52 protein-coding genes, 4 tRNA genes and 1 other RNA gene are annotated in these 50873 nt (G+C 72.0%); 33 read left to right on the forward strand and 24 right to left on the reverse strand.

The features are described from left to right. Together ABZ318_RS17220 and ffs are read right to left on the reverse strand one after the other, a co-directional pair. A partial coding sequence (locus ABZ318_RS17220; protein ID WP_356903290.1) for a DNA polymerase III subunit gamma and tau occupies positions 1-1484 on the reverse strand: 1484 nt, incomplete at its 3' end. Between the two features lie 68 nt (positions 1485-1552). Next, positions 1553-1651, reverse strand: an RNA gene (ffs, locus tag ABZ318_RS17225) — signal recognition particle sRNA small type. A gap of 129 nt (positions 1652-1780) precedes the next feature. On the opposite strand from ffs, the gene ABZ318_RS17230 reads away from it, so the two are divergent. From ABZ318_RS17230 to ABZ318_RS17245, 4 genes are all read left to right on the forward strand, one after another. After that, positions 1781-1868: transfer RNA gene (locus ABZ318_RS17230), tRNA-Ser, on the forward strand. Between the two features lie 429 nt (positions 1869-2297). Next, on the forward strand, positions 2298-2711 hold the full coding sequence (locus tag ABZ318_RS17235) for a hypothetical protein (protein ID WP_356903291.1): 414 nt from the start codon (positions 2298-2300) through the stop codon (positions 2709-2711). Positions 2712-2775: 64 nt separating this feature from the next. Further along, the gene (locus ABZ318_RS17240) at positions 2776-3450 is read left to right on the forward strand and encodes an ATP-binding cassette domain-containing protein (protein ID WP_356903292.1); all 675 of its coding nucleotides are present in this window, start codon (positions 2776-2778) and stop codon (positions 3448-3450) included. Between the two features lie 68 nt (positions 3451-3518). Further along, complete coding sequence (locus tag ABZ318_RS17245) at positions 3519-5702, forward strand: FtsX-like permease family protein (RefSeq protein ID WP_356903293.1); 2184 nt, start codon at positions 3519-3521, stop codon at positions 5700-5702. A gap of 105 nt (positions 5703-5807) precedes the next feature. Here ABZ318_RS17245 and ABZ318_RS17250 read toward each other — a convergent pair whose 3' ends face one another. After that, positions 5808-7046, reverse strand: coding sequence for an MFS transporter (locus tag ABZ318_RS17250; RefSeq protein ID WP_356903294.1), 1239 nt, complete (start codon positions 7044-7046; stop codon positions 5808-5810). Positions 7047-7132: 86 nt separating this feature from the next. On the opposite strand from ABZ318_RS17250, the gene ABZ318_RS17255 reads away from it, so the two are divergent. The 5 genes from ABZ318_RS17255 (at position 7133) to ABZ318_RS17275 (ending at position 11277) form a co-directional block, all read left to right on the forward strand. After that, positions 7133-8110 (forward strand): DUF5937 family protein, encoded by a 978-nt coding sequence (locus ABZ318_RS17255; RefSeq protein WP_356903335.1) that lies wholly within the window; start codon positions 7133-7135, stop codon positions 8108-8110. Positions 8111-8165: 55 nt separating this feature from the next. After that, entirely contained in the window at positions 8166-9224 is a 1059-nt protein-coding gene (locus ABZ318_RS17260) for an aldo/keto reductase (protein ID WP_356903295.1), read from the forward strand. A gap of 66 nt (positions 9225-9290) precedes the next feature. Then, the gene (locus ABZ318_RS17265; RefSeq protein WP_356903296.1) at positions 9291-9539 is read left to right on the forward strand and encodes a hypothetical protein; all 249 of its coding nucleotides are present in this window, start codon (positions 9291-9293) and stop codon (positions 9537-9539) included. Between the two features lie 15 nt (positions 9540-9554). Next, on the forward strand, positions 9555-10730 hold the full coding sequence (locus tag ABZ318_RS17270) for a winged helix DNA-binding domain-containing protein (protein ID WP_356903297.1): 1176 nt from the start codon (positions 9555-9557) through the stop codon (positions 10728-10730). 130 nt (positions 10731-10860) lie between these two features. Further along, complete coding sequence (locus ABZ318_RS17275; RefSeq protein ID WP_356903298.1) at positions 10861-11277, forward strand: YciI family protein; 417 nt, start codon at positions 10861-10863, stop codon at positions 11275-11277. A gap of 2 nt (positions 11278-11279) precedes the next feature. Here ABZ318_RS17275 and ABZ318_RS17280 read toward each other — a convergent pair whose 3' ends face one another. Next, positions 11280-12692 carry an MFS transporter gene (locus ABZ318_RS17280; RefSeq protein ID WP_356903299.1) on the reverse strand — a complete coding sequence of 471 codons (1413 nt, stop codon included), beginning with the start codon at positions 12690-12692 and terminating at the stop codon, positions 11280-11282. Between the two features lie 64 nt (positions 12693-12756). Between ABZ318_RS17280 and ABZ318_RS17285 the strand changes: the two genes are divergently transcribed. Both ABZ318_RS17285 and ABZ318_RS17290 read left to right on the forward strand, forming a co-directional pair. Further along, positions 12757-13389, forward strand: coding sequence for a TetR/AcrR family transcriptional regulator (locus ABZ318_RS17285; protein ID WP_356903300.1), 633 nt, complete (start codon positions 12757-12759; stop codon positions 13387-13389). A gap of 79 nt (positions 13390-13468) precedes the next feature. Then, on the forward strand, positions 13469-13756 hold the full coding sequence (locus ABZ318_RS17290; RefSeq protein WP_356903301.1) for a metal-sensitive transcriptional regulator: 288 nt from the start codon (positions 13469-13471) through the stop codon (positions 13754-13756). A gap of 96 nt (positions 13757-13852) precedes the next feature. On the opposite strand, the gene wrbA is transcribed toward ABZ318_RS17290, so the two are convergent. After that, a complete protein-coding gene (gene wrbA, locus ABZ318_RS17295; protein WP_356903302.1) occupies positions 13853-14461 on the reverse strand; it encodes an NAD(P)H:quinone oxidoreductase in 609 nt (202 codons plus the stop codon). 162 nt (positions 14462-14623) lie between these two features. On the opposite strand from wrbA, the gene ABZ318_RS17300 reads away from it, so the two are divergent. From ABZ318_RS17300 to ABZ318_RS17315, 4 genes are all read left to right on the forward strand, one after another. After that, a complete protein-coding gene (locus ABZ318_RS17300) occupies positions 14624-15274 on the forward strand; it encodes a helix-turn-helix domain-containing protein (protein ID WP_356903303.1) in 651 nt (216 codons plus the stop codon). Between the two features lie 195 nt (positions 15275-15469). Beyond that, entirely contained in the window at positions 15470-16039 is a 570-nt protein-coding gene (locus tag ABZ318_RS17305) for an alpha/beta hydrolase (RefSeq protein ID WP_356903304.1), read from the forward strand. Positions 16040-16105: 66 nt separating this feature from the next. Further along, positions 16106-17041, forward strand: coding sequence for a prolyl aminopeptidase (gene pip, locus ABZ318_RS17310; RefSeq protein ID WP_356903305.1), 936 nt, complete (start codon positions 16106-16108; stop codon positions 17039-17041). A 228-nt stretch (positions 17042-17269) separates the two neighbouring features. Continuing rightward, positions 17270-18823, forward strand: coding sequence for a M28 family metallopeptidase (locus ABZ318_RS17315; RefSeq protein ID WP_356903306.1), 1554 nt, complete (start codon positions 17270-17272; stop codon positions 18821-18823). Here the strand turns inward: ABZ318_RS17315 and ABZ318_RS17320 are convergent, their stop codons facing one another. Further along, positions 18824-20389 (reverse strand): helicase HerA-like domain-containing protein, encoded by a 1566-nt coding sequence (locus ABZ318_RS17320; protein WP_356903307.1) that lies wholly within the window; start codon positions 20387-20389, stop codon positions 18824-18826. Positions 20390-20486: 97 nt separating this feature from the next. On the opposite strand from ABZ318_RS17320, the gene ABZ318_RS17325 reads away from it, so the two are divergent. Together ABZ318_RS17325 and ABZ318_RS17330 are read left to right on the forward strand one after the other, a co-directional pair. Further along, on the forward strand, positions 20487-20783 hold the full coding sequence (locus ABZ318_RS17325; protein ID WP_030209440.1) for a type II toxin-antitoxin system VapB family antitoxin: 297 nt from the start codon (positions 20487-20489) through the stop codon (positions 20781-20783). A gap of 112 nt (positions 20784-20895) precedes the next feature. Continuing rightward, positions 20896-21525, forward strand: a complete 630-nt coding sequence (locus tag ABZ318_RS17330; RefSeq protein ID WP_356903308.1) for a LytR C-terminal domain-containing protein — start codon at positions 20896-20898, stop codon at positions 21523-21525. Positions 21526-21552: 27 nt separating this feature from the next. On the opposite strand, the gene upp is transcribed toward ABZ318_RS17330, so the two are convergent. Further along, complete coding sequence (upp, locus tag ABZ318_RS17335; protein ID WP_017240523.1) at positions 21553-22188, reverse strand: uracil phosphoribosyltransferase; 636 nt, start codon at positions 22186-22188, stop codon at positions 21553-21555. 93 nt (positions 22189-22281) lie between these two features. Here upp and ABZ318_RS17340 point away from each other — a divergent pair, with 93 nt between their 5' ends. From ABZ318_RS17340 to ABZ318_RS17380, 9 genes are all read left to right on the forward strand, one after another. Continuing rightward, positions 22282-22491, forward strand: a complete 210-nt coding sequence (locus tag ABZ318_RS17340) for a hypothetical protein (protein WP_356903309.1) — start codon at positions 22282-22284, stop codon at positions 22489-22491. A gap of 204 nt (positions 22492-22695) precedes the next feature. Further along, on the forward strand, positions 22696-23232 hold the full coding sequence (locus ABZ318_RS17345; RefSeq protein ID WP_356903310.1) for a hypothetical protein: 537 nt from the start codon (positions 22696-22698) through the stop codon (positions 23230-23232). Between the two features lie 101 nt (positions 23233-23333). After that, positions 23334-23762 carry a tRNA adenosine(34) deaminase TadA gene (tadA, locus tag ABZ318_RS17350; protein WP_356903336.1) on the forward strand — a complete coding sequence of 143 codons (429 nt, stop codon included), beginning with the start codon at positions 23334-23336 and terminating at the stop codon, positions 23760-23762. A 67-nt stretch (positions 23763-23829) separates the two neighbouring features. Beyond that, positions 23830-23914, forward strand: a tRNA-Ser gene (locus ABZ318_RS17355). 412 nt (positions 23915-24326) lie between these two features. Then, the gene (locus ABZ318_RS17360; protein WP_177181689.1) at positions 24327-24491 is read left to right on the forward strand and encodes a hypothetical protein; all 165 of its coding nucleotides are present in this window, start codon (positions 24327-24329) and stop codon (positions 24489-24491) included. Between the two features lie 9 nt (positions 24492-24500). After that, positions 24501-24794: a Dabb family protein gene (locus ABZ318_RS17365; protein ID WP_356903311.1), complete on the forward strand. Its 294-nt coding sequence runs from the start codon at positions 24501-24503 to the stop codon at positions 24792-24794. 213 nt (positions 24795-25007) lie between these two features. Next, positions 25008-25859, forward strand: a complete 852-nt coding sequence (locus ABZ318_RS17370; protein ID WP_356903312.1) for an RNA polymerase sigma factor SigF — start codon at positions 25008-25010, stop codon at positions 25857-25859. A 235-nt stretch (positions 25860-26094) separates the two neighbouring features. Continuing rightward, entirely contained in the window at positions 26095-27027 is a 933-nt protein-coding gene (locus tag ABZ318_RS17375; protein WP_356903313.1) for an RNA polymerase sigma factor SigF, read from the forward strand. A gap of 50 nt (positions 27028-27077) precedes the next feature. Continuing rightward, positions 27078-27860: a hypothetical protein gene (locus ABZ318_RS17380; RefSeq protein WP_356903314.1), complete on the forward strand. Its 783-nt coding sequence runs from the start codon at positions 27078-27080 to the stop codon at positions 27858-27860. On the opposite strand, the gene ABZ318_RS17385 is transcribed toward ABZ318_RS17380, so the two are convergent. Genes ABZ318_RS17385 through ABZ318_RS17395 form a run of 3 tightly spaced genes read right to left on the reverse strand, consistent with a single transcriptional unit; the run spans position 27841 to position 30246 of the window. Continuing rightward, positions 27841-28674, reverse strand: coding sequence for an alpha/beta fold hydrolase (locus ABZ318_RS17385; RefSeq protein ID WP_356903315.1), 834 nt, complete (start codon positions 28672-28674; stop codon positions 27841-27843). The genes ABZ318_RS17380 and ABZ318_RS17385 overlap by 20 nt on opposite strands. After that, a complete protein-coding gene (locus tag ABZ318_RS17390; RefSeq protein WP_356903316.1) occupies positions 28671-29243 on the reverse strand; it encodes a WHG domain-containing protein in 573 nt (190 codons plus the stop codon). The genes ABZ318_RS17385 and ABZ318_RS17390 overlap by 4 nt, the downstream gene beginning before the upstream one ends. 46 nt (positions 29244-29289) lie before the next feature. Next, positions 29290-30246: an oxidoreductase gene (locus tag ABZ318_RS17395; protein WP_356903317.1), complete on the reverse strand. Its 957-nt coding sequence runs from the start codon at positions 30244-30246 to the stop codon at positions 29290-29292. A gap of 48 nt (positions 30247-30294) precedes the next feature. Between ABZ318_RS17395 and ABZ318_RS17400 the strand changes: the two genes are divergently transcribed. Then, positions 30295-30945: a TetR family transcriptional regulator gene (locus tag ABZ318_RS17400; protein WP_356903318.1), complete on the forward strand. Its 651-nt coding sequence runs from the start codon at positions 30295-30297 to the stop codon at positions 30943-30945. 81 nt (positions 30946-31026) lie between these two features. On the opposite strand, the gene ABZ318_RS17405 is transcribed toward ABZ318_RS17400, so the two are convergent. Then, positions 31027-31260 (reverse strand): hypothetical protein, encoded by a 234-nt coding sequence (locus ABZ318_RS17405; RefSeq protein ID WP_030685489.1) that lies wholly within the window; start codon positions 31258-31260, stop codon positions 31027-31029. A 158-nt stretch (positions 31261-31418) separates the two neighbouring features. Here ABZ318_RS17405 and ABZ318_RS17410 point away from each other — a divergent pair, with 158 nt between their 5' ends. Both ABZ318_RS17410 and ABZ318_RS17415 read left to right on the forward strand, forming a co-directional pair. Further along, on the forward strand, positions 31419-31862 hold the full coding sequence (locus ABZ318_RS17410) for a MarR family transcriptional regulator (RefSeq protein WP_356903319.1): 444 nt from the start codon (positions 31419-31421) through the stop codon (positions 31860-31862). A 14-nt stretch (positions 31863-31876) separates the two neighbouring features. Continuing rightward, entirely contained in the window at positions 31877-33499 is a 1623-nt protein-coding gene (locus ABZ318_RS17415) for an MDR family MFS transporter (protein ID WP_356903320.1), read from the forward strand. 94 nt (positions 33500-33593) lie between these two features. Here the strand turns inward: ABZ318_RS17415 and ABZ318_RS17420 are convergent, their stop codons facing one another. The 11 genes from ABZ318_RS17420 to ABZ318_RS17470 all read right to left on the reverse strand — a co-directional run bounded on the left by ABZ318_RS17420 (position 33594) and on the right by ABZ318_RS17470 (position 45615). Further along, positions 33594-34367, reverse strand: a complete 774-nt coding sequence (locus ABZ318_RS17420; protein WP_356903321.1) for a TetR/AcrR family transcriptional regulator C-terminal domain-containing protein — start codon at positions 34365-34367, stop codon at positions 33594-33596. A gap of 35 nt (positions 34368-34402) precedes the next feature. After that, positions 34403-35908: an MFS transporter gene (locus ABZ318_RS17425; RefSeq protein ID WP_356903322.1), complete on the reverse strand. Its 1506-nt coding sequence runs from the start codon at positions 35906-35908 to the stop codon at positions 34403-34405. Between the two features lie 76 nt (positions 35909-35984). After that, positions 35985-38117, reverse strand: a complete 2133-nt coding sequence (locus ABZ318_RS17430) for a glycosyltransferase family 39 protein (RefSeq protein ID WP_356903323.1) — start codon at positions 38115-38117, stop codon at positions 35985-35987. Continuing rightward, entirely contained in the window at positions 38114-39373 is a 1260-nt protein-coding gene (locus tag ABZ318_RS17435) for a bifunctional glycosyltransferase family 2/GtrA family protein (RefSeq protein WP_356903324.1), read from the reverse strand. The genes ABZ318_RS17430 and ABZ318_RS17435 overlap by 4 nt, the downstream gene beginning before the upstream one ends. 25 nt (positions 39374-39398) lie before the next feature. After that, complete coding sequence (locus ABZ318_RS17440) at positions 39399-40979, reverse strand: HAMP domain-containing sensor histidine kinase (RefSeq protein WP_356903325.1); 1581 nt, start codon at positions 40977-40979, stop codon at positions 39399-39401. 5 nt (positions 40980-40984) lie between these two features. Beyond that, complete coding sequence (locus ABZ318_RS17445) at positions 40985-41740, reverse strand: response regulator transcription factor (protein ID WP_356903326.1); 756 nt, start codon at positions 41738-41740, stop codon at positions 40985-40987. 117 nt (positions 41741-41857) lie between these two features. Continuing rightward, entirely contained in the window at positions 41858-42748 is an 891-nt protein-coding gene (locus ABZ318_RS17450; RefSeq protein WP_356903337.1) for an amidohydrolase family protein, read from the reverse strand. Positions 42749-42797: 49 nt separating this feature from the next. Continuing rightward, a complete protein-coding gene (locus tag ABZ318_RS17455) occupies positions 42798-43133 on the reverse strand; it encodes an antibiotic biosynthesis monooxygenase (RefSeq protein WP_356903327.1) in 336 nt (111 codons plus the stop codon). 84 nt (positions 43134-43217) lie between these two features. Further along, the gene (locus ABZ318_RS17460; protein WP_356903328.1) at positions 43218-44033 is read right to left on the reverse strand and encodes a DUF2797 domain-containing protein; all 816 of its coding nucleotides are present in this window, start codon (positions 44031-44033) and stop codon (positions 43218-43220) included. Positions 44034-44255: 222 nt separating this feature from the next. Beyond that, positions 44256-45083, reverse strand: a complete 828-nt coding sequence (locus tag ABZ318_RS17465; RefSeq protein WP_356903329.1) for a BRO family protein — start codon at positions 45081-45083, stop codon at positions 44256-44258. A 166-nt stretch (positions 45084-45249) separates the two neighbouring features. Beyond that, positions 45250-45615: a PH domain-containing protein gene (locus ABZ318_RS17470; RefSeq protein WP_123453750.1), complete on the reverse strand. Its 366-nt coding sequence runs from the start codon at positions 45613-45615 to the stop codon at positions 45250-45252. A 121-nt stretch (positions 45616-45736) separates the two neighbouring features. On the opposite strand from ABZ318_RS17470, the gene sigJ reads away from it, so the two are divergent. Beyond that, on the forward strand, positions 45737-46684 hold the full coding sequence (sigJ, locus tag ABZ318_RS17475; protein WP_356903331.1) for an RNA polymerase sigma factor SigJ: 948 nt from the start codon (positions 45737-45739) through the stop codon (positions 46682-46684). Between the two features lie 91 nt (positions 46685-46775). Further along, a complete protein-coding gene (locus ABZ318_RS17480; RefSeq protein WP_356903332.1) occupies positions 46776-47963 on the forward strand; it encodes an FAD-dependent oxidoreductase in 1188 nt (395 codons plus the stop codon). Positions 47964-48082: 119 nt separating this feature from the next. On the opposite strand, the gene ABZ318_RS17485 is transcribed toward ABZ318_RS17480, so the two are convergent. After that, positions 48083-48155 (reverse strand) — tRNA-Arg (locus ABZ318_RS17485). Between the two features lie 295 nt (positions 48156-48450). Further along, positions 48451-48541, reverse strand: a tRNA-Ser gene (locus ABZ318_RS17490). A gap of 247 nt (positions 48542-48788) precedes the next feature. Here ABZ318_RS17490 and ABZ318_RS17495 point away from each other — a divergent pair. Together ABZ318_RS17495 and ABZ318_RS17500 are read left to right on the forward strand one after the other, a co-directional pair. After that, positions 48789-49214, forward strand: a complete 426-nt coding sequence (locus ABZ318_RS17495) for an SSI family serine proteinase inhibitor (RefSeq protein ID WP_356903333.1) — start codon at positions 48789-48791, stop codon at positions 49212-49214. Between the two features lie 115 nt (positions 49215-49329). Then, positions 49330-50873, forward strand: a 1544-nt coding sequence (locus ABZ318_RS17500; RefSeq protein WP_356903334.1) for a PAS domain-containing protein, incomplete at its 3' end; no start/stop codon positions are given.

Here is a 50873-nt window from a genome sequence, read left to right on the forward strand (position 1 = left end):
CGCCGCCGGTGCCCAGCGGCTCCTCCTCGGTGACGTACTCCAGGCTGAGGCCGAGGGAGGAGCCGTCGCCGAAGTACGGCTCGAAGACCTCGGCCGCCGGGCCAGGCGCCGGGTGCGCCGCCGCCGGGGGTGGCGGCGCCCGGCCAGGCACCGGGCCGGGCCGCGGCGGGCTGCTCCTGCACGGGCGCGGGGGCCGGCTGCTGGACGGGGGCGGGCGCGGGGGCCGGCGGGGGCGGGGCCATCGGGGTGTGGGCCTCGGGGCCGGGCACGTACGCCATGGCGGGCGCCGGAGGCCCGGGCGTGAAGACGGGCGCGGGCGCGGCGGCCGCGCCGCGCTCCAGCCGGTCGAGCCGCGCCTGGAGGGAACGCTCGTCGTCGAAGGCGGCGGGCAGCAGCACGCGCGCGCAGATCAGCTCCAGCTGCAGCCGGGGCGAGGTGGCCCCGCGCATCTCGGTCAACCCGGCGTTGACAAGGTCGGCGGCCCGGCTCAACTCGGCGGCCCCGAACACCGAGGCCTGCGCCTGCATGCGCTCGATGACGTCGGCGGGGGCGTCGATGAGCCCCTTCTCGGCGGCGTCGGGCACGGCGGCGAGGATCACGAGATCCCGCAGCCGCTCCAGCAGATCGGCGACGAACCGGCGGGGGTCGTTCCCGCCTTCGACGACCCGGTCGACGACCTCGAAGGCGGCGGCGCCGTCCCCGGCCGCGAAGGCCTCGACGACGGAGTCGAGCAGCGACCCGTCGGTGTACCCGAGAAGAGAGGTCGCCATGGCATACGTCACACCGTCATCGGCGGCACCGGCGAGCAGCTGGTCCATCACCGACATCGAGTCACGCACGGACCCGGCGCCGGCGCGGACGACCAGCGGCAGCACCCCGTCCTCGACGGGAATGCCCTCGCGCCCGCACACCTCGCCGAGGTAGTCCCGGAGCGTCCCCGGCGGCACGAGCCGGAAGGGGTAGTGATGGGTCCGGGACCGGATGGTCCCGATGACCTTCTCGGGCTCGGTGGTGGCGAAGATGAACTTGAGATGCTCCGGCGGCTCCTCGACCACCTTCAGGAGGGCGTTGAAGCCCGCCGAGGTGACCATGTGGGCCTCGTCGATGATGTAGATCTTGTACCGGCTGGAGGCGGGCCCGAAGAAGGCCTTCTCCCGCAGGTCACGGGCGTCGTCCACACCACCGTGGGAAGCGGCGTCGATCTCGATGACGTCGATGGACCCCGGCCCGTTCCGCGCGAGGTCCCGACAGGACTGGCACTCGCCGCACGGGGTGGGCGTGGGCCCCTGCTCGCAGTTCAGACACCGCGCGAGAATGCGCGCACTGGTCGTCTTGCCACATCCGCGGGGCCCGCTGAACAGGTACGCGTGATTGACCCGGTTGTTCCGCAGGGCCTGCTGCAACGGGTCGGTGACATGCTCCTGCCCGATGACCTCGGCGAAGGACTCGGGGCGATAGCGGCGGTACAGCGCGAGAGACGACACGTATACGAGGTTATAGGCGCCCACCGACAACCCGGGAAAACGGGAACGGAGCGGGACGGGGCCCCGGGAACGCAAGCGCCCCCCACGCACCTGCCAGAGCCGACCTACCCTTGCTGCCTTCCGGCCCTGGGGGAGTTCAGTCAGATAGCACCGCGTGAGGGGCTCCGCCCAGCGTACCCGATCCGAACCCCCATCCGTTCCCCCTCCCCTCCCCCTCCCCGACCTGCACCCCTCACCCACCCCCACGCCGAGATCACGTGCGCGAGCACCCCTCCCGGTCATGTAATGTTCTCCCCGGAGGATTCGCCTAGAGGCCTAGGGCGCACGCTTGGAAAGCGTGTTGGGGGCAACCCCTCACGAGTTCGAATCTCGTATCCTCCGCCAGTGCCTCACCGGGCACGTTGTCGAAGGGCCCCACCGTTCGCGGTGGGGCCCTTCGACGTGTGTTGTCCGTTCCCTTGCTCTGCTCTCCCAGGATGCGGACCTCCTCGGGGGTCATGTCGGCGCGGGCGATCTCCTCCGCCTGGTTCCGCATGCCGACGAGCTCCCGCGCGATCTCCTCGCCGACGGCGAGGGCCCTTCACGCAGGCACACCGGTGATCACCCCCACGGGGGCAGGTCGACCGCCGGGCGCCCATGCGACACGTCCACCCCCCCCGGAGGGCTGAACGGACCTCCCGACAGGGGTCGTTCACCGGATCGGGGGGTGATCGGAGGAAGGGACGTTCCTGCTCGATCCTGTCTGTAGTGATGCAGATACTTTCTGTGATGACCAGTCGATGACCAGTCGGCACGATCAAGCAGGGGACATCCATGAGGAAGTTGGCGGCAGTGATGGGGGCTGTGGGGTTGTTCGTCGGAGGGGCGGGGGTGGCAGCGGCTGACTCGTGGCACGGCGTAGCGCTCTTCAAGACGACCGGAGCACGCTTCGTGGGAGGAAAGTACAAGTGGGAGCCGGCTGAGGTACACCAGGGTGCGTTCCACATCAAGGGCACGCTGCGTGACGCCGGCCTGAATGACAACCACAACGTGTATTTGCAGGTAAAGGTGCACGGCTACGGGTGGAATCGCTTTGACGGCGTGCAGAAGAAGGACGTCTGGATCGACAAGTTCGTCCATGACGGCGCCAGCCGGTACACGAACACGGCGGAGGTACGCGTGTGCCAGAACCGCGGCTCCCTGCACCCTGACAACTGCTCTCCGACGAGGTCCTTCAAGCGCCCGTAGGGCAGTCGACCTTCGCGGGGGCCGCCCACCGGCGGCTCCCGCTCCCAAAGGAGTGCGCACCACGATGGACGTCATCCTCCGCGCCGAGGGCGTGGATCTCTTCTACGGCACCCAGCAGGCTGTCACTGGTGCCGATTTCACGCTCAAGCGCGGCGAAGTGGCCGCCATCATGGGCAGCAGCGGATCGGGGAAGTCGTCCCTGCTGTACTGCCTCGCCGGGGTTCTTCCGCCTTCCAAGGGCACGGTGACCTTCGATGGAGAACAGCTCTCGTCCCTTCCCGACGGGGAGCTCAGTGCGCTGCGCCGTACACGTCTGGGCTTCGTCTTCCAGTACGGGGAACTGCTGCCGGAGCTGACCGTCGAGGAGAACGCGGCGCTTCCCCTCCGGCTTGCCGGGATCAGCAAGACCCATGCCCACGCCATGGCCGGCCAAGTGCTGGGGCGGCTCGGATTGGGCGATCTGCTGCGGCGCAGGACCTCGAAGCTGTCGGGTGGCCAGAGTCAGCGCGTTGCTGTTGCGCGGGCTCTGGTCCACCGGCCGGACGTGGTGTTCGCGGACGAACCCACCGGAGCGCTCGACAGCGCCAACGCGGCTGCCGTGCTCGATGAATTCCTTCAGCTGGCGAGAAGGCAGAAGACCGCCGTCGTCATCGTCACGCACGACGCCGACGTCGCCGCGAAGGCCGACACCCAGTACACGATGTCGGACGGTGTGCTGGCCCAACGGGTGAGTGTGTGAACGCGTTTGTCCTCGGTATGCGTCTGCTGTGGGGAAGTGGGCGCAGGGCTCGGGTCCGCTTCCTCCTGATGGCGTTCGGATCCGCACTCGGGGTTGCCTGCCTGGCCGCCGCACTCACCATTCCGACGATCATCGCCGCCAACGACGCCCGGGTGACGAGTCGCGCCATTTCCTCGGGTGCGAACGAGAATGCCGTCTACCAGGAGTTTCTGGACCCCTACGGCTCGCAACCACTGCGGCGTGTCTTCATCGGTCATAGAGGTGTCGGCCCCTTGCCGGTTCCTCCGGGAATCAAGGCACTCCCCCGTGCGGGCGAAGCGATCGTTTCGCCGAAGCTGGGCGAGATCCTGGCAGACAATCCCCGCGCCGCAGGGCTTGTGCCCGGTCGCGTGACCGGCACCATTTCCCCGGAGGGATTGGGCGGGCCGGACGAGCTGTACGCCTATATCGGCACTGATGCCGATGAACTGAGCGGGGCGGCACCACTCGGCCACTTCGGCGCCACGTACACGCGGCATCAGGTCATCGACCCCTCCACCCTGGACATCCTGCGTTTCACTCTCGGCTGCATCGTGTTGCTCCCGCTCGTCATCTTCCTCTCCGTCTGTGCCCGGCTCTCCGGGGAGTCACGTGCGCGTCGGCTCGCCGCACTCCGGCTCGTCGGCCTCAGCGTGCGGGACACCCTGCGGGTCAATGCCGGAGAAAGCGTGGTCGCCGCCTTCGTCGGGGCTGTGGTCGGGCTCGTCGGCTATCTCGGGATCAATGAAGTCATGGCGTGGGTCGGGTTGCCCGGCCTGCGCTGGTACCCAGCCGATGGGCGGCCGGACGGGACGACCATCGCCGTGTGCCTGCTGGGGTGCCCGGCCCTCGCCTGGGTCGTGGGGCAGTTCAGTGCGCGGCGAGCGGCTCAGTCGCCCATCAGCGTGCGCCGGACCGGCGAGCGTAAGCCCCCGAAGAAATACGGGACGCTGCTGCTGCTCCCCGGGCTCGGAATCATCAGCGGATACTGCCTGCTCGACGCGCTGGGCCGGAATCCGTCAGGCGGATCGGCCGGCGCCGTGCTGGTTCCCGGCGCTGTGCTGATGACCGGGGCGGGGCTTGTGTTCGGTCTGGCGCCGATCACGGCATGGCTCTCGCGACGCCTGGCGGGAATGTCGCAATCGCTGCCACTGTCGCTGGCCATGCGACGCACGGAGGTCGATCCGGGGAGCGCCTTGCGAGTGGTCACCGGGCTCGTGCTGCTGGTGTTCGGCGCCTCGCTCACGCAGGGGGTGCTCATCGAGTTGGATCAGGTCAGTCGGCGGACGGCCCCGGTACAGGAGTACAGCCTCCCGGCGGCAGAGCTGAGTACGCGACAGCGGTCAGAGATGACCGCGTTGAGTGGAGTCCAGGCCCACGGACTGGCGGTCGAGTCATGGGTGGCAACGTTGGAAGAGGACCTACCCAGCGTCCAAGGCGTCATCGCTACGTGCGCTCAATTGGCTGCCTTCACCGAGACAACGCATGGATGCGTCGACGACAAGGTCCTGCGGATTGAGGATCCGAACTCCTTGTTTGACAAGAATGCCCGCGTCGGCCGCAACTTCCCGTTCCTGCTCAGCAATGGACAAAAACTGAATGTCTCCGTCCCCCGGGACACTGTGACCATTCAGGCCTACGACCCCTCAGAGTTTTCCGGGCCCAGTCTGCTCATTCCCCCCTCGCTGCTCCCCCAAGGCACCGAGCCCACGAACGCCCGCTTCGTCCTCGTCAGTCCTTCCGACCCCACCACCATCCGCTCCGTCCTCGACGGCATCGGAGCCATCGCCCCCACCGCCTCCGTCGAGCCCGTGGGGATCGTCATCGACTCGCTCGCTCAGTTGACCGTCATCCGGAGTCTGCTGGTCGTCGGGATGGTGCTCGGGCTGGTGATCGGGGTTGCCGCGTTCGTCGTGTCCGTGGCCGATCGGGCCATGGAGCGGCGGGGGCAGGTCACCGCGCTTGTCTTGTTGGGGGCTCGGGCGGGGACCTTGCGGGTGGTGCAGGTGGTGCAGGTGGTGTTGCCGTTGGTGGTGGGGTTGGGGGCCGCCATCGTCACCGGGTGGCTCGCCGAGTCCAGTTACCTGATCACCGGAGGTGGTGACGTGCACTGGGACTGGGACGGGTTGCCCTTGTTGTTCGCCTGTGCGCTGGGGGTCGTGCTCGCCGCCGCGGTCGCCTCCGTTCCCATGGTGCGGCGGCACATCGATCCCGAGCACATTCGGCGCGACTAGTTTTCGAGGCGTCGGCGGTGTTCTCCTCCGTCGAGAAGAAGTACGGGCCGGGCCACGGGCGCGCGAACGCGCTCGTGGCCCATGTCCGTGCCGGCGGGCGGTAGTTCATGCCGCCAGGGCGTGGCTCTTCGTGCGGGCTTCCACCCGGGTCCGCAGGGCCAGGGTGGTCGCCGCCGTGGCCGTTCCCGCCGCCAGTGCCGTCCACCACAGCGTCGCCGGGCTCAGGGTCGTGTAGGTCGTCACTCCCAGGGTGAGGGCCCCGAAGCGGGCCACTCCCCAGGTCCAGCTGAAAGCGCCCTGGTAGCGGCCGCGGGCGTGCGCCGGGGCCAGGTTGGCGAAGATGCCGGCCGCGATGCCCGCGACGACGACCTCGCCGAGCGACCAGACCACGACCGACACCGTGTAGCCGGCGATGCTGTCCGCCAGGCCGGTCAGCGCGACGCCCGCCGCTATCAGCGCGCTGCCCGCGCTCTGCACCGCGAGCTGCGGCAGTCGGGACAGCCAGGCCGTCGCGAAGGGCTGCAGCGCAACGACCAGGATCGCGTTGACGGCCGCCATCGCCCCGTACACCGCCGGCGAGAGGCCGCTGTCGCGGACGGCGAGCGGGAGCGCGACCTCGGTCAGCGAGTACACGAAGAGCTGGACGCCGAAGAGGGGGAGGAGGAGCAGAGCCAGGCGGTCCCGGAGGACCACTCCGTAGCCGATGCCGTCCTTCGTCCGCTCGGGCGTTGCCGAGCGCTGCGGCTCCCGCAGGCGGATCGCCACCACCGCCGCGTACACCAGCATCGAGCCCGCGTCGATCGCGAACAGGAGCCAGTAGCCCTGGGCTGCCAGGTAGCCGCCCAGGACGCCCGCCACGGCGGTGCCGATGTTCACGCCCCAGCCGAAGAGCGCGTACGCGCGCTGCCGCCGTTCGCTGTCCACGGCGTCGGCCAGCAGGGCGTACGCCGCCGGGGAGACCGTGCTGCCGGCCGCGCTGATCAGCAGTGCCGCCGCCGCCATCGTCCACACCCCCGGCGCCAGGAAGAGGGCTCCCTGCGCCGCCGCCGCGCCGATCAGGCCGATCAGCATCGTGGGGCGGCGGCCGATGCGGTCGGCGAGGATGCCGCCCACGGCGGGGCCGATCAGGTTGCCCGCTCCGAGTGCGCCGAGCACGTACGAGGTGTCCCCGCCGGTCACTCCCCGCGAGGCGAGGAAGAAGACCAGGAACGGCGTGACGAGGTAGCCGAGGCGGTTGACGATCGTTCCCGCGAAGATCGTCCAAACCTCGGACGGGAGACCCCTGAAGGGGGAAGGGGAGGAGGAGGGCGACGGGGCTGAGGTGGTGCTGGGCGTTCGAGGCATGGGAGGAGCGTGCTTCCTGGCCCCCTCCACCCTCCAATCATTAAGCTCAGAACGAATCCATTCGCTACCCCCAGGACGTGGAACGCATGGAAGCCGGGCTCAGTTTCTCCGCCGCCGATCTCGCCCAGACCCGTTTCGCCGTCTCCCCCATGTGGGAGGTCGTCACCAGCTACCGCATCGTCGCCCATCAGCCCGACTCCGCCCCGCACGGCCGCTGGGCCGCCCAGGTGCGGCCCCGGCTCGCCCGCGCCGGTCTCGACCGCGGCTGGCTCGCCGCGCTGATCCCCGGTGACGGATACCTCGCCGACTTCCTCAACCCCACCCCCGACGGGCCCTTCCCCACCCTCGACGTCGAGCTCGACGCCATTCGTCGCGCCCCCGCCGCGGACGTGCGGGACGACCTCGACACGCTGGAGAGGAAGGGAGTCGACCGGTCCCGGCTCCGGCTGCTGCGAGAGGACCCCGAGGCCGTCCTCCCCAAGGTCGCCGACGAGATCGAGACGTACTGGGAACTCGCCCTCGCCCCCTACTGGGCCCGCATCCAGAAGGTCCTGGAGGCCGACGTCTTCCATCGGGCGCGGCAGGTCGCCGAGCACGGTTCGGCGCGGGTGCTGGGCGAGCTCCACGAGACCGTACGGTGGGACGACGGCACCCTCCGGCTCGTACGGCGGCACTGCGCGCTCACCCGCGACCAGGCCGGCTCCGGGCTGCTGCTCATCCCCTCCGTCTTCGCCTGGCCCAGCGTCCTCACCCGGTCCGTCCATCCCGATCCGCCCCAACTCGCCTATCCGGCACGCGGTTTCGGGAGCGTCTGGGAGCCCCGTACCACCGACGCCACGGACGCCGTCGCCGCCGTCCTCGGCCGCTCCCGCACCCTGCTCCTCACCGAGCTCGACACCCCCGCCTCCACCACCCAGCTCGCCACCCACTGCGGCATGTCCGCCGCCGGCGTCTCCCAGCACCTCATCGCCCTCCGCAACGCCGGCCTCGTCACCGCCCACCGCAGCGGCCGCTCCGTCCTCTACGCCCGCACCGCCGTCGCCGATCAACTGCTGCACCCCTAGGACGTCCTTCTTCGCCCCTTGCCTTGGAGTGCACTCCAATCCCTAGAGTGCGCGCATGCGCTATCGGGTACTCGGCGGGACCGGGATCGACGTCAGCACCTACTGCCTCGGCACCATGATGTTCGGGGCCGTCGGCAATCCGGACCATCAGGAGTCCGTACGGATCATTCATGCCGCCCTCGACCAGGGCATCAACTTCGTGGACACGGCCGACATGTACTCGGCCGGCGAGTCCGAGGAGATCGTCGGCAAGGCGCTGCGCGACCCGCGGCGCCGGGAGGCGACCGTCCTCGCCACCAAGGTCTACTTTCCGGTGGGCGGTGAGGGGCCCAACAGGGGCGGCTCCTCCCGGCGTTGGATCACCCTCGCCGTCGAGAACAGCCTCAAGCGGCTCGGCACCGACTGGATCGATCTCTATCAAGTGCACCGGCCCGACCACCGGACCGACATCGAGGAGACCCTTGATGTCCTGGGTGACCTCGTCACTCAGGGGAAGATCCGGGCCTTCGGCTGCTCCACCTTCCCCGCCGAGGAGATCGTCGAGGCGCACGCCGTCGCCGAGCGGCGCGGGCTGCGCCGGTTCCGCTCCGAGCAGCCGCCGTACTCGCTGCTCGCGCGCGGCGTGGAGGCGAACGTGCTGCCCACCGCCCAGAAGTACGGGATGGGGGTGCTGACCTGGAGTCCGCTCGCGTCCGGATTCCTCACCGGGAAGTACCGGAAGGGCGCGCCCATCGACCTCACCAGCGGGCGGGCCGCGCTCACCCCGCACCGGTTCGACCCCTCGCTGCCGGTCAACGCCGCCAAGCTCGACGCCGTCGAGGAGTTCGTCGCCCTGGCCGACGAGATCGGGTGCTCCCTGCCCGAGCTGGCGATCGCGTTCGTCACCGCCCACCCGGCCGTGACGTCCGTGATCATCGGGCCCCGGACGATGGAGCAGTTGGAGGGGCTGCTGAAGGGTGCGCCGGTCGTCCTCACCGACGAGGTCCTCGACCGGATCGACGCGATCGTGCCGCCGGGGACCAACCTCTACCAGCCGGACGGCGCCTGGCGGCCGCCCGTCCTCACCGACTCCTCCCTGCGCCGGCGGCCGATCGGCGAGCGCGCCGCCGGGTGAGGGGCTGCGAGGGGGCGACAGCGCGTCGCCGGGTGGGCGGCTGAGTTCCCGCGCTACGGCGCCGCCGTGAACTGTTCCGTGCCCACCACCCGCAGTGGGGCCAGGCGCTCCCCCGCGTCCGTGCCCGGCGGCGGGGTGGAGAGGACGAGGCGCTGTTCGCCCTCCGGGGCGAGCAGCGCCTGGCAGTCCAGGTCGACCGCGGCGATCGCCGGCAGCGCGTACGCGGAGATCGACGCCGGTCACGTCGTGTTCTTCGAGAAGGAGGACGAGTTCGTGAAGACGGTGACGGAATTCCTGGGCTCGGCCGCCGCCTGAGTCCAGGATGGGTCCATGGGAGACACCAGGTTCATCGGCGCGGCGGAGCGGCGGGCCCGGCTCGGGGTGCGGCACCGGCTGGCGGGGAGCGCGCGGGCGGGGTCGGCGGCGGAGGTCGGGGACGCGCTCGTGGCGCTGCACGGGACGGATCCGGCGAGCGTGTTCCTCGCGGTGGCGGCGCGGCTGGCCGAGGGCGTCGATCCGGTGGGGGCGGTGGAGCGGGCGCTGTACGAGGACGGGGCGCTGGTCCGGATGCACGGCATGCGGCACACGGTCTTCGTCTTCCCTGCCTCTCTCGCCGCCGCCGTCCAGGCATCGACGACGCGGCCGGCGGCCGTCCGTGAACGCACCACGCTCCTCAAGCACTTGGCGGCCGGGAGCGACTTCGACGAGGACTGGCTCGCGGAGACCGAGCGGCTCGTCCTCGCGGAGCTGGCCGCTCGGGGCGAGGCGACCGGGACCGAACTGGGCGCGGCCGTACCGAGGTTGAGGTCGACGTTCGTGTACGGGCCGGGCACCCGTCAGGAAGGGGTGCAGTCCGTGGCGAGCCGGGTGCTGCGGGTGCTGGGCATGGAGGGCCGGATCGTACGGGGCCGGCCGCAGGGGACGTGGACGTCGAGCCGCTTCCGGTGGGCGGTCGCCGAGGCCCACCCCGTACCGGACCCGGCCGGGGCGCGGGCGGAGCTGCTGCGGCACTGGCTCGGGGCGTGCGGGCCGGCGACCGAGGCGGACCTGACGTGGTGGACGGGGTGGAAGGTCACGGACGTGCGCAAGGCGCTCGTGGAGGTGGGGGCGCTGCCGGTGACGGTGGACGGGGGGACGGGTTTCGTCCTGCCGGACGACCTCGGGGCCGTACCGGAGCCGGAGCCGTGGGCGGCGCTGCTGCCCGCGCTCGATCCGACGGCGATGGGCTGGCAGGGCCGCGACTGGTACCTGGACCCGGCCCATCGGGCGGCGCTGTACGACCGCAGCGGGAACATCGGGCCGACGGTGTGGTGGAACGGCCGGATCGTCGGCGGCTGGGCGCAGCGCCCGGACGGCGCCGTCGCCCACCGGCTCCTCACCGACGTGGGCGCGGACGCGGAGCGGGCGATCGGGGCGGAGGCGGAGCGGCTCGCGGAGTGGATGGGGGACGTGCGGGTGACGCCCCGCTTCCGGACCCCGCTGGAGCGGGAGCTCGGTGCCGGTTAGCGCTCCGGGCTGGGGCGGGCGGGTGATTTCTGTCGTTTTCCCGGTTTCCGCCCGCGCGGTGTCGAGAACGGCGGCCCGGCTCCGACTGTGCTGCGAGAGGCAGACCGGCCTTACGAGCGAGGAGGACGTCATGAAGTACCTGGTGATGGTGCAGGGGTCGCAGGCCGACTACGAGGCGATGACGGGCCGTGGCTCCGCGCAGAGCCCCGCCTGGGACAAGACGCAGCTCAAGGCGATGTTCGACCACATGAACGCGATCAACGAGGAGGTGTCCGCGAGCGGCGAGATGATCGACGCCCAGGGCCTCGCCGCCCCGTCGACGACCCGCTTCGTCACGGTGGACGCCGACGGGAAGCCGCTCGTCACCGACGGCCCGTACGCCGAGACCAAGGAGGTCCTCGCCGGCTACTGGGTCCTCGACTGCGCCTCCCTGGACCGCGTCACCGAGATCGCCGCCCAGGTGGCCCGCTGCCCGGTCCCGCCCGGCTCCCCGGACCACCCGGTCGTCATCCGCCCGATCGACGAGACGGGCCCGGTCCAGGACTGAGCTCAGTGCACCCCGTGGGCCCCGCCGGTCGGGTGGGGCCTGCCTCGGGGGATGAGGAAGGGGGCCGTCAGGGCTGCCGCCGTGGCCGTCAGGGCGCAGGCCGTGAAGGCGGTGGTGAAGCCGGTCGGGGTCGGGGGTGTGGTGCCGAGGGCGAGGGTGGAGGCGAGGGCCACGCCGATCGTGCCGCCGAGTTCGTGGAAGGTGTTGACGATGCCCGAGGCGAGGCCGGCCTCGTGTGAGGGGATCAGGCCGAGGGCTGTCGTGGTCGCCGTGACGAAGACCGCGCCCAGGCCGAGGGCCGCCGTCGCCAGGGACGGCAGGAGGGTCGTCCAGGGGTCGGCGGTCGGGGTGAGGAAGGCGAGGGGCAGGCAGCCCGCCGCCGCCAGGGTCATGCCGCCGGTGGTGCAGGCGCGCGGGCCGGCGGTCGTGACCAGGCGGGAGCCGAGGTGCGCGCCGATCGCCGTGGTGAGGGCGACCGGGAGGAAGAGGAGGCCGGTGCGGAAGGCGTCGAGGCCGTGGACGTGCTGGAGCCGCATCGAGCCCAGGAAGAAGAACGAGATCAGGAGCGCGGTCGCGACCAGCATGAGCAGGGAGCCGGCCACGACCGGGCGCCGGGTCAGCATCCGCAGGTCCATGAGGGGCGTGCGGGTCCTTCGTTCCACCGCCGCGAACCCCGCGTAGAGGGCGGTCGCGCCCAGGAGCGGCAGCAGGGTGGCCGGGGCGGTCCAGCCGGAGTCGCCCGCCCGGACGAGCCCGTAGACGAGGGTGCCGGTGGCGGAGGTGGCGAGGAGGGCGCCCGGGACGTCCAGGTGCCTCGCGCCCCCGGCCGGGGCGGCTTTCGGCAGCAGCCCGGGGAGTACGGCGAGCAGCGCCAGGCCCGTCGGGACGTTCACGTAGAAGATCCAGGGCCAGCCCGGGCCGGAGGTGAGGGCGCCGCCGAGGAGGACGCCGACGGCGGAGCCGGTGCCGCCGACGGCTGCCCATGCGCCGATCGCCCTGGCCCGTTCGGGGCCGTGGAACAGGGTGGTGACGAGGGCGAGCGCCGCCGGGGAGAGGAGCGCGGCGCCGATGCCCTGGGCGACGCGGCCGGAGAGCAGGACGGTGGCGTTCGCCGCGAGTCCGCAGGTGAGCGAGGCCACCGTGAACAGGGCGAGCCCGGTGAGGAGGACCCGGCGGGCGCCGAGGGCGTCCGCCAGTCGTCCGCCGAGGAGCATCAGGCCGCCGAAGCAGAGGGTGTACGTGGTGACGACCCAGGTCAGGGCGGTGCGCCCGAGGTCGAGGTCGGTGGCGAGGGCGGGCAGGGCGACGTTCACGACGGTGACGTCGAGGATCAGCATGAACTGGGCCGCGCAGATCAGCGCGAGGGCCGTCCAGCGGCGTGCGCGGACGTCGGCGGGGGCGAGGTCGGTCGACATAACTGAACTGTACGGCACAGTACAGTTGAACTCAACAGTACAGTTCGCTTGGTACGCTCCCGCCATGGAACCCAAGCCCGCACCCACCGGCCCCCGCGCCGCCCGCAAGCGACAGGCCGTCGTGCGGGCCGCCCGCGACCTCTTCCTCCGGGAGGGCTTCGGCGTCGGCATGGACGCCATCGCCGCCGAGGCGGGCGTCTCCAAGGTGACCGTCTACAACCACTTCGGCAGCAAGGAAGCCCTCTTCACCGCCGTGGTCGCCGGCGCCCTCGACGAGCCCCTGGGCGCCGACACCGACGGCCCCGACCTCTCCCGGCTCCCCGACGCCGAGGACCTGCGCGCCGCCCTCACCGAGGCCGGGCGCGCCTGGGCGCGGGCCGTACGCGCCGACGAGGAGGGCCGCGCCCTGCGCACGCTCGTCGCCACCGAGCTCCACCGCTTCCCCGAGCTGGGTCGCGCCTGGCGCGCGCACGGCCCCGCCGGACACCACCCCGCCGTCGCGGACGCCCTGCGCGCCCTCGCCGACCGGGGCCGGCTGGCGATCCCGGACCTGGAGGTCGCGGTCCTCCAGCTGTACTCGCTGCTCGTCTTCCCGCAGATGGTGTTCGAGCAGTACGGGACGGAGCTCACCGAGGAGCTGAGCGAGCGGCTCGTCGTCGACGGGGTGGAGATGTTCCTCCGCCGCTACGCGCCCTGACAGGTGTCATCCTTGGACTTCGACGGGACCCCGCGGCGGGGAGTAAATTACCCCCTGGGGTATCTGTGGAGGAGTGGCAGTGCAACTCGATCTCGCGGGCGCCGAGCTCAAGGCGGTCCTGAACCGGCTGCGCCGGGCGCAGGGCCAGATCTCCGGGGTGATCCGGATGATCGAGGAGGGACGTGACTGCGAGGAGGTCGTCACCCAGCTGGCCGCCGCCTCCCGGGCCCTCGACCGGGCCGGGTTCGCGATCATCGCGACCGGGCTCCAGCAGTGCCTGACCGACATCGAGGGCGGCCGCAAGAACGGCGAGGACCCCGAGGCCATGCGGGCCCGCCTGGAGAAGCTCTTCCTCTCGCTGGCCTAGGGGGTGTCCGGCGGATCAGGGTCGGACAGGCCCTGGGGCGTGAAGCGGAAGTACCCCCGGGGGACGTTTCCCCCGGGGGTGCTTCCGTGTCGGACGTCAGTCGTCCGCCAGGCCCTTCAGGCGCTTCGCGATGCGGGTCAGGCGCTCGCCCTGGTAGCGGGCGGCCGCGAGGACCTCCTCGCCCGGGGCGCCCTTGCCACCCGGGTGGGCGGTGCCGTACGGGTTGCCGCCGGCCGCGTACACCGCCGGGTCGGTGAAGCCGGGCGAGACGATGACCGAGCCCCAGTGGTGGAAGGTGTTGTAGAGCGCGAGCAGCGTCGACTCGTTGCCGCCGTGGACGTTGTGGGCGCTGGTGAAGGCGGTCGCGGGCTTGTCCGCCATGACGCCCCGCTGCCAGAGGCCGCCGGTCGTGTCGACGTACTGCTTGAGCTGCGCGGACACGTTGCCGAAGCGGGTCGGGGAGCCGAGCGCGTACGCGTCCGCCCACTCCAGGTCGTCGAGCGTGGCGACCTCCACGTCACCGGTGGCGTCCACGTGGGCGCGCCAGGCCGGGTTGGCGTCGATGGCGGCGTCGGGAGCGAGCTCGGGCACCCGGCGCAGGCGGACCTCGGCGCCCGCCTTCTCGGCGCCCTCGGCGACGGCCTGGGCGAGCTGGTGCACGGACCCCGTGGCCGAGTAGTAGATGACGGCGACCTTGACGGACATGGTGGACTCTCCTCAGCCGAACTCGACGAGCGAAGCGGATTCTTTTCCGTTTCCTGGCGACGAGACTAAACGGATTACTATCCGTTTTGCAAGGGGGGCAGGTATGCTCACCTCAGGAAAGCGACCGAGGGGGAACGGGGCTCAGGGAACAGGAGTCGGCAGATGAGCACGGAGAACCCCCAGTCCGGAGACCGGCCCGGAGACAGGGCGGCGGCGCCCGTACTCAGCCTGCTCCCCACCCTCGACACCCCCGCCCCCGAGCGCGCCGACGCGGCCCGCAACCGGCGCAGGATCCTCGACGCGGCCGCCCGGATCATCGCCGAGGAAGGCCCCGACGCCGTCACCATGAACCAGGTCGCCCACGCCAGCGGCATCGGCGTCGGCACCGTCTACCGCCGCTTCGGCGACGTCTCCCAGCTGCTGTGGGCGCTCCTCGACGAGCGCGAGCGCGCGTTCCAGGAGGCGTACATGAGCGGCCCGCCCCCGCTGGGCCCCGGCGCCCCCGCCGCCGAGCGGCTCGACGCCTTCCTCGACGCGCTCGTCGACCGGGTCGCCGCGCAGCGCGCCCTGCTGCTCGCGGCGCACTCCGCCGCCCCCCGCGCCCGCTACCACAGCGGCGCCTACCGGGTGATGCACACGCACATGGCCCTGCTCATCGGGCAGCTCAGGCCGGGCAGCGACCGCACGCTCCTCGCGCACCTGGCGCTCGCGCCGTTCTCGCCCGACGTCATGCACCACCTGGCGGTCGAGCAGGAGCTGTCGGCCGAGCGCCTCAAGGCCGGCGTGCGGGAGCTGCTCACCCTGCGGACCTGACTCCGGCCGGCCCTGCCACCCCGTTGGACCCTGTCGTCCCGTCGGGCCCTGCCACCCCGTTGGGCCCTGCCACCCCGTCAGGCCCTGTCGTCCCGGTGCCCCGGCGGGCCCTGCCGCCCCGGTCGGCCCCGGAGAACGCCGACCGCTCCGTGGACGGTGGTGGACCGGCGGCCTCCGCCGTCGCAGGATCACGCCATGACCACGTACCTGATCCTGCACGGCTTCCAGAACCACCGCCCGCCCGCCCACTGGCAGCACTGGCTCGCCGGGCAACTGCGCGAGCGCGGCCACGAGGTCCGCTACCCCCAGCTGCCCGCGCCGGACGCGCCCGTCCTCGACGAGTGGCTCGACGCCCTGGAGGAGCACGGGCAGCGCCCGGCCGAGGGGGAGTTCGTGGTCCTCGCGCACAGCCTGTCGGTGCTGCTGTGGCTGCGCGCCGGAGACCGGCGGCCGGACGCCGACCGGGTCCTCCTGGTCGCCCCGCCCTCCCCGCGGGTCACCGCCTCGATCCCAGAGATCGCCGCCTTCGCCGACGGCCTCGACCTGACGGAGGCGGGGCTCAAGGCGCGCCTCGTGTACGGGGACGGGGATCCGTACTGCCCCGAGGGCGCCGATCTGCACTACGGCATCCCGCTCGGCCTCGACCTGGACCACGTACCGGCCGGGGAGCACCTCAACCCCGATTCGGGGTACGGGGAGTGGCCCTCGCTCCTGGACTGGTGCGAGGACCCGGCCGTACGGGTGCGGGGGAACGAGAACCCGTAAGGGCGGACCGACCGCGACCGGAAAACACCCCGCCCCCTGGCGCCCCCGCCCGGTAGCGTCGGCCGGATGCATCCCGAGACCGCACCTCACGACCAAGGCCTGCTCGACGTGGGCGACGGCAACCTCGTCCACTGGGAGGTGTCCGGAAACCCGGACGGCAAGCCGGCGCTCGTCGTGCACGGCGGCCCGGGCTCCGGCTCCTCCCCGCGCAGCCGGCGGTACTTCGACCCGGAGGCGTACCGAGTCGTCCTCTTCGACCAGCGCGGCTGCGGGCGCTCCACCCCGCACGCGAGCGACCCGGCCGCCGACATGAGCGTGAACACCACCGCGCACCTGGTGGCCGACATGGAGCGGCTGCGCGAGCACCTCGGGATCGACAAGTGGCTGCTGTACGGCGGCTCCTGGGGCTCCACGCTGATCCTGGCGTACGCGGAGGCCCACCCCGAGCGCGTGTCGGAGATCGTGCTCGCGTCCGTCACGACCACCCGCCGCTCCGAGACCGCCTGGCTGTACGAGGGCGTCGCCCGCTTCTTCCCCGAGGCCCACGAGCGCTTCCGGGCGGGGGCGGGGGACGCCTCCGACGTCGTGGGGGCGTACGCGGCCCTCATGGACCACCCCGACCGGGCCGTACGGGAGAAGGCCGCGGCCGACTGGTGCGCCTGGGAGGACGCGGTCCTCTCGATGGAGGGCATGGGAACCCCGTACACCGACCGGGTCGACGACGCCCGGCTCGGCTTCGTCCGGATCTGCTCGCACTACTTCGCGCACGGCGCCTTCCTGGAGGAGGGCGCGCTGATCCGCGACGCGCACCGGCTCGCCGGCATCCCCGGGGTCCTGGTCCACGGCCGGCTCGACATGGGCGGGCCGCTCACCACCGCCTGGGAGCTGACCCGGGCCTGGCCGGACGCCGAGCTGCACGTCGTCGAGGGCGCCGGGCACCTGGGCGGCGAGGAGACCCGGGAGCGGATCCTGGCGGCCCTCGACCGGTTCGCGAAGGGGTGAACCCACCGGGCGATCATCACGTACGCGCGTGATGATCGGTGTGTGAACCCCGAAACACGCCCCGAGACCTGCCTCGAAAGCCGCGAAAGGGTGCCCACGGACTGGGAATTGATAATTCCACATTTCCTTCCTGCTGCGACCTGACAGGAATTGTGACGGATCTGTTCACAGAACGCCCTCGAAATCGCTAGCTTCCCCTCAACCTCGTCCGTACCGGGAAGGACTTCTGTGAACGCATCCCAGCGCCGAGCCGCGGCCATCCTCGCCGCCGCCGCCCTCGCCACCCCGCTGGTCCTCGCCTCCCCCGCCACCGCGGGTCAGGACCCCGCGGCCGCGCCCGCCCGCGACGCCGCCAGGCTGGCGAAGAAGCTGGTCCGCGAAACCTCCGCCCAGGACGCCTACCGGCACCTGCAGAAGTTCCAGGCGATAGCCGACTCGGCCGGCGGAAACCGCGCGGCCGGGACCCTCGGCCACGACGCCTCGGCCGCTTACGTGTACACCCAGCTCAAGAAGGCCGGATACGACGTCCGGTACCAGCAGTTCGACTTCGTCTACACCGAGACGCTCGCCGAGAAGGCCTCCGTCCTCTCGCCCGATCCCCGGACGCTCGGCATCAAGGCGATGACGTACACGAAGTCCACCCCGGTCGGCGGCATCACCGCCGAGCTGGCGGCCGTGCCGGTCGACGCCGACGGCTCCACGGGCTGCGAGCCGGGCGACTTCGCCTCCGGCACCTTCACCGGGAAGATCGCGCTGATCAAGCGCGGCGTCTGCTCCTTCGCGATCAAGCAGCAGAACGCCGCCGCGGCCGGCGCCGCCGGCGCGATCGTCTACAACAACGTCGACGGCGCCCTCTCCGGCACCCTCGGCGACCCGGCCTCCGGCAAGATCCCCACCGGCGGGATCAGCCTGGCCGAGGGCACGCGGCTCGCCGCCGACCTCGCCAAGGGCCCGGTCTCGCTCTCCTTCGAGATCCGCCAGCTCCAGGAGAAGCGCACCACCAACAACGTCATCGCGGAGACCCGCGGCGGCAACGCCGCCAACACCGTGATGCTCGGCTCCCACCTCGACTCCGTCACCGCCGGCCCCGGCATCAACGACAACGGCTCCGGCTCCGCCGGTCTCCTGCAGACCGCCCTGGAGCTCGCCAAGTCGAAGGACAAGGTCCGCAACAAGATCCGCTTCGCCTGGTGGTCGGCCGAGGAGCTCGGCCTCCTCGGCTCCGAGCACTACGTCGACAGCCTGACGGCGCTCGACAAGAAGGAGATCAAGCTCTACCTCAACTTCGACATGATCGCCTCGCCCAACTACGGCCTGTTCGTGTACGACGGCGACAACTCGGACGGCGTCGGCGCGGGCGCAGGACCCGAGGGCTCCGCCCAACTGGAGCGCGACATCACCGACTTCATGGACAAGCGCGGGGTCCCGCACGAGGGCACCGACTTCACCGGCCGCTCCGACTACGGGCCGTTCATCAGCGTCGGCATCCCCTCCGGCGGCACCTTCACCGGCGCCGAGGGCGTCAAGACCCCTGCCCAGGCGGCCAGGTTCGGCGGCACGGCGGGCGTCGCGTACGACGTGAACTACCACGCCAAGGGCGATGACATCCACAACATCGACATGAAGGCCTTCGACGTCAACATCGACGTCATCGCCAACGCCGTGGGCACCTACGCCCACGACATCTCCTCCCTGCGCAAGCCGGTCGTCTCCACCCCCACCACGGGCGACGCGGGCAGCGGCGGCGGCCTGCACGGCGACCACGACGAGGTGACGCAGTAGCTACCGCCTCCGGCGGGCCGTCCCGAAGAGCGAGCGGCTGATCTCCCGGCCCAGCTGGGTGCCGACCGACCGGGCGAGGGACCTGAAGATCCCGCTGCCCACCACCTGCTCGACGAGCGAGGGCTCCTCCTCCCGGTCCCCGGGAGCGGGGGCCCTCGCCGCTTCCTCCTCCCGGGCGGCCCGGAGCGCCGCCTCCTCCGCCGCCCGCTGCTCGGCGGTCAGCCTCTCGTACGCCGACTCCCGGTCCACCGCCTCCGCGTACCGCCCGTACAGCGGCGAACCCTTCACCGCCGCGTCCAGAACCGCCGCGTCGACCGGGCCCATCAGCGACTCGGGGGCCCGCAGCCGGGTCGCCGCCACCGGCGTCGGCGCGCCCTCCTCGCTCAGTACGGTGATCACCGCCTCGCCCGTACCCAGCCCGGTGAGCACCTCCTCCAGGTCGTACGGCGACTTCGGGAAGGTCCGCACCGTCGCCTTCAGGGCCTTCGCGTCGTCCGGGGTGAAGGCGCGCAGCGCGTGCTGCACCCGGTTGCCGAGCTGTGCCAGCACGTCCGAGGGGACGTCCTTCGGGGTCTGCGTCACGAAGAAGACCCCGACGCCCTTCGAGCGGATCAGCCGCACCGTCTGTGTGATCGACTCCAGGAACGCCTTCGAGGCGTCGCTGAAGAGCAGGTGCGCCTCGTCGAAGAAGAAGACCAGCTTCGGCTTCTCCAGGTCGCCGACCTCCGGGAGGTCGGCGAAGAGGTCCGCCAGCATCCACATCAGGAAGGTCGAGAACAGCTGCGGCTTGTCCCGCACGGCCGGCAGCTCCAGGACCGAGACGATCCCGCGGCCGTCCGCCGCCGTCCGCAGCAGCTCGGTCGTGTCGAACTCCGGCTCCCCGAAGAAGTCCCCCGCCCCCTGCTGCTCGAAGGCCGTGATCGACCGCAGGATCACCCCGGCCGTCGCCGTCGACAGGCCGCCGATGCCCTTGAGCTCGGCCTTCCCCGTGTCCGAGACCAGGAAGGCCACCACCGCCCGCAGGTCCTTGAGGTCGACCAGCTCCAGGCCCTTGGCGTCGGCGTAGTGGAAGATCAGGCCGAGCGACTGCTCCTGCGTCCGGTTGAGCCCGAGCACCTTGGACAGGAGCACCGGGCCGAAGCCGGTCACCGTCGCGCGGACCGGGATGCCGGGGCCGGTGCCGCCGAGCCCGTAGAACTCGCAGGGGAAGCCGCGCCCCCGCCACTCCTGGCCCACCTGCGCGGCGCGCTCCCGGACCCTCTCGCCGTCCCGGCCGGGGGCGGAGATCCCGGAGACGTCGCCCTTGACGTCGGCGAGGAAGACCGGCACGCCGTTCGCCGAGAGCTGCTCGGCGATCAGCTGGAGCGTCTTCGTCTTGCCGGTGCCGGTCGCCCCGGCGACCAGACCGTGCCGGTTGAGCACGGGCAGCGGGACGCGGATACGCGCGTCCGGGTGACAGACGCCGTCCCAGAGCAGAGCCCCCAGTTCGAGTGCGGGTCCGTCGAAGGCGTATCCGGCGGCGATGCCGGTCACCTCGGCGCCCGGCGGCTGCTCGCTCACGCTCATGACGGCACCCCGATTCCGGTTCTGTCACGGTTTGCACCAGCATCCCACTGCCCTCGCGTGGCTGCGCCGGGAGCCGCTCGCCCGGTAGGCTTTCCGTGTGATCTTCAAGCGCATCGGAAACGGAAAGCCGTATCCCGACCACGGCCGGGAAAGCACCCGGCAGTGGGCGGACGTCGCCCCGCGCCCGGTCCGCCTCGACCAGTTGGTGACCACCAAGGGCCAGCTGGACCTGGAGACCCTGCTCGCCGAGGACTCCACCTTCTACGGCGACCTCTTCGCGCACGTCGTGAAGTGGCAGGGCGACCTCTACCTCGAGGACGGACTGCACCGCGCCGTCCGCGCGGCGCTCCAGCAGCGCCAGGTGCTGCACGCCCGCGTCCTGGAACTCGACTGAGCCCTTCCGCGGACCCGCCCCGCTGAGCCTTTCGGGGGCAGTTCCCCCCATCCGGACGCGATCACATGATCGTCAAGTAGGCATCGCCGACGGGCGGCATTACGCTGCGTTCATGAGCATGCTCACTCCCCCCGGCATGGGCGGAAAGTACCGCATCACGGGGGATGTCTACCCCCGCATGCGCCGCCCCCACCGCCGGCGCAGGATCGTCCTCGCGTCCGTCGCCGCCGTGGTCGTGCTCGGCGCGGCCGGCTGGGGGACGCTCCAGCTCGTCGACGTCTTCTCCGGCGACGGGGGCGCGAAGACGACGGCCGGGAAGCAGGCCGACTGCAAGCCCGCGCCCAAGGCCACCACCGCGCCCGCCGCCGCCTTCCCGAAGCCCGCGCAGATCACGGTCAACGTCTACAACGCGACCCCGCGCAGCGGGCTCGCCAAGACGACCGCGGACGAGCTCAAGAAGCGCGGCTTCAAGATCGGCAAGGTGGGGAACGCGCCCGCCGCCTACGACAAGAAGGTCCCGGGCGCCGGCCTGCTGCTCGGCGCGCCCGCCGCCACCAAGGGCGCCCTCCCGGTCCTCGGCACCCAGCTCAAGGGCGCCACGACCAGGACGGACACCCGGGGCACGGCGGACGTGGACCTGATCATCGGGACCACGTTCAAGACGCTGTCCCCGAAAGCGACGGCGGACGCGGCCCTGGTCACCCTGACCAAGCCCGCGCCCGCGGTGAAACCCTGCCGTTAGGACCTGCTCGGCGGAGCCGGCAGCGACTTATTCGGCGGAGCCGTACATGCGGTCGCCCGCGTCGCCCAGGCCCGGGACGATGTAGCCGTTCTCGTTGAGCCGCTCGTCGACCGAGGCCGTCACGACGGTCACCGGCGTGCCCGCGAGCTCGCGCTCCATGACCTCGACGCCCTCCGGGGCGGCGAGGAGCACGACCGCGGTCACGTCGTCGGCGCCGCGCTTGATGAGCTCCTGGATCGCCGCGACCAGCGTGCCGCCGGTCGCCAGCATCGGGTCCAGGACGTACACCTGGCGGCCCGAGAGGTCCTCCGGCATCCGCGTCGCGTAGGTCGACGCCTCCAGCGTCTCCTCGTTGCGGATCATGCCGAGGAAACCGACCTCGGCCGTCGGGAGCAGCCGGACCATGCCGTCGAGCATCCCGAGCCCGGCGCGCAGGATCGGGACCACCAGCGGGCGCGGGTGCGACAGCTTCACCCCGGTCGTGGGCGTCACGGGGGTCTCGATGTCGACCTGCTCGGTCCGCACGTCCCTGGTGGCCTCGTAGGCGAGCAGGGTGACCAGCTCGTCGGCGAGACGGCGGAAGGTCGCGGAGTCCGTGCGCTTGTCGCGCAGGGTGGTGAGCTTGTGGGCGACCAAGGGGTGGTCGACGACGTGGAGACGCATGACCCAACAGTAGCCCGCCGAGCACTGGCATCGACCCACGCCGCTGGGGGAAGGTGGGGGACACAGGGACCCAGCGATGGGGTGGTGTGGCCGATGCCCGACCCGGAAGAACCGGCCGAGAAAGCCGCCGAGGGGGCGGCCCGCACGCCGGTGGCGGAGACCGACGCGGAGCGACGCAGGCGCCGCGCCCAGTTCCTCCGCGAGCTGAACGAGGCCAAGGCGCTGCGCGAGCGCGTGCAGCCGCGGCGCGCCCGGGCCGCCCGGATGCGCCAGGCGATGCGCATGCGGACCTTCCGCTGGTGAGGTCCGGGACCGGGACCCGCCGTGCGCCCCCTCCGTGCGCCGGGGTCGCACGCCCACCCGATCGCGGGGTCGTTCAGACTGATGCACGACGCAAGAGCCGAAGACCTCTCCTGACGGCGACGTTTCTGTCACGATGCCGATTGGGCGGGGCATCGGAAGCGCGCCGCCGGAACGTCACACCTCTGATCAGTGGGAGAGAGTCAGGTGTACTTCGCCGCACTGCTCGCGCGCACCGAAGACGGGTGGGAAGCGAGCGACACGGAGCTCGACGACGTGGAGAGCCTGTCGGATCTGGCCGAGCTCGCTCGCGAGGCCTCGGACGACGACACGGTGATCGTCTTCATCGAACAGGAGGACGCGTGGTTCGGGATCGTCCGGATCGAGGGTGAGGAGGACCCTCGCATCTACGTCTCGGACGGGGCCGCCGCCGCGCGTTCCTCGTACGGGGAGATGCTCACCCGGGAGATCCTCGGCGACGACCTGGACGACCTGGTCGACGACCTGGAGGCGCTGGACCTGGACGGCACCGAGGACGGGGAGCCGCTCGACGCCGGCACGGACGAGGACGACGAGGCGGGCTCCGTCGCCGCCGAGGCCGTCCCGGCCGCTCCGGTGGGCGACCGGCTGATCCTGGCCGACCTCGGGATGTCGGCGGAGGACCTGCTGGCCCTCGAAACGGACGCGCTCGCGGAGATCGCGGAGGCGCTCGGCGCCGCCGAGGTCCTGGAGGCCGTCCGCTAGTGGCACCCGCGGTACCTGTTCCCGAGCCGTCGGCCGGGCGTGTGGCGGAGGCCGCGACCGACGCCGTTCGCGACCCCGTCCGGGACCCCTGGCGGGACGCCATGCGTCTCGCCCTCGCCGAGGCCGACGCGGCCGCGCCGGCCGGTGACGTACCGGTCGGGGCGGTCGTGCTCGGCCCGGACGGCACGGTGATCGCCCGCGCGCACAACGAGCGGGAGGCCACCGGCGACCCCACCGCGCACGCCGAGGTGCTCGCCCTGCGCCGGGCGGCGGCGGTGACCGGCGAGTGGCGGCTGACGGGCTGCACGCTGGTCGTGACCCTGGAGCCGTGTGTGATGTGTGCCGGCGCGCTCGTCCAGTCCCGCGTCGAGCGGGTGGTGTTCGGGGCGCTCGACGAGAAGGCGGGCGCGACCGGTTCGCTCTGGGACCTCGTGCGGGACCGCCGGCTCAACCACCGTCCCGAGGTGATCCAGGGCGTCCTCGGCGAGGAGTGCGCCGAGCAGTTGACGGCCTTCTTCCGCAGCCGCTGACACCTGCTCCGACCTGGTCTTCGATACGGATTTCATCGCAGCGCGAGTTTGGGCTAAGCTCTCTCTCGGTAGCGTGTCCGAGCGGCCGAAGGAGCTCGCCTCGAAAGCGAGTGTGGCGCAAGTCACCGAGGGTTCAAATCCCTCCGCTACCGCTTCGATCGAAGGGCCCGACGCATCAGCGTCGGGCCCTTCGGCGTATCCCCGTAGAAGGCGTATCTCCGCAGGAGGAGGCGTACCTCCGCAGAAGGAGGCGTATCTCCGTAGGGGGAGGCGTAGGACGGGGGGAGCGACATCGGGGGGACAAGCCGCTCCCCCGACGAGAACCGGACCTGCAAGTCCTGCGCCGCGTTCAGGGGGAAGCTCGCGGTGCGGACCCCGCAGTGCGGGCCGGTTCCTTCGAGCCCCGCCGATTCCTGCCAGATCCGCCGGGCTCGACATCCATACTGCTCGCCCGTCACCCTTCCGTGGGGCGGCGAAAGGCCCCGATCGCCGGGCCCTTGGTCCATAAGGGCTCGGTTAGAGTGGCGCGGTCGTACGGCGGGGGAACAGGGGAGGGCTGGGCAGATGGCGCAAGCGAAGAAGGTCGCGCTGTACGCGGTCGTGGTCTTTGTGCTGTACACGATCGTCACCTCCCCGGCCAGGGCGGCCGATCTGGTGCAGGTAGGGTTCGAGGGCATTTCCAGCGCCGCCCAGGGGGTCGGTCAGTTCATGACCGAACTCGTCAACTAGGAGCCCACCGTGATCCGCCATCTGGTCCTCTTCAAGCTCAACGACGGCGTCGCGCGCGACGAGCCGCGCGTGGTCGCCGGCGTCGAGGCGTTCCGCGCGCTCGGCGGGCAGATCCCGGAGCTGAAGTTCTGGGAGTGCGACTGGAACATCACGGACCGGCCGATCGCGTACGACTTCGCCATCAACTCGGCCGTCGAGGACGAGGACGCGCTCCAGCGCTACCTGAACCACCCCGCGCACCAGGCCGGTGTCGCCCAGTGGCGCGAGTTCGCCACCTGGGTGATCGCGGACTACGCCTTTTAGTCCTCTCTTCACCCCGAGGCCCTCTGCCGTCGCGGCGGAGGGCCTTTTCCGTGCGTGACCTCCCCTTTTTCCGCCACGATGCCCTCAACACGGGATTATGCGGTGCTTGCACACAGTGGACATGTCTTGTGATGCTATGACCGCTTTTGACGGATGAGTTGACCGTAGTTGACCCGGTCGACCAGCAAGAACAGGCGAAGGGGTGGCGTGAACGTGCCGGCCAGTACAGCACCTCAGGTCCCGCCCCAGCACGAGGCGGGCGACGGCGGCCAGGAAGCCCCGCGCCCGCGCCCCCAGAGCAGTCGCGGCGCCGACACCCGCGCCCTCACCCAGGTGCTCTTCGGGCAGCTGAAGAACCTGGAGCCGGGCACCCCCGAGCACCACCGGGTGCGCGGGGCCCTCATCGAGGCCAACCTGCCGCTCGTGCGGTACGCGGCGGCCCGCTTCCGCTCCCGCAACGAGCCGATGGAGGACGTCGTCCAGGTCGGCACCATCGGCCTCATCAACGCCATCGACCGCTTCGACCCCGACCGGGGCGTCCAGTTCCCCACCTTCGCCATGCCGACCGTCGTCGGCGAGATCAAGCGGTACTTCCGCGACAACGTACGGACCGTGCACGTGCCGCGCCGACTGCACGAGCTCTGGGTCCAGGTGAACGGCGCCACCGAGGACCTGACGACCGCTCACGGCCGCTCCCCCACGACCGCGGAGATCGCCGAGCGGCTGCGGATCGGCGAGGACGAGGTGCTCGCCTGCATCGAGGCCGGCCGCTCGTACCACGCCACCTCCCTGGAGGCCGCACAGGAGGGCGACGGGCTGCCCGGACTGCTCGACCGGCTCGGCTACGAGGACCCCGCGCTCGCCGGCGTCGAGCACCGCGACCTCGTCCGGCACCTGCTCGTCCAGCTGCCCGAACGGGAGCAGCGGATCCTGATGCTGCGCTACTACAGCAATTTGACCCAGTCTCAGATCAGTCAGGAGCTCGGCGTCTCCCAGATGCACGTGTCAAGGCTCCTCGCCCGCAGCTTCGCCCGCTTGAGATCCGCAAACAGGATCGAGGCGTAACCGGAACGGGTAGACCGGTTCGGAGCAGTTATCACCCGGCCCAAATGCCGTACACCCCTTGTTTCCTGCGGAAATGCATCACCGCTGTGTCGACAAGTCACTACAGCGTGTTGCCGACATGTGACATTCTGCTGGAACCGAGTTTGCCGCAGCCCCGCCGCCGGTATTCAGGTGGAGGCTGCGTTCCTCAGATGGTCGCGGCCACCGCGACCGTCCGCGACCTCAAGGGGGTGGCATGTCCACAGAACTGGGCAGCTCGAAGGTGCTCACGCTCACGCCCGTTCCCGTGCCCGCGCAGACGACGGCGCCGACCGCGGCCGACGGCACGGAGACCGTGAACACCGCAGGGACCACCGAGACCGCGCCTCCGCCGATGGCCGTCACGTCCGGAGCCCTCGACACCCGCACCCTCTCGCGCTCCCTCTTCCTGCGGCTGCGCGCCCTCGACGCCGAGGGCGCCGCCGCCGACAGCCCGGAGCGGACCTACGTCCGCGACACCCTCATCGAGCTCAACCTCCCGCTCGTGCGCTACGCGGCGGCCCGCTTCCGCTCCCGCAACGAGCCGATGGAGGACATCGTCCAGGTCGGCACCATCGGCCTCATCAAGGCGATCGACCGCTTCGACTGCGAACGGGGCGTCGAGTTCCCGACGTTCGCCATGCCGACCGTCGTCGGCGAGATCAAGCGCTTCTTCCGCGACACCTCGTGGTCGGTGCGGGTCCCCCGCCGGCTCCAGGAGCTGCGCCTCGCCCTGACCAAAGCCAGCGACGAGCTCGCGCAGAAGCTCGACCGCTCCCCCACCGTGCCCGAACTCGCCGCGGTGCTCGGGGTGTCGGAGGAGGACGTGGTCGACGGCCTCGCCGTCGGCAACGCGTACACCGCCTCCTCCCTGGACTCCCCCTCACCCGAGGACGACGGCGGCGAGGGCTCGCTCGCGGACCGCCTCGGCTACGAGGACACGGCCCTCGAAGGCGTCGAGTACCGCGAGTCGCTCAAGCCGCTGCTCGCCAAACTGCCGCCCCGCGAGCGGCAGATCATCATGCTCCGCTTCTTCGCGAACATGACGCAGTCGCAGATCGGCGAAGAGGTCGGCATCTCCCAGATGCACGTCTCGCGCCTCCTCACCCGCACCCTCGCCCAGCTGCGCGAGGGCCTCATCTCCGACTGAGTTCCGGAAAAGCCCGGCCTGTTGACGTCCTGTCAGCCAGACTGGGGCGCATGAGGCGCAGGAAGCCGGGACTCGTGGCGGTGGCGCTCTGCCTCGGCGGGGCGCTGACCGCGTGCGGCGGAGGAGGAGACGGCGAGGGGTACGCGGCGGTCGGCGCCGGCCCCTCCCCGAAGGGCGCGGTCGCCCCTTCGGGCGTGGTCACCCTGGTCCCCCTGGAGCCCTCCGAGACCGGGACGACGTCCAGCACGTCCTCCCCGTCGCCCGTACCGCCCGCTCCGGGCCCTTCCGGCGCTTCCGGCACTCCGGGGTCTTCCGACACGAGTACGGGCCCGGGCCCCTCCGGTACGGCCCCGGCGCCCGAGCCGGGCCACCCCGGTGCGGGCCCCGAACCCGGCACCGGCGCCCCCGCCCCGGCCCCGGAGCCCGACAGCAGCGCCCCACCCCGTACGCCCTCCACGACGCCGAGGCCCGCGCCGCCCGGCACCGGCACGCCCCCGCCGTCACCCGCACCGACCCCCGCGCCCGGGCCCGCCGTGCTCACCGTCTCCGCGCCCAGCCTCGCCGACGGCGACCGGCGCTGGTGCCAGCGGGTCACCGTGACCTTCCGCAACACCGGTGGTTCCGCGGCCACTTCGGGGACGGTTGGCTTCGCGACGCACATCATCGGCCTGCTCGGCACCGACTGGGGGACGGTCCCCTCCAGCCAGCCGCTGCCCGCGCCGATCGCCGCGGGGACGGCGCGGACGCAGACGTACACGGTGTGCGTGGACTCCTGGCGGGTGCCGCTCGGCATGCGGATCGACACCCGCGAAGTCACCGCCACATGGCGCTGAGCAGCACCTTCGCGAACTCGGCGGGGTGTTCCACACAGCCCACGTGGCCGCCGGGGAACTCCGTCCGCACGGCGCCGGTCAGCTCGGCGAGCCGCCGGGCCGGTCCGACCAGCGCCTCCTGATCCGTGGACTCCTCGCCGACGCCCAGGACCAGTTTCCCGGCGGCGGCGCGCAGCCCCTCCAGATCGGGGGCGGAGGAGGAGAAGGGGACCAGGACGTGCTCCAGGAAGACCGGCATGTTGGCGGCCATGCGGGAAGCCATCGGCCGGATGGAGTCGGGCAGTTCGCCGCCCTGACGCTCCGGCTTCCGGCCGTCCGGCGTCTCGGAGAACCGGGCCATCGCCGGCCCGAGCCCCTGCGTGCGGTGCAGCTCGCGCACCTCGGCGAAGTGGTCGCGGTACGGAGCCGGGTCGGCGAGCAGCTCCACGAGGGGCGGCTCGTGGGCGACGAGCCGGCGCACCCGGTCCGGGCGGGCGGCGAGCAGGGAGAGGGCGACGATGCCGCCGGAGCTGCTGCCGAAGACGTGGGCGGGATCGTCCGGGGAGACCGCGTCCAGGACGGCGAGGGCGTCGTCGCGCCACTCGGCCACCCGCTGGTCGGCGGGGGGCCCGTCGAGCGGGCTGCGCGACAGACCGCGCTGGTCGTACGAGACCACGGTGTGCCCGGCGTCCGCGAGGAGGCCGGCCATCCCCTCGAACATCCCGGCGTCCCCGGCGCCGCCGGGGATGAGCAGCAGCACGGGGCCGCTGCCCCGGGTCTCGTACCGCAGGGTGGCCCCCGGGACCTTCACCGTGCCGGTGTCGATGGCGTTCATGAACCGTTCCCCCAGTTCTCCAGGACGTGGTGGAGCGCGTCCAGCGAGCGCGCCCAGGATGCGGCGACGGGGCGGGAGTGCGCGAAGCCGCCGCCCAGTTCGAGGTGGATGTAGCCGTGGAAGGCGCTGCGGAGCAGGCGACCGGCATCGGTGAGGTCGGGCTCCTGGAGGCCGTAGCCTCGCAGCATGCCGTAGGTGAGCTCGACGGCCCGCAGGAGGACGGTGGTGTCCTCGATCTCCTCCGGCTCGATCCGCTGCTGCGCGGCCGCGTAACGCCCGGGGTGCGCGAGGGCGTAGTCGCGGTAGGCGTCGGCGAAGGCGACGAGCGCCTCCTTGCCGGACCGGCCGGCCACGGCGGCGCCGATGGCGTCGTTCATCTCGCCCGAGGCGAGGAGCGCGAGCCGGACCCGCAGGTCGCGCAGGTTCCTGATGTGCGAGTAGAGGCTCGCGTCCTTGACCCCGAAACGCCGTGCCAGGGCCGAGACGGTGACCTTGTCGAGGCCGCTCTCGTCCGCCATCTCGGCGGCGGCCCGCACGAGGCCGTCGACGGTGATTCCCGCGCGCACCACAGGCGCCTCCCCTTACCTAGACTTCCTAGGAGAAAGACTAGTGCTCCTAGGTTCGATCCGCCAGAGGGTGTTCACGCCCCAGGTAGCGCACTCCCGTCAGGCGCTCCGACTCCTCCCACAGCCGCCGGCCCGTCTCCGGATCGCCCGCCGCCTCGGAGAGGCGGACGCGGGTCGGGGCGCCCCGCAGCTCGCCCATGCCGTCCGGGCCGATGAACTCGCCGCCCGCGACGGACGCGTCGGTCGCCGCGTACAGCTGGGGCAGCGCGCCCCGCTCCGGCCGCTGGGCGAGCAGCGGGTTGCCGACGCGCCCGAAGAACAGCTTCGCCAGACCGGAGGTGTCCTTCATCTGGAGGTTCGTCGCGGTGTAGCCCGGGTGGGCGAGCACGCTGCGGACCGGGCTGGCGGTCGCGGTCAAGCGGCGGTGCAGCTCCTTGCCGAAGACGGCGTTGGCCAGCTTGGACTGGTTGTAGAAGGCCATGGGCGTATAGCCGCGCTCTCCGCTCAGGTCGTCGAATCGGAGGCTGCCCTGCCGGTGGTTGATCGAGCTGACCGTGACCACCCGCGGGTCGGTCCCGACGGCGAGCAGGTCGAGCAGCAGGCCGGTGAGCGCGAAGTGGCCGAGGTGGTTGGCGGCGAACTGGATCTCGTGGCCCTCGGGGGTGAGCGTGCGGGGCGGCGCCATCACGCCCGCGTTGTTGACCAGCACGTCGAGGCGCGGGTGCTCCGCGCGCATGCCGTCGGCGAAGGCGCGCACCGAATCGGGGTCGGCGAGGTCGATCCGCCGTACGAGGAGGAGGTCCCGGTCGGCCCCCGCCGCCGCGAGGTCCTCGGCCGCCCGGCGGCCCTTCTCCTCGTCCCGTACGGCGAGGATCACGCGCCCGCCCCGCCGGGCGAGCGCGCGGGTGGTGGCGAGGCCGAGACCGCTGTTGGCCCCGGTGACGACGAAGGTCCGTCCGGTCTGGTCCGGGATGAGGTCGGCGGTCCAGCGCTGCTTCTCAGTCATGCGGCACACGCTGCCGTTCGTGTCACCGAGTGTCAAGCATGACCATGAATGCCAGCGAAGGCACCGCGTTACCATCGGGCCGTGACCAGCCGCCCCGAATCGACCCTCGCCCAGCGCAAACGCCAGCTCGTCGCGACCGAGCTCACCGAGGCGGCGCTCCAGCTGTTCGCCCTCAAGGGCTTCGACGCCGCGACCGTCGACGAGATCGCGACCGAGGCCGGGGTGTCCAAGCGGACCTTCTTCCGGTACTTCGCGTCCAAGGAGGACGTGGTCGTCCAGTTCCTGGCCGGCATGGGCGCCGACATGCGCGCCGCGCTCGCCGGCCGGCCCGCCGGCGAGCGCCCCTCCGAGGCGCTGCGGCAGGCCGTCTCCGTCCCGCTGGCCGCCTGCGGCGACCACGCCGAGCGGGTCCTGCCGGTGGTCCGGCTGATCCTGCGGACCCCCTCCCTCCTCGCGCGCTTCCTGGAGCACCAGGCGGAGTGGCGCGAGGACCTGGCGGAGGAACTGGGGGCCCGGCTGGGACGCGACCCCGAGACCGACCTCCGCCCCCGGCTCGCCGCGGGCATGGCCCTGACCGCCTTCGACGCCGTACTGCGCCGGTGGAGCGCCGGCGGGAGCGCGGAGGTCACCGAGGATCCGGTCGCCCTGCTCGGGGAGGCCTTCGCGGTGCTCACCCCGGCGCTGGACGCGAGCCCGTAGGCCGTAAGCCCGTAAAAGAAAGGTGGGCCGGTCCGCTGTCGCGGAGCCGGCCCACCCGGGGCGTGCGGTCGGTACGGAGGGTCAGCCCAGCGCCAGCCAGGCGACGGCCGCCAGGACGACGATCACCGCGACGACGCCGACGATCAGGCCGACCCGCGGGCCGCCCGACGCGGCCGCGGCCTGCGGCTGCTGCCGCTGCGGGGTGCCCTCGTCGACGAAGGCGCGGAACATCTGCGTGCTGCCGGCGGGGTCGTAGCCCTCGGGACCCTGAGGGGGCTGGCCCTGGCCGTACGGTGCTTGGGGGTTGTGTGCCATGGGCCAGGACCCTAGCGAAGTCGGGATGGGGGCCCAAGCCCCGGCGCCGACGATCCGCCTTTGCCGATTCTTTAGCGCCGTTTGACCGATTTAGTTTGCCTGAAGCAACCATCCATCTCTATGGTTGCCCTAAGCAACAAGATGGACGGGGGTACCCGATGGCGACACGGAACAGATACGAGGAACTCGCCCGCTCGGTGAGCGCGATCGGCGCCGTGAAGCGCGGTCTCGCCCGTGTCCTGCCCGTCGACTGCCAGGGCGGCTCGGCCGCCGTGCTCGCCCTGGTCAACCACCACGGCGCCATGCGGACGAGCAGGCTCGCCGAACTCATGGCCGTCGACATGTCGGTGTGCAGCCGCCATGTGGCCCACACCGTGGAACACGGCTGGATCGAGCGACTGCCCGACCCGGCCGACAAACGCTCCCGCATCCTGCACCTCACGGAACCGGGCCGCGCGATGCTCGGCGAGCTCGACCGCCGAGTGACCGAGGCCTTCTCCCGCCACCTCGCGGAGTGGACCGACGACGACGTCGACCAGCTCACGCACCTGCTCGCCCGCCTCCGCGACTCCTTCGGGGACTGCCGGGCCCACCACGCTTGAGAAAAAGGAAGTTCATGGCCACGACCACGCCCGACACCGGTGCGCGGAACGGCGTCACCGGCACCGGCGGTGGCGGCGAGACCGCCCCGATGACGCATCGGCAGATCATGGAGGCGCTGTCCGGGCTGCTGCTCGGCATGTTCGTCGCCATCCTGTCCTCGACGATCGTCTCCAACGCCCTCCCCCAGATCATCACCGACCTGGGCGGCGGCCAGTCCGCCTACACCTGGGTGGTGACCGCCGCCCTCCTGGCGATGACCGCGACCACCCCGCTCTGGGGCAAGCTCGCCGACCTCTTCTCCAAGAAGCTGCTCGTCCAGATAGCCCTGATCGTCTACGTCGCGGGCTCGGTCGTCGCCGGCCTCTCGCAGAGCACCGGCATGCTCATCGCCTGCCGTGTCGTCCAGGGCATCGGCGTCGGCGGCCTGACCGCCCTCTCCCAGATCATCCTGGCCGCGATGATCGCCCCGCGTGAGCGCGGCCGGTACAGCGGCTACCTCGGCGCGACCTTCGCCGTCGCCACCGTCGGCGGCCCGCTGCTCGGCGGCGTCATCACCGACACCGACTGGCTCGGCTGGCGCTGGTGCTTCTACGTCGGCGTGCCCTTCGCGATCATCGCGCTGATCGTCCTGCAGAAGACCCTGAAGCTCCCCGTCGTGAAGCGTCAGGTCAAGGTCGACTGGGCCGGCGCCCTCTTCATCAGCGCCGCCGTCTCCCTGCTCCTCATCTGGGTCACCTTCGCGGGCGACAAGTACGACTGGATGTCCTGGCAGACGGCCGTCATGGTCCTCGGCGCGGTCGCCCTCGGCGGGATCTTCGTGCTCGTCGAGTCGAAGGCGAGCGAGCCGATCATCCCGCTCCGCCTGTTCCGCAACCGGACGATCACCCTCGCCTCGCTCGCCTCGCTCTTCGTGGGCGTCGCGATGTTCGCCGGCACGGTCTTCTTCAGCCAGTACTTCCAGCTGGCGCGCAACGAGTCGCCGACGATGTCCGGCGTCCTCACCATCCCGATGATCGCGGGCCTGTTCGTCTCCTCCACCGTCTCCGGTCTCGTCATCACCAAGACCGGCCGCTGGAAGGCCTGGCTGGTCAGCGGCGGCGCCCTGGCCGCCGGCGGTCTCGGGCTGCTCGGCACGATCCGCTACGACACGGCGTACTGGCACATCGCGCTCTTCATGGCGGTCCTCGGCCTCGGCCTCGGCATGATGATGCAGAACCTGGTGCTCTGCACCCAGAACCAGGTGGCCCCCGCCGACCTCGGCGCCGCCTCCTCCGTCGTCACCTTCTTCCGCTCCCTCGGCGGCGCGATCGGCGTCTCGGCGCTCGGCGCGGTCATGGCCCACCGGGTCACGAACTACGTCAAGGAGGGCCTGGCCGAGCTCGGCCCGAAGGCCGCGGCCGCCATGGGCAAGGGCGGCTCGGGCGGTGGCATCCCCGACATGGACAAGCTGCCGGCCCCGATCCGCACGGTCATGGAGGACGCGTACGGCCACGGTGTCGCCGACGTCTTCCTCTACTCGGCGCCGTTCGCGCTGCTCGCCTTCGTGGTGACGCTGTTCATCAAGGAGGTCGCGCTGAAGAGCAACAAGGCGGAGGCCGACACGAAGGCCGACGTGAAGGCCGACGTGAAGGCCTAGGAAAAGCTCCCGGCCGCGCTTCGAGCGGAGGCGCGGCCGGGTCGGGTACGGAGCGGCGGGCAGGGGACGGCCCGCCGCTCCGTCATTTCTTCTCTCAGGTGCCCTCGGCCTCGCGCGCGACCATGACCTCGATGCCGGCGATCAGGACGTCCAGGGCGTAGCCGAAGTCGCGGTCCCAGAGGGCGCTGAGGTCGTCGTGCGAGGCCCGCTCGTCGAGGATCTCCCTCAGGCCCTCGATCTGGTCCGTGAGCTCCGGGTCGTCCCGGAAGGCGTTCACCGAGTCCACGTAGAACTCGTCCTGCGACATCCCGGCCTCCGCCGCGCGCCGGCCGAACTGGGACTCGATCGTCCCGTAGCCGTACACGAACTGGAAGACCGCCGACATCGCGCTCGGCCGGCGGTCGAGGGAGAGACCGGTCTCCTTGATCGTGTCGTGGATCTTGTGGCCGACGGCGATCGAGTTCGGGCCGATGTTGAGGTACTGGCCGGCGCTCGGCGACATCCACCCGTGGCGGACGAGCATCCGCCGGTAGTCCAGGGCGAGCAGGCGGATCCGCTCCCGCCAGTCCCCGGCGGCGTCGACCGCGGCCAGGTCGATCTCGCCGTAGACGCTGTCCATGGCGTACTCGATGATGTCGTCCTTGGTGTCCACGTACCAGTAGAGGGACATGGCCGTGACGCCCAGCTCGGTCGCGAGCTTGCGCATCGACAGCTTGGCGAGGCCCTCCTCGTCGAGCATCCGGACCGCGGCGGCGACGATCCGGTCCCGGTCGAGCCCGGCCGGGCCCCCGCCGCTGCGGGTGGCCCGCTTCTCCAGCCACACGCTGGAACGCGCCGGGTTCTTGGCCCGATCGGCTGCCTTGACCATCGCGTTCCTCCGTCTGTCAGCGATCCGTCACCATGCTAGGCAGCGACCGGCTGCTCGGGGGCCAGGGTCTTCTCCGCGCGCTCGGCCCGCTTGAGCAGGGCCGCCGCCAGGAGGCCGCCGGCGAAGACGGCGATCGCGCCGACGAGCTGGCTGGTCTGGAGGCCGGAGGCGAAGGCGTCGGAGATCTGCCGCCGCTCGGCCTCGCCGCCGGCGGCGGCCAGGGCGGCCGGGAGCGAGGTCGCGGTCACGGCGACGAGCGCGGCGAAGCGGGCGTTGAGCACGGCGCCGAGGACGGCGACGCCCAGGCCGTTGCCGAACTCGGCCAGGGTGCCGTTGATCCCGGCGCCCACGCCCGCCTTCTCCGGCGGGATCGCGCTCATCAGGGCGTTGGCCATGGCCGGTGAGGCGCCGGCGATGCCGAAGCCCATCAGGACCAGGCCGAGCAGCATCCCCCAGTAGCTGCCGTCCGTGCCGCCGCCGAGCAGCGCGATGGAGGCGAGACCGGCGGCGACCAGCGTCATGCCGAGGACGACGGTGGGCGGGGTGCCGAGCTTCATGACGATCTTCGGGCCGACGCCGGTCAGGTTGAGGCCGACGATCGTCAGGGCGAGCGGCGCCATCCGGAGGCCGGCTTCGAGCGGCTCGTAGCCGAGGACGAACTGCAGGTGCTGGGTGAGCAGGAAGAGCGAGCCGCCCATGCCGAAGACGACCAGGATCGAACCGCCGACGGCACCGATGAACTTCTGGTTCCGGAAGAAGTGCATGTCGAGCATCGGGTACGGGGTGTGCAGCTCCCACAGCGCGAAGGCACCGAGTCCGAGGAGGCCGACGGCCGCCGGGACCAGGACCTGGGCGGAGAGCCAGCCGTGCCCGGGGCCGCTGATGATCGCGTACACGACGGCGGTCATGCCGATGGTGGAGAGCAGCGCGCCGAGCAGGTCGGGGCGCTCGCCCTGGGGGTTCTTGGACTCCGGGACGAGCTTGAGGACGGCGACGAGGGCGACGGCCGCGACCGGGAGGTTGACCAGGAAGATCATTCCCCACCAGAAGTGGTTCAGGATCACGCCGCCGATCAGCGGGCCTCCGGCGAAGCCGAGCGAGGCGACCGTGGACCAGAGCGCGATGGCCTTGACCCGCTCCGAGTCGTCGAAGATCTGCATCACGACGGCGAGGGTGGTGGTCATCAGGAGCGCGCCGCCGACGCCCATGCCCGCGCGGGCGGCGATCAGCTGCGCGGTGGAGCCGGCGAGACCGGCGGCGAGCGAGCCGAGGCCGAAGAGCGCGAGGCCGGCGGCGAGGAGCTTCTTGCGGCCGTAGCGGTCGGCGGCGTTGCCGGCGGTGAGCAGCAGGCCGGACTGGACGAGCGAGTAGGCGTTGATCATCCACTGGATGTCGGAGGTGGACGCGTGGAGTTCGGAGGTCAGGGAGGGGATGGCGACGCTGAGCACGGTGTTGTCGAGCAGCACCGTGAGCTGGGCGAGGCAGATGACGCCGAGGATCAGCCAGCGCTGGGGGTGGCCGCCGCCGGTGGCTGCTGTCATGGGAGGGACTCCTTGTACGGTGTACGAGGCCGGGACTCGTACACCGTACAGGAGTTTCTCGTACGCCGTATAGGAGTTATTTCCTCTGCGTGAGGTCGTAGAAGGCGGTGCCGTCGACGGTGACCTTCTCGAAGGTGTCCTCCACCCACGAGGTGATCTCGCTGCCGCCGCCCATGCCACCGCCCATCCCTCCGCCGGAGGCGATGAAGTAGTGGATCTCCCCCTCGGCGACGTACTGCTTGAACCGGGCGAGCGTCGGGGACGGATCGCTGCCGTTGAAGCCGCCGATCGCCATGACGGGCTTCTCGGTGGCGAGCTGGTAGCCGGCGGCGTTCTGCGCGCCGACGGTGGCGGCGACCCAGGTGTGGTCGTCGGCGCCGGCCAGGAGCTTCCGCTTCGCCTCGGCGCCGACCTTGGAGCCGTTGAGGAGCCCGCCCACGGCGCCGGGACGGGCGCCCTCGGGAAGCTGCGCGGGACCACCGCCGGGGGCCTGCCCCATGCCCTGACCGCCGGGGGCCTGGCCCATGCCCTGACCGCCGGGGGCCTGGCCCATGCCCTGGCCGCCGGGCGGCATGCCCTGGCCCTGGCCGGCCGGGCCCGGGCCGTACAGGACGAATCCCCGGGGGCCGCCGCGCATCCCCGGGCCCCGGCCGCCGGCCGCCGCGCCCGACGGGCCCGCCGTCACGATCGAGCCCTGGTGGCCGTCGGCCAGCGTGGCCAGGGCGTACGCGAAGGGGCCCGCGAGCCCCGCCGCCAGGCCGAGGCCCGCCGCCGCGAGCCCGAGGCGCCGGTCGACCCGGCCCGCGAACAGCAGCCCGAGGGCCGCGACGACGCCCGCCACCAGGACCGTCCAGCGCAGCCACGGCAGCCAGTCCGGCGTACGGCCGAGCAGCGTCCAGGCCCACCAGGCCGTCACCGCCACCGTCACCGCGAGCGCCGCCGAGGCGGCCCACCGGGTCCGCTCCTCCCACAGCACGACCGCGCCCATGCCGATCAGCGCCGCGAGGTACGGGGCCAGGGCCACCGTGTAGTACTCGTGGAAGATGCCGGCCATGAAGCTGAAGACGGCGAGCGTCATCAGGAGCGAGCCGCCCCACACCAGGAACGCCGAGCGTGCCGTGTCCGTCCGGGGTGCCCGCCAGGTGACGACGAGTCCGGCGACCAGCAGGAGCAGCGCGGCCGGCAGCAGCCAGGAGATCTGACCGCCGACCTGGTCGTTGAACATGCGGCCGATGCCGGTCTCGCCCCAGCCGCCACCGGCACCGCCACCCCGGCCGGGCAGCTCCATGCCTGCGGGCAGGTCCATGCCCGTGCCGCCCCGGCCCCCGCCGCCGACGCTGCCGACCTCGTCGCCGTTGAGGCGGCCGAGACCGTTGTAGCCGAAGGTCAGCTCCAGGAAGCTGTTGTTCTGCGAGCCTCCGACGTACGGACGGGAGGACGCCGGCCACAGCTCGACCAGGGCCACCCACCAGCCCGCCGAGACGAGCATCGCGAGCCCGCCCAGGGCGAGCCGGCCGAGCCGCCGCCCGAACCCGCCCGGCGCGCACACCAGGTACACGAGCGCGAGCGGCGGAAGGATCAGGAAGGCCTGGAGGGTCTTCGCGAGGAACGCGACGCCGAAGGCCACGCCCGCCCACACGAGCCACCTCGCGGCGCCCCGGTCCCGCTCCAGGGCGCGCAGCACGCAGTACACCGCGACCGTCATGAGCAGCGCGAGCAGCGCGTCCGGGTTGTTGAAGCGGAACATCAGCGCGGCGACCGGCGTCAGCGCGAGGACCGCGCCCGCGATCAGGCCCGCGCCGGCGGAGAACCGGCGCCGGACGGCCGCGTGGAGCACGGCGACCGTGCCCACCCCCATGAGCACCTCGGGCACGAGGATCTGCCAGGAGCCGAGCCCGAAGAGGCGGACGGAGAGCGCCATCGGCCAGAGCGCGGCCGGCGGCTTGTCGACGGTGATGGCGTTGGCCGCGTCGAGGGAGCCGAAGAAGAAGGCCTTCCAGCTCTGGGAGCCCGCCTGGACGGCGGCGGAGTAGAAGGAGTTGGCGTAACCGGAGGCGCTCAGGTTCCACAGGTAGAGCAGCGCGGTGGCGGCGAGCAGGCCGAGGAGGGCGGGCCGGACCCAGGGGCGGTCCTCGGCGCGTCCGCGCCACAGCCGGGCGAACCGGCCGGTGCGGGGCGCCGCGTGGACGGCGGGGGACAGCGTGGTCATCGTTCGTTCCTTGCTGGAGCGCGGTCCGGGAAGACCCAGAGGCGGAAGAGGAGGAAGCGCAGGACGGTCGCGGCGAGGTTGGCGACGATCAGGACGGCGAGCTCGGTGGAGTGCGCCGGATCGCCGGTCGCCGCGCCGAGGGCGGCGAGCGAACCGCTCGTCAGGGCGAGGCCGATGGCGAAGACCACGAGCCCCTGCGCCTGGTGGCGGACGGCCCGGTCCCGGCCCCGTACGCCGAAGGTGAGGCGCCGGTTGGCGGCCGTGTTGCCGACGGCGGAGACGAGGAGGGCGGCGGCGTTGGCGAGCTGCGGGCCGAGGCCGAGCCGGAAGGCCGAGTACAGCGCGAGGTAGCAGAGCGTGGACAGGACCCCGACCACGCAGAAGCCGACGAGCTGGCGGGCGAGGCCGCCCGGCACGCCGTTCAGCTCACGGTCCCGGGGGTCGTCGCCGAACGGCCGGGCGAGCCGGTCGAGGGGCAGCGAACCGGTCGCGAGGGCCCGCCCCACCCGCCACACGCCCTTCAGGTCGTCGGTGGCGGTCTTCACGATGTGGACGGTCGAGTCCGGGTCGTCGACCCAGTCCACCGGCACCTCGTGGATGCGCAGCCCGGCCCGCTCGGCGAGGACCAGCATCTCCGTGTCGAAGAACCAGCCGGTGTCCTCCACCATCGGCAGGAGCCGCTCGGCGACCTCCCGCCGTATCGCCTTGAACCCGCACTGCGCGTCGGAGAACCGGGCGGCGAGCGAGGAGCGCAGGATCAGGTTGTAGGCGCGCGAGACGAACTCCCGCTTCGGCCCGCGCACCACCCGCGAGGAGCGGGCGAGCCGGGAGCCGATCGCCAGGTCCGAGTGGCCGGAGATGAGCGGCGCGACCAGCGGGAGCAGCGCGTTGAGGTCGGTGGACAGGTCCACGTCCATGTAGGCGAGGACGGGCGCGTCCGAAGCCGACCACACGGTCCGCAGCGCCCGGCCGCGGCCCTTCTGTTCGAGCCGTACGGAGCGCACCTCGGGCAGCTCGGCCGCGAGCGCGGCGGCGACGGCGGGCGTGGTGTCGGTGGAGGCGTTGTCGGCGACGGTGACGCGGAAGCCGTACGGGAAGGTCCTCAGGAGGTGCTCGTGGAGCCGGCGGACGCACGGCTCCAGGTCCTTCTCCTCGTTGTAGACGGGGATCACCACGTCCAGGACGGGCCGTCCGGCGACGTCCACCGGCAGGTGCTCCCGGGCGGGGAGGGCTTCCTCGATGGTCTGGGTTGGCATGCTCCGACACTCGCCGGGGCCGCTGTCACGGCCGTGTGATGAGCCTGTGGCCTGCCTGTGAGTCCGGTGCGGCGTCCCGTACGGCGTCCTCCCGGGCGGCTTGTGCGGCGTCCTCCCCGGCGGCGTGTGCGGCGGGCAGCCGGACGGTGAAGACGGTCCGGCCGGGGGCGCTCTCGACGCCCGCCTCCCCGCCGTGCGCGAGCACGACCGCGCGGACGATGGCGAGGCCGAGGCCGGTGGATCCGGCGTGCCGGGAGCGCGAGGCGTCGCCGCGCGCGAAGCGCTCGAAGACGGCAGGGAGCAGTTCGGGCGCGATGCCGGGGCCGTCGTCCTCGATCTCGACGAGGACGGCCGACGCCTCCGCGCGGACACGGGCGGTGACCTTGGTGCCGGGCGGGGTGTGGGTGCGGGCGTTGGCGAGGAGGTTGACCAGGACCTGCTGGAGCCGGGCGCCGTCGGCCCGTACGGCCGGGCCGTCCGTGGGCAGTTCGAGGCGCCAGTGGTGCTCGGGTCCGGCGGCGCGGGCATCGCTCACGGCGTCCACGACGAGCGGGACGAGGTCGGTGGTCTCGTACGAGAGGGGGCGGCCGGCGTCGAGCCGGGCGAGCAGCAGGAGGTCCTCGACCAGACCGGTCATCCGGGTCGCCTCGGACTCGATCCGGCCGAGGGCGTGCCGGGTGTCGGGGCCGCACTCCTCGCGGCCGCGCCGGGTGAGCTCCGCGTATCCCCGGATCGAGGCGAGCGGGGTGCGCAGCTCGTGGCTGGCGTCCGCGACGAACTGCCGGACCCGGGTCTCGCTCTGCTGGCGGGCGTCGAGGGCCGAGTGGACGTGGTCGAGCATCCGGTTGAGGGCCGCGCCGACCTGACCGACCTCGGTGCGCGGGTCGGCCTCCGCCTCCGGGACCCGCTGATGGAGCGCCACCTCTCCGCTGTGCAGGGGGAGCCGGGCGACCTGCCGGGCGGTGGCGGCGACCCGGCGCAGCGGGCGGAGGGCGACCCGGACGAGCACGGTGCCGGCGAGCGAGGCCGCGACGAGCCCGGCACCGGTGACGCTCAGTTCGACGAGGACGAGGGTGGAGAGGGCGTCCTCCACCTCGGTGAGGGGGATGCCGACGAGGAACGCGCCGCGGCCTCCGACCGCGGACTCGACCCGGTACGCGCCGAGTCCGCCGGGCAGGTCGACGGTGTGCGGGCGGCCGTCTCGGGGGACGGCGGCGAGCACGGCCCGCTGCGCCGCGTCGAGCTCCTCGATCCGGAACTTCGGCCCGTAGACGCCACTGTCGTCGGCCTCCGCCTGGTACCCGGCGGAGGAGACGCCGTCATCCGTGAGGACGGCCCCGAGCGTGCCCGCCGGCACCCCCGGCCCGATGACGAAGGCAAGCGACTCACGGTCCCGTACGGGATCGGGCGCGACCTTGACGCCCGGCGGCCCGGAAGCCCGGTTCGAGACGGCCCGCACCTGCTCGTCGGCCTGGTCGTACAGGTACGAGCGGAACGCGATGGTCGTCACCGTCCCGATCACCGCCGCGACGACCGCGATCAGCGCGACCGCCGAGACGACGAGCCGCGTCCGCAGCGACCACGGCCGCCCTCGTCGTACGCGCACGGGGGCTACTCCCCCGGCTTGATCAGATAGCCGGCCCCACGCCGGGTGTGGATCATCGGCGAGCGGCCGGCGTCGATCTTCCGGCGCAGGTAGGAGATGTAGAGCTCGACGACGTTGGCCTGGCCGCCGAAGTCGTACGACCAGACCCGGTCGAGGATCTGCGCCTTGCTGAGCACCCGCCGCGGGTTGCGCATGAGGTAGCGCAGCAGCTCGAACTCGGTCGCGGTGAGGTGGATGGAGTCACCGCCCCGGGTGACCTCGTGGCTGTCCTCGTCGAGGGTCAGGTCCCCCACGGTGAGCAGTGACTCGCTGCGCGTCTGCGCGGCCCCGGACCTGCGGATGAGGCCGCGCAGCCGGGCCACGACCTCCTCCAGGCTGAAGGGCTTGGTGACGTAGTCGTCGCCGCCGGCGGTGAGCCCGGCGATGCGGTCCTCGACGGCGTCCTTCGCGGTCAGGAACAGCACGGGTACGTCCGGCAGTTCGCGGCGGATCGAACCGAGCAGGCTCAGCCCGTCGGCGTCCGGGAGCATGATGTCGAGGATGACAGCGTCGGGCCGGAACTCGCGTGCGGAGCGGAGGGCGGCGGCCCCGTCCCCGGCGCTGCGGACCTGCCAGCCCTCGTAGCGCAGGGCCATGGAGAGCAGCTCGGCGAGGGAGGCCTCGTCGTCGACGACGAGGACCCGGACGGCGGTCCCGTCGACGCGGAGCATGTCGGCGTGGGTGCTGGTGCGGGCGCTGGTGCTTCGCGTGGTCACGGTCATGGCTCCCACGGTGGGGGCCGCCGCTGAGAGGCCTCTTTCCCTTTCCTGTGAATTCCCTGAGAAAGCTCCCGGGGGCCCTCGGGGAGGGTCAGCGGCTCCTCGGGGAGGGTCAGCGGCTCACCGTTTCACGTGAAACATCGCGGCACCGTTCTCGTACAGGACCCGCCGGAGCCAGTCGTCGCCGAGCCCGAGGCGTTCGAGGGCGTGGAGCTGGTGGACGTACGGATACGGGATGTTCGGGAAGTCCGAGCCGAGGAGGATCCGGTCGCCGAGGTCGAGGAGCCGCTTGCGCTCGGCCGTGGGGAAGGGCGCGAGCCGCTCGCTGAAGTCGGTGAAGGCCATGGTGGTGTCGAGGTGGACGCCCTCGTACCGCTGGGCCAGGTCCAGGAAGTCGCCGTACTCCGGCATCCCCATGTGCGCGACGATCACCCGCAGCCTCGGGTGCCGGGCCAGCAGCCGCCCCATGGGGCCGGGCCCGGTGAAGTTCCCCGGAGCGGGCCCGGAGCCGCAGTGCACGACGACGGGGGTGCCGCTGTCGGCGAGGGCTCCCCAGGAGCCGTCGAGTTCGATGTCGGTCGGATCGAAGCCGCCCACCTGGAGGTGCACCTTGAACACCCGGGCGCCGGCGTCGAGCGCCTGGTGGACGTACGTGGTGACACCCGGCTCGGGGAAGAGCGTCGCGGTGTGCAGGCAGTCGGGGGTGCGGGCCGCGAAGTCGGCGGCCCAGGAGTTCAGCCAGGCGGCCATCCCGGGCTTGTGCGGGTAGAGCATCGCGGTGAAGGCGACCACGCCGAACCCGCGCAGGAGGGCGAGCCGGCGCTCCTCCTCCTCGCGGTAGGCGATGGGCCACTCCACGCCGGTGAGGGGCCCCACGGCGTCGAAGTACGCCCAGACCTTGTCGAGGACGTTCTGCGGCATGAAGTGCGTGTGCACGTCGACGAGCCCGGGGATCCCGAGCCGCTCGACGAGGGCCGGGATGCCGTGAGCCGAGAGGTCGCGGGCCGGGATGCCGTGGGCCGAGAGGTCGCGAGCCGGGGTGCCGCGGGCCGGGGTGCCGTCACTCTCGCTCAAAGCCGTAGCTCCGCTCGACCTTGCCGATGTGGACGCTGTAGCTGTCGTACCAGTGCTCCCGCCCGTACGCCTTGGCGGCCTGGTGCTCGGCGTCGAGGCGCCAGGCGTCGAGGGACTCCAGGTCGCGGAAGTAGGCGACGGTGATGCCGATGCCGCCGGGGGTGCGGGCGGACTCGTAGCCGAGGAAGCCGGGGAGGTCCCGGACGATCTCCTGCATCCGGGCGGAAGTCTCGGCGTAGCCCTCGGGGGCCTCGGGACGGACGGAGGTGAACACGGCGGTGTAGTAGGGCGGTTCGAGGCCCGCCACCAGCTTCGGGGTCATGTGATCACCCTCGCCGGGACGGCGGCGGGATGTCCACGGCGCCCCGGGAAAGGGATCCAAGACTTTACGAAGCGGGAGGAGGGCTCAGAAGAGCCCTTCCTGGGCGCTCTCGACCACGGGAGCGGCCACCGGAACGACCGGAACCGAGAAGCCCTCCCCCTCCCCTGCGGCCTCGAGGATCCAGCCGCGCATGAGCCGGGTGTCCAGGGCGAGGCAGCGCCCGTCGGGGGCGAGGAGGTGCAGGTCGGGCCCGGCGGCGGCGAGCAGCCGCCCGGTGACGACGCCGCCGCCGACGAGCTCGGCGACCGTGCCGTCGAGGCGCGGCAGCCCGTCGAGGCGGAACACCCCGGCATGGTCCCGTGCGGCGAACTCCAGCGGTTCCAGGGTCTCCGTCCAGCCGCCGACGGCCCGCGCGCGCCGGTACAGCTCCTCGACCTCACGGGCCCGCTCCCCGGCGGGCGGCAGGGCGTGCCGCAACACCTCCTCGGTGCGCCGGGCGGCCATCAGCGGGCCCCGGCCGAGCCAGCTGAAGGCGACGGCCCCCTGCTCCAGGAGCCGGGTCTCGCCCCGGGCCTCGGCGGTGATCCCGACCTTGGTCATCCCGGGTCCGAACCAGGCCAGGTAGACGCGGTACGGCTGCGGGTCGTCCGCGACGGTGTCGGCGGCGACGGAGTGGGCCCGGTCGAGCCGCGCGCACTCCGGGCACCGCCCGCCGGTGGACCGGCCGGGCACGACGGCCTCCAGGGGGCAGGGGTTTCCCCGGGCGCCGGGGCACCGCCGGACGCCGACGGCCCGGAAGGCGAGCCGCTGCCCGTACGCGAGCGTGCTGACGCGCCCGCCCCGCCACCGCAGCCCGGGCGCTCCGCCGGCCCAGTCGATCCCCCGAGACCACCACTCCACGCCGCCGCGCCTCCCTATGCATCCCCGGATGCCGTCCAGTCTCCGTCACATCCGTTTCCAGCCCCCGGCCCGGAACCCCCGGGGCCATCAGACCGGCGTCCTTCCTCCCGGCCAACGCGCCGGCCGGGGAGGAAGGACGCTCCCCCGAGGAGCGGACGGTCCGGCGCGCGTCGAACGACTGGTACGACGCGCGCTTCCCGAACCCGTCGGCGGTGGGCCCGGTCAGGGCAGGACGTAGATGCGGGTGCCGTCCGGGGCCGGGGTGCCCACCTCGCGCATGCAGCCGCGTTCGAGGAGGAGGCGGACGCAGTCCCGGACGCGTTCGCCGGAGAGGCCGGTGCGGCGGGTGACGTCCTGGGGCCGGTAGCGCACCCCGCCCCGGACGAGCGCGGGCGCCAGGCAGGAGGCGACCGTCCGCATGTCCCCGGTGATGGCCCAGGACTCCACGAGCTCCTGCGGCGTGAGGGCGACGGCGGCGCCGGTGCGCTGGCGGGGCACGGCGAGCCGCTCCAGGGAGTCGGCGACCCTGGAGAGGCTCTGCCGGGTCTCGCGGAGCAGCTCCGCGTACTCGGCGTGCTCGGCGTACGCGACGGCCTGTTCGTCGAACCGCCCCTCGAGCCGTACGAGGACGTCGACGAGCTCCGGCGGCAGCAGGAACCCGGCGTGCACCGGCGAGGGTTCGAGCCCGTACCCGCCGTACCGCTGGATCGCGGCCACGACCCCCGCCGTCCACGCCCGGAACGGCCCGGCCTCCGGTCTCCGGCAGGCCCCGACGAGCTGCACGAGCCCCTCCAGGCTCACCATCCGGGTCGACGCACGGATTCCGGTGGACCGGCCGGGGAACCCCGTGCCCCCGTCGAGCTCCCGTGCGGCCGCGAGGCACTCCTCGGGCAGGGTCACGGTCCGCAGCGCCTCCCGCGTCCCCGCGTATCCGAGGCGCTTCGCCACGTCCACCACCGGGAACCAGTGGGTCCCGTCCGGCGCGGTCAGCCGCCGCAGGGGCGCTCCGGTGGCGACGTACACCAGGTCATCGATGTCGATCGCGTCCATCGATCATCACCTCCGCCTCGCAAGCTAGGCCGAGGGCATATTCAACTGACATGCAAATCAGACGGGTTCACCCGAAAGGGGAGGGTTCTCGGCGATTCTGCCGAGAACCCTCCCCTCCGTGCGGCCGACTCCGTGCGCCCGACGCCGTCCGCCTGGCTCCGTCTGCCTACTTGGCGACGAACTGCGTGAGGATCGCCTGCACCTCGTAGATGTCGACCCCCTTGGTGAAGGTCTTCTGGATCGGCAGCTGGCTGCCCGAGATCCAGATCTTCAGCTCGGCGTCCAGGTCGAAGGTGCCGGCCGTCTCGACGGCGAAGTGCGTGATGCTCCGGTAGGGGATCGAGTGGTACTCGACCTTCTTGCCGGTGATCCCCTGCTTGTCGACGAGGACGAGCCGCCGGTCGGTGAAGAAGATCGTGTCGCGGATCAGCAGGTACGCGGCGTGCACCTGCTCCCCCTGACCGAGCAGCCGCGCGTAGTCCTGCTGCGCCTGCGCCGGATCGATCGCGTGCGCGTTCCCGAAGAGCGCCATGCCCCAAACCCCCACATCCGATGAGAAAGAAAGATCATCTGACCCTAACGCCCGCCCCGGAAAGCCCGCTACGGTCCTGCGGGCCTGCCGTTGCGCACCCACCCGCACTAGGATCCGGACCATGGTTCTGACCATGAACGACGTGGACCGGTTCGAGGCCTCCCGGCCCCGCCTGGAGGCGATCGCCTACCGCCTCCTCGGCTCGGCGAGCGAGGCCGAGGACGCCGTGCAGGACACCTTCCTGCGCTGGCAGGCCGCCGACGTCGACCGCATCGAGGTTCCCGAGGCCTGGCTGACGAAGGTCCTCACCAACCTCTGCCTCACCCAGCTCACCTCGGCCCGCGCCCGGCGCGAGACCTACGTCGGCGAGTGGCTGCCGGAGCCGCTCCTCGCCGGCGACCCGATGCTCGGCCCCGCCGACACCGCCGAGCAGCGCGAATCGGTCTCGTACGCGGTCCTCGCCGTCATGGAGCGCCTCTCCCCCAACGAGCGCGCGGTGTACGTGCTGCGGGAGGCCTTCGACTACCCGCACCGGGAGATCGCCGAGATCCTCGACATCACCGAGGCCTCCAGCCAGCAGATCTTCCACCGCGCGAAGAAGCACGTCGCCGCCGGCAAGGCCCGCACCGAGATCGACGAGGCCGAGGCCCGCCGGATCGTCGAGGAGTTCCTCGCGGCCGCCACCAGCGGCCGCACCGAGCCGCTCGTACGGCTGCTCACGGGCGACGCCATCTCGATCGGCGACGGCGGCGGCAAGGTCCCGGCGCGCGCCAAGGCGTTCGAGGGCGCACTCGCGGTCGCGAAGTTCATGCGGGGCCTCTTCAAGCCCAGCGTCGCCAAGCGGAACGTGGTCGGCGGTTCGCCCGACGTCTACGCGACGACCGCCAACGGCTCCCCCGCCCTCGTGGCCGTGCTCGACGGCCGGGTCGTCGGCGTCATGTGCCTGGAGGTCACCGCCGAGGGCATCACCGCCTTCCGCAACCAGGTGAACCCCGACAAGCTCGAACGCGCGACGAGGCACTGGGCGGCCTCCGACCACGGCGCCCCCCTGGTGGAATCCGCCTTCTAGCCCTTGTGACTCACGTCACACACCACACCTGTCAGGAAACGTCGGGCTGCCCGGTTCAAGGGTCGACACCGCGCGAGACAGGAGCAGGCACATGCAGCAGCACCGGATCATCGTCCTCGGAGCCGGCTACACCGGAGCCATCGCCGCCGGACGCCTCGCCAAGCAACTCCACCGCGAGGACGTCGCCATCACCCTCGTCAACCCCGAGCCCGACTTCGTCGAGCGCGTCCGGCTGCACCAGCTGGCGGCCGGCCAGGAGCTCCCGCACCGGCCCTTCGGCGAGATGTTCGCGGGGACGGGCGTCGAACTGAAGCTGGCGACGGTGACGGCGGTCGACGCCGAACGCCGGACCGTCTCGGTCGCCGCCGCAAGCGGCGCCGAGGAACTGGAGTACGACACCCTCGTCTACGCCCTCGGCAGCGGCTGGAACACCCAGGGCGTCCCGGGCACCGCCGAGCACGCCCACGATATCTCCAGCCGCCCCGGGGCGCTCCGGCTGCGCGAGCGCCTGGCCGCCCTGGAGGCCGGACAGTCCGTGGTCGTCGTCGGAGGCGGCCTCACCGGCCTGGAGGCCGCGACCGAGATCGCCGAGGCCCGCCCGGACCTCGCCGTCACGCTCGCCGCCCGCGGCGAACTCGGCGACTGGCTCTCGGACAAGGGCCGGCAGCACGTGCGGAAGGTCTTCGCCGGCCTCGGCATCACCGTGCTCGAACACACGGCGGTCACCACCGTCGAGGCGGACCGCGTCACCACCGCCGAAGGCCCGGTCCCGGCCGCGGTCACCGTGTGGACCACCGGCTTCGCCGTCCACCCGATCGCGCGCGCCACCACCCTGGAGGTCGCCGACAACGGCCAGATCGTGGTCGACGGGACGATGCGCTCGGTCTCGCACCCGGACGTGTACGCCGTCGGCGACGCGGCCCTCGCCATGGGCCCGTGCGACAAGCCGCTGCGGATGTCGTGCGCCTCGGGCACCCCCATGGCCTGGCAGGCGGCCGACGCCATCGCGGCCCGCCTCACCGGCGGAAAGCTCCCGAAGGCCCACCTTCGCTACTTCAACCAGTGCATCTCCCTGGGCCGCAGGGAAGGCCTCATCCAGTACGTCACCGCCGACGACCGCTCGGTCCGCGCGGCCCTGACGGGCCGACTCGCCGCCGGCTACAAGGAACTGATCTGCAAGGGCGCGGCCTGGGGCGTGGCCCACCCGAAGCTCGGCTTCCGCACCCGCCCCCGCCGCGTCCTGAACCACCGCCTCACCCCGGTCGAGGCCACGGCCTGACCCCACCCGCGCCCCGGGCGCTCCCCCGAGGAGCGCCCACCCCGCGGTTGCTGTACTTCGCTGCTGTACGACCAGGAAACGCAAGAGGCCCGGACTCTCGTCCGGGCCTCTTACCTGTGTGCACTCGGCAGGATTCGAACCTGCAACCTTCTGATCCGTAGTCAGATGCTCTATCCGTTAAGCTACGAGTGCTTGTTTTTAGTTCTTGTCTCCGTTTCCCGGCCTTTCGGCCCGCTGTCCCGGCGACAGGAAGAACATTACATGAGTCCCGCCGTCATGTGAAATCCGTTCCCCACACCCCTTGTGACCTGCGGAAACGCCAGAGTGGGGGTCAGTGGGGGAGTTGTCGTGGCGGGGGCGGGCGGGGTGGGAATCCCCGGAAAGAGACCTGGGTCACACCGTCGAGGGGCGAAGGCGGGGCGCGCGCTCGGGGACCGGGCCGGGAACGGCCGAAGCCCCGGCTTCGGGGCCGGGGCTTCGGTAGGGGCGGAGGCGGAGGGATTTGAACCCTCGATGGGCTTTAAGACCCAAACCGCATTAGCAGTGCGGCGCCATAGACCGGACTAGGCGACGCCTCCTCGCACCTCGCGCATACGCGGGTGGTGCGTGCAGATGATGACACAGGCGAACCGGCTGTCACCAATCGATTCTCACCGTACTAGTCCTTCGGGGTCCAGGGCAAAGCCCCGCGTGCCCCCGTGCCGTTCTCGTGGCCCCCGCCCGGCGCACCCCGCTTGCGCAACGCGGGGGCGCCCGGAGCGTTAGAGGGGGCGGGCGCGTCGTGCATCCGCGCTCGTCGTGCTTCCCGCGCTCCTGGAGATCCGAATGCTGCGCAGTCTCGTCCTCGCCACCCTCGCCACCGCCGCCGTCGGGACCGCCGGTCTCGGCCCCCTGCCGCCGCTGACACTGTTCTCGTCGCCCGACACGCTGACCGTCACGGTCGAGAAGAGCGGCGACACGAGGGCCGACGGCTCCTTCCGGCTGACCTGCGGCGACCGTGCCGAGGGCGACCACCCGGCCGCCGAGGACGCCTGCGGGCGACTGGAGCAGTTGGCGAAGGAGGGCGGCGATCCGTTCCGGCCCGTCCCCCGGGACCAGATGTGCACCCAGGTGTACGGCGGGCCCGCCCTCGCCCACGTCACCGGCGTCTGGCAGGGCCGCCGGGTGGACGCCCGCTTCTCCCGGGCGAACGGGTGCGAGATCGACCGCTGGGAGAATCTGGAGCCGTTGCTTCCCCTCGTCCGGGGGTGACGCCCGGAGGCTCCCTTAGACTCCCCTCAGTGACAGGCTGCGGCCCGCGGGGCAAGATGGGGCCGGCCGGCCGAAGGGCAAGCACATTGCAGTGCGTCAGGGAGGAAGCGTCGTCGTGAGCAGCAGGCCATCCCGAGGCGCTGCTCGCCTCGCAGCCATACTCGACGCCCTCCCCGACGGCCTCGTGCTCGTCAACTGCAACGGCACGGTCGTCAACGCCAACACCATCGCCCTCGGCATGTTCGAGACGCCGGGCACCGCGCTCGTCGGGCGCGGCCTGCTCGATCTGCTGCCCACCTTCGACTCGCGCCTCATCCCCGGCTCCATGCGCCGCCCCGACGGCGCCGACGAGCGGGGCCGCACCAAGCCGACCCGGATGATCGCCCGCCGCACGGACGGCTCCGAGTTCCCCGTCGAGGTGACCAGCGCCAGCCTGGAGGACGGCCGCGAGGCCTACGACTCGTACGGCGGCTACACCGGCGACGAGCTGCTCATGCTCGTCGTGCGCGACCTCACCGGCACCCTCGACACCGAGGCCGAACTCGCCCGCTCGCAGCGGCAGACCGAGATGATCCTGCGCGCCGCGGCCGAGGGCGTCGTCGGCACCGACACGGACGGCCGGGTCGTCCTCGTGAACCCCGCCGCCGCGCAGATCCTCGGCTATCGCGCCGGCGAGCTCGGCGGCCAGGAGCTGCACCCGCTGATCCTCGCCAAGCGCGCCGACGGCGAGCCCTTCCCGTACGAGGAGTCGCCGCTCGCCGACACCCTCAAGTCCGGCCGCAAGCACCGGGTCCGGGGGCAGGCCCTGTGGTCGAAGAAGGGCGAGCGGGTCCCGGTCGACCTGACGACCGCTCCGGTACGGGACGGGGACCAGCTCGTCGGCGCGGTGATGACCTTCACCGACCGCAGGCCGTACGAGGAGCTCGTCGAGAAGCACGCCGCCGAGCTCGCCGACCTGGCCGAGCGGCACGCGGCGGAGCGCGAGGCGCAGACGGAGAAGTACGCCTCCCTGGCCGCCCGGCACGAGCAGCTGACCGCCGTCCTCGCCGAGTCGCTGCGCGGACCCCTGGAGGAGCTGCGCACCCAGCTGGGCACCCTCGCCGCCGACGACGCCGGGCAGCTGTGGCCCGAGGCCAACCGGGTCCTGCACCACCTGGCCGCCGGGTACGCCCGGATGACCTCCCTCGTCGACAACGTCCTCGGCTACCAGCGGCTCGACGCCGGCGCGGAGAAGCTGGACAAGGCCGTCGTGCTGCTCGACGGGATCGTGTCCGGCGGCATCGACGGCGCCGTCGAGCTGATCGGGCCCGGCCGCGCCCAGTTCGCCGTGCACGCGCCGCCCATCGAGGCCGAGGTGGACGCGGCGCGCCTGACGACCGCGCTCGCGCACCTCGTCGCGGACGTCGCCGGCGTCGACGCGACCGGCAAGAGCAAGGCCGAGCGGACCCCGAGCGACTCCACGATCGTCGTCGCGGCCGCACAGCGCGGTGACGTCGTACGCATCGAGGTCCGCGGCCCGTACGCGGGCGGCGACCCGGTGCACGGGCCCGTCGTGCGCGGGGTGCGCTGTCCCCGTCGGGGGCGGTGCCGAGGACGACGCACACGTGGTCGGGCGAGTTCCAGCCGAGGGCGGCGGCCCGGGACACGGCCCCTTCGTCC

This window comes from Streptomyces sp. NPDC006197 (assembly GCF_040613865.1).
Classification (GTDB): Bacteria; Actinomycetota; Actinomycetes; order Streptomycetales; family Streptomycetaceae; genus Streptomyces.

Coding starts and splice junctions, on each gene's coding strand:
- ABZ318_RS17235 (WP_356903291.1), top strand. CDS start 2,298: ATGAGGAAGTTGGCGGCAGTGATGGGGGCTGTGGGGTTGTTCGTCGGA.
- ABZ318_RS17240 (WP_356903292.1), top strand. CDS start 2,776: ATGGACGTCATCCTCCGCGCCGAGGGCGTGGATCTCTTCTACGGCACC.
- ABZ318_RS17245 (WP_356903293.1), top strand. CDS start 3,519: ATGGCGTTCGGATCCGCACTCGGGGTTGCCTGCCTGGCCGCCGCACTC.
- ABZ318_RS17250 (WP_356903294.1), bottom strand. CDS start 7,046: ATGCCTCGAACGCCCAGCACCACCTCAGCCCCGTCGCCCTCCTCCTCC.
- ABZ318_RS17255 (WP_356903335.1), top strand. CDS start 7,133: ATGGAAGCCGGGCTCAGTTTCTCCGCCGCCGATCTCGCCCAGACCCGT.
- ABZ318_RS17260 (WP_356903295.1), top strand. CDS start 8,166: ATGCGCTATCGGGTACTCGGCGGGACCGGGATCGACGTCAGCACCTAC.
- ABZ318_RS17270 (WP_356903297.1), top strand. CDS start 9,555: ATGGGAGACACCAGGTTCATCGGCGCGGCGGAGCGGCGGGCCCGGCTC.
- ABZ318_RS17275 (WP_356903298.1), top strand. CDS start 10,861: ATGAAGTACCTGGTGATGGTGCAGGGGTCGCAGGCCGACTACGAGGCG.
- ABZ318_RS17280 (WP_356903299.1), bottom strand. CDS start 12,692: ATGTCGACCGACCTCGCCCCCGCCGACGTCCGCGCACGCCGCTGGACG.
- ABZ318_RS17285 (WP_356903300.1), top strand. CDS start 12,757: ATGGAACCCAAGCCCGCACCCACCGGCCCCCGCGCCGCCCGCAAGCGA.
- wrbA (WP_356903302.1), bottom strand. CDS start 14,461: ATGTCCGTCAAGGTCGCCGTCATCTACTACTCGGCCACGGGGTCCGTG.
- ABZ318_RS17300 (WP_356903303.1), top strand. CDS start 14,624: ATGAGCACGGAGAACCCCCAGTCCGGAGACCGGCCCGGAGACAGGGCG.
- ABZ318_RS17305 (WP_356903304.1), top strand. CDS start 15,470: ATGACCACGTACCTGATCCTGCACGGCTTCCAGAACCACCGCCCGCCC.
- pip (WP_356903305.1), top strand. CDS start 16,106: ATGCATCCCGAGACCGCACCTCACGACCAAGGCCTGCTCGACGTGGGC.
- ABZ318_RS17320 (WP_356903307.1), bottom strand. CDS start 20,389: ATGAGCGTGAGCGAGCAGCCGCCGGGCGCCGAGGTGACCGGCATCGCC.
- ABZ318_RS17330 (WP_356903308.1), top strand. CDS start 20,896: ATGAGCATGCTCACTCCCCCCGGCATGGGCGGAAAGTACCGCATCACG.
- upp (WP_017240523.1), bottom strand. CDS start 22,188: ATGCGTCTCCACGTCGTCGACCACCCCTTGGTCGCCCACAAGCTCACC.
- ABZ318_RS17340 (WP_356903309.1), top strand. CDS start 22,282: ATGCCCGACCCGGAAGAACCGGCCGAGAAAGCCGCCGAGGGGGCGGCC.
- tadA (WP_356903336.1), top strand. CDS start 23,334: ATGCGTCTCGCCCTCGCCGAGGCCGACGCGGCCGCGCCGGCCGGTGAC.
- ABZ318_RS17360 (WP_177181689.1), top strand. CDS start 24,327: ATGGCGCAAGCGAAGAAGGTCGCGCTGTACGCGGTCGTGGTCTTTGTG.
- ABZ318_RS17375 (WP_356903313.1), top strand. CDS start 26,095: ATGTCCACAGAACTGGGCAGCTCGAAGGTGCTCACGCTCACGCCCGTT.
- ABZ318_RS17380 (WP_356903314.1), top strand. CDS start 27,078: ATGAGGCGCAGGAAGCCGGGACTCGTGGCGGTGGCGCTCTGCCTCGGC.
- ABZ318_RS17385 (WP_356903315.1), bottom strand. CDS start 28,674: ATGAACGCCATCGACACCGGCACGGTGAAGGTCCCGGGGGCCACCCTG.
- ABZ318_RS17395 (WP_356903317.1), bottom strand. CDS start 30,246: ATGACTGAGAAGCAGCGCTGGACCGCCGACCTCATCCCGGACCAGACC.
- ABZ318_RS17400 (WP_356903318.1), top strand. CDS start 30,295: ATGCCAGCGAAGGCACCGCGTTACCATCGGGCCGTGACCAGCCGCCCC.
- ABZ318_RS17405 (WP_030685489.1), bottom strand. CDS start 31,260: ATGGCACACAACCCCCAAGCACCGTACGGCCAGGGCCAGCCCCCTCAG.
- ABZ318_RS17410 (WP_356903319.1), top strand. CDS start 31,419: ATGGCGACACGGAACAGATACGAGGAACTCGCCCGCTCGGTGAGCGCG.
- ABZ318_RS17415 (WP_356903320.1), top strand. CDS start 31,877: ATGGCCACGACCACGCCCGACACCGGTGCGCGGAACGGCGTCACCGGC.
- ABZ318_RS17420 (WP_356903321.1), bottom strand. CDS start 34,367: ATGGTCAAGGCAGCCGATCGGGCCAAGAACCCGGCGCGTTCCAGCGTG.
- ABZ318_RS17425 (WP_356903322.1), bottom strand. CDS start 35,908: ATGACAGCAGCCACCGGCGGCGGCCACCCCCAGCGCTGGCTGATCCTC.
- ABZ318_RS17430 (WP_356903323.1), bottom strand. CDS start 38,117: ATGACCACGCTGTCCCCCGCCGTCCACGCGGCGCCCCGCACCGGCCGG.
- ABZ318_RS17435 (WP_356903324.1), bottom strand. CDS start 39,373: ATGCCAACCCAGACCATCGAGGAAGCCCTCCCCGCCCGGGAGCACCTG.
- ABZ318_RS17445 (WP_356903326.1), bottom strand. CDS start 41,740: ATGACCGTGACCACGCGAAGCACCAGCGCCCGCACCAGCACCCACGCC.
- ABZ318_RS17455 (WP_356903327.1), bottom strand. CDS start 43,133: ATGACCCCGAAGCTGGTGGCGGGCCTCGAACCGCCCTACTACACCGCC.
- ABZ318_RS17465 (WP_356903329.1), bottom strand. CDS start 45,083: ATGGACGCGATCGACATCGATGACCTGGTGTACGTCGCCACCGGAGCG.
- ABZ318_RS17470 (WP_123453750.1), bottom strand. CDS start 45,615: ATGGCGCTCTTCGGGAACGCGCACGCGATCGATCCGGCGCAGGCGCAG.
- sigJ (WP_356903331.1), top strand. CDS start 45,737: ATGGTTCTGACCATGAACGACGTGGACCGGTTCGAGGCCTCCCGGCCC.
- ABZ318_RS17480 (WP_356903332.1), top strand. CDS start 46,776: ATGCAGCAGCACCGGATCATCGTCCTCGGAGCCGGCTACACCGGAGCC.
- ABZ318_RS17495 (WP_356903333.1), top strand. CDS start 48,789: ATGCTGCGCAGTCTCGTCCTCGCCACCCTCGCCACCGCCGCCGTCGGG.